This window comes from Paenibacillus sedimenti (assembly GCF_014534655.1).
In the GTDB taxonomy this organism is placed as follows: domain Bacteria; phylum Bacillota; class Bacilli; order Paenibacillales; family NBRC-103111; genus Paenibacillus_E; species Paenibacillus_E sedimenti.
Genome location: NZ_JACVVD010000020.1, coordinates 1 through 57671 on the forward strand (window position 1 = coordinate 1; position 57671 = coordinate 57671).

The window sequence follows — 57671 nt, forward strand, 5'->3', positions numbered from 1 at the left end:
TTCTCAAACGGGAACTTATTCGATTTCGGGAAGCCGCTATTATACCGCTTATTCACGTTCCGACTACCTGGATATGGCCCTGTATCGGTTTATTCCCGAGCAAATCATCAAGAAGCCGTTGGACAAGTTTTATGTATGGGCTTGGTTGTTTCTCTTCGCTGCCGTTGTCATTATCGGCGTTTATGCGCTTTCCACGTACAAATTTATTCACAAACCGTTGATCACGCTAGTGAAGAGTTTTCGGCGCATGGAAAACGGAGACCTGGATTTCGTCATCGCCAACGAGTCCAAGTATGAGTTCGGCTATTTGTTCGTCCGGTTTAACCAAATGGTCGCGAATCTCCGCTCTTTGATCGATCAAGTCTATAAACAGAAAATTATGGCCCAGCGGGCCGAACTGAAGCAGCTTCAGTCGCAAATTAATCCGCATTTTCTGTTTAACAGCTTCTTTATTCTAAACACGATGGCGAAGACGGGGGACCTGGAACGGGTCGAATTATTTACAACCCAGCTTGGGGAGTACTTCCAATTTGTGACCCGGAATGCCTCCGACGAGGTTTCTCTGAAACAGGAAATTCAACATGCCAGACTGTATACCGAGATCCAAAAGCTTCGATTTTCCAGAAGGGTTGCCGTACAGTTTGAAGACCTTCCATATGATTTGGAAAAGCTGCAAGTTCCGCGCCTCATCGTACAGCCGATAATCGAAAACGCTTTCGAACACAGTCTGGAGCAAATGGCGTACAATGGATGGATCGTCATCCGGTTCGATTGGAATGAAACCGAAGTCCAGATTATTGTTGAAGATAACGGCAATCGTCTGACGGATGAGACCTTGCAGTATATCGAGGAATCGCTCGCGACCAACGATGAGCAAATGGAAACGACCGGGATGGTCAATATTCACCGCCGCCTGAAGATCACCTTCGGAGATCCATATGGGTTGTACGTTTCCCGAGGCGATCTTGGCGGTCTCCAGGTGATCATCCGTTTTCCCAGGAATAGGGGTGGAGAGCTTGTATAGAATGCTGATCGTCGACGATGAAGAAGTGATTACGGACGGACTGTTTGAAGTATTCAGCCAATTGAAATTGGGTCTTGATCTATATAAAGCGTATTCCGGAGCGGAAGCGCTCGATTGGATGAATCGAACGAGAGTGGACATCGTGTTGACCGATATCCGCATGCCCGAGATGGACGGCATCGAGCTGATGAACAACATCCGGAGTCGATGGCGGCATTGCAAAATCGTTTTTTTGACCGGATATAACGACTTTGACTATGTGTATCAGGCGATTCAGCATCCGGGAGTCAGTTATCTCTTAAAGAGCGAAGGATACGACAAAATCATCAAGGCGATAACCGATGCCATCGCTGAATTGGAAAACAGTCTGAAGTTTCAGCATCTCATCCAGCAGTCCAAAGAAAAGCTGACAGCGCTCGAAACGCTCGCCCAAGGCAACTATTTCCGGTATTTGCTGCTGGGGACGAGAGCCGTGGGACAGTTGGAGGTCGATTTCCGCCAATTGGGCATTGCGCTCGATCCTTCCTTGCCTGTGCTTGTCGCTCTTGGCGACCTGCAGCGTACAAACGGGAATGGTCTGCACCCTTCATTTGCCGAAAGCCAGGAGGCAGCGCTTGCCGTAAAATTTTTGGCGGAGTCTTTCCTAGCGGAACGCACCTCAAGTTTGGGAGTCATTGACCGTTACGGCGACCTTGTCTGGCTTATCCAGCAGAAGCCGGGCGATGGGATGGATGCAGGCGGCGCCTATCCCCATACGGTAACTTTTCTGGAGGGCCAATTCGAGCTCATGCAGCAGGCTTCCAAAGATTCATTGGGGCTGACTTTTGCCGTAACGCTTTGTGCCGACCCCTGCGACTGGAATCAGCTTTCCGCCGTCTACGACCGGATCAGAAGCCAGCAGCATATGCGGGCGGGGGACGGCGCTCAGATGGTGCAAACGATCAATGTGGAAATGATCGAGACCGCAGCCCTTTCACGATCGCTGAGAGAAAAGGCGGAGGCATTGGCCGTCCATCTGGAGGGCGGAAGAAAAGAAGGATTTCTCGCGGTGTTGGAGATGCTGACCGAGTCGGCATTCGGCGATCAGCGAAACGTGGGCCCCATTCTCTTGGAGCTCTATTATACGATAGCGCTCTTGCTATTTTCCTACATCAACCGGTGGGAGCTGCATGACAAGGTCGGAACAAACGGTCTGATGCAGAGAGACATGCATACTTCCTGGCAAGACAGCTTCGAGTATTTGAAAGAGACCGCGGAGACTTTATTCGATCTCAGATTGAGCGGAGAAAAAAACAGGGCGGCCGCAACGATTGAGAAGGTCCGCTCCTATATTGAGGAGCATATCGGCGAAGACCTGTCGCTCGTACGCTTGGCCGGCGTGATTCATTTCAACCCTTCTTATTTGTCACGGCTGTTTAAACAGGAATGCGGCGTCAATTTATCCGAGTATATGGATGAAGTTCGAATGGAAAAAGCCAAAGAGCTGCTCAAACAAGACGAGCTGAAGATTGCGGAAGTGGGCGCACGTCTGGGGTACGAAACTCACCATTCTTTTACCCGTTTTTTCAAGAAGTCAACCGGTGTGACTCCGATCGAATATCGGGAAAGCTTGAGGAAATAGCGAGGAGGGATAGCGATGGAGAACGTAACGATAGATGCGGCAGCTATCCAACCCGGAGGAGTCAATCAATTGCTATTCGAGACGGAGCGCCAAGGCATCATGCTTCGTTGCGAGGGCTGCTATGCGTATAAGGTTATTATTATTTGTTTTTTGCACTAGCGTTGCATAAAACATTAAAATCAAAGAGTTGATCTCCCCTTAAAGGTAGCTCTGTCCATTTGGTCTTTGTTCATCCATTTGAAAAATGTTTCTATCGCCCAGTATGCGAATGGCTGCCGATGAATGATTTCATCGGCAGCCATTATGTTGTACGCCCGGCATGGGCCATCTATATGATGAAAGTCCGGCGGATACTCGCAAACGCTTACAAAAAGCTGGCATGATAGATGACTTTTTCAGTGTCAAGTTATTATTAATTGCTCGTATACTTTACCCAATCGTAGTAAGCAGATAGAGGATTTTTACCGTCATAACTCCCAAGCCAGGAATCCACTCCCGTGCCATTCCATATATTCATCATGATTTTGCCCGGTGTCTTTGGAATGTTGGAGGTGGCTGTATGCTTCAAAACGCCATCCACATACCATTTAATAGAGCCTGCCTGCCAATCGAACGCGTACGTATGAAATCCTTGAGAAGCATCGAAGCCGAGGTCAACGACCTTCTCATGGCCGCCCACACCATTCGTGAAGTAATTAAACTGCACTTTCGTTGTATCCTTGCCAAGGAATTCGATGTCGATCTCATCCCACTGGGTACCATCGCTCGGACCGGTATAAGTGAAGAATGAGGAGACAATACCCACATTCTTGGCAGGCTTCATGTTGACCTCATATTTACCATAGCCGTATTTGTTCGTGGAACGGTATTCGCCACAATCGAATTTGTTGTAAGATGGACTGGTAATCTTTAGTTCCAATTGTCCGCTGCTGGTGAAATTGGCATTATTTGCTCTCCATGTACAATTAAACATGGAACCGTTGGAGTAATTATTTGCTTTTTCCCAGGTGCTTGGATTGTGATAAGTGAGCGGCTCCCAGAACACCCACGCTGCTGATGCGGACGTTACCAGACTAAGCGATAAAATCACTCCGATAAGTGCAAGCATCCATTTCTTCTTCTTCATAAACCTACCTCCTGCATTATAGTGTTTTGTTACGTCTCAATGTTATCAGGGTCCTCAAATGTAAGCGATACCAATTTCTTAATATTAATACCAAGATGATAACCTAATTCATTAGAAGTTTAGTGATTATCTAATTATTAACCAGCTATTATATTGTGGATACAAGTTAGTGATTGATTACATAGCGGAAGGGAAGGCTGATGAAAAATGAAAAGAGCGCTTGTTGTGGGTGCAAATAAGGGTCAAATCAGCCAAATTCAGCTGTTTCTCTCGATGAAGTTCTACAATGATTACAAGGCCTTTCAAACAAAAGTACCAAAAAAGTTTGAAGTAGGACTTGGGTTGATAGGCAACAAGTTACGACTCCACATTGAATAATTGTTATTCAGATTAATGATTTGGTATTTCTGGCAGCAAGGGGCAAGCCTATAATGGAAACAGCCCGCAGCAGCCAGCTTTACCAACTTTTGTTATTAGGAGGAGTCAACGTGTACAGGAAAGTATGTTCTACACTTTTAAGCATTAGTCTTATTGTCCCTTTCTTCTCGCCGACAGCGGTTTTGGCAACTTCTGTAGAAGCAAAGCCATCGTCTGCGGCTATTAATTTCGTGGATATGAATGGCCATTGGGCAAATTCTGCTGTTGCTAAATTTGCCCATGCAGGTATTGTAACCGGTTACGACGATCAAGCGTTTCATCCGGATGAGCCTGTAACACGCGCTGAATTTGTCACATTCCTTAACCGTGTGTTCCGGTATGAGGGGAATGGGCCGTCATCGTTTACGGATGTAAAACCTTCTGATTGGTATATGGATTCCGTATCCAAAGCCACACAGGCAGGACTAATTGAAGGGTATCCGGATGGGAGGTTTCTTCCGAATGAGCGGATTCTGCGACAGGATGCCGTACTTTTGCTAACTCGGGCTTTTCAAATCAGCAGCGATACCCATGATTCGATATCGCGGTTCCACGATGCTGCAGAAATCGACGATTATGCCCAATCAGCAATGGCCAGTTTAATCTCGGCGGGATATTTAACAGGGGGCGACGGGCAAAGTTTGCAGCCAAAACGCGCCATTACACGTGCTGAGACTGTAGAATTGCTCAATCGCATAATTGGTTGGATGAGCCCGGATTTTGGCGATATCAAGACGAGCGAAATTAATGGAAATGTGATCGTTAATAGGCCTGGAACGAAGCTGCAAGATGTGAAAATTGACGGAAATCTTTATGTTGCGGAAGGCGTAGGTGAAGGGGAGGTTACGTTCGGCAACATTATGGTTGCTGGCGACACCCTTATTAAGGGGGGCGGAGCACATTCCGTCATTTTTAATAAGTCACTGCTGTCTCGAGTGGTACTGAGCAAGAAGAATAATCTTGTAAGGGTAGCTTTAAACGACAGCTCTTCGGCTAACGTCGTCGAGGTCAATCATCCATCTATTGTGGAATTGTCTTCAGGTTCTACGGTGAAGGAAGTGCGAATCGGGGAAGCGGCGTATGGCTCCAAGATCGTGAACAAAGGCACGATTGGCCATCTGAAAGTAGGTGCTGACGGCGTTACGGTTAACGGTCAACCGGTGAGCAAGGGCGATGATCTTAAATTGCCCGAAAAACCTGGAGTGGTGCCTGGTTCGCCATCTGGCTCGTCCAGCTCATCCAGCAATTCTTCGCAAGACGACCCATGGCAATTAGTTTGGAACGACGAGTTTAACGGCAGTACGGTCGATGCGGGCAAATGGAATGTTCAGGACACAGGCACAGTTTACAATAATGAGTTGGAATATTACAGTCCTAACAACGTAAGCCTAGCGAAAGACGGCGACAAAAATGTACTTGTTCTAGAGGCAAAAAAAGAATCTCACTCGGGCCGCAACTATACGTCGGGCAAGCTGACATCTCAAAAGAAAGGCGATTGGACGTATGGAAAGTTCGAAGTGCGTGCCAAACTGCCTGTTCAGCAAGGCATGTGGCCAGCCATCTGGATGATGCCTACGGATGAACACAACCAATATGGACCATGGCCAGGCTCCGGCGAAATAGACATCATGGAGCTTACAGGGCCGGTTGAGACCGATCCCGCTAATGCGGATGTGTACCCGAGGAGGGTCCAAGGCACCATTCACTACGGTAATCCTCACGAGCAGCAATATAATCATTATTTACTGCCTCAAGGACAGACGTTTGCCGACGATTATCATGTGTTTTCGGTGGAATGGCTGCCCGGGAAAATCAGTTGGTTTGTGGATGGACATAAGTTCCATGAAACTAGTGATTGGGGTTCAAGGGGTGACGGGCAAGCGGAATATTATACGTATCCTGCGCCATTTGACCGGCCTTTTTATATGATTTTGAATCTGGCCGTCGGCGGCGATATGCCGGGAAATCCGAAGGGCGATTTTAATTCTGATAAAATGTATGTCGATTACGTCCGCGTTTATAAATACAATGATTTGGACAAATGGCCCGACGTGACCGGCAAGCGTCCTGAGTCCTCCGGTAACAGTACACCTCAGCGTGCTCCGATGCCGGACGGAAATCAAATTTGGAACCATAAATTCGATGGGGGCACCGACAACAGCGGCGTTCCGCTTATGTGGCAGTTCCTTAAGAACGTCAATGGAGATGGAAATGTCAGTATCGTCCAAGATCCTGTAAAGGGAAAAGCGGCAAAAGTCGAAGTCACGAATGCAGGCGACCAGCTGTATTCGATTCAACTTACGCAAATGCCCCTCATGTTGGAAAAAGGGAAAGCCTATGAGGTGACGTTTGACGCCAAGGCAGAAGCGCCTCGTTCGATCATGTCCAAGCTGACGCAATATCAGGGAAGCTGGACGGCTTATTCGGGAGAGGTTACCAAACAACTCACCGATCAATGGGAAACCTACCGTTACTCCTTCAATATGAAGAGTAAGTCCGATAATAACGCCCGATTTGAGTTCAATCTCGGTAAGACATCTACAGCGAGTGCTTATTTTACAAACGTAAAGGTGGTTGAGATTCCGTGGATTCCGGAACCGCAAGAGGAACGGAAGCCTCTTAGCGACGGCAATCTGATATTTAACGGCGGATTCGATCAGGGCAGCGATAGAATGGCATTCTGGAATCTTACAAAAGATGCCGGGGCAGTTGCGTCGGCTTCGGTAAGCAACGACCTTGTGCAGTCCACTTACATGATGGATCGTAAGCTGAATGTAACCGCATCAAATGGCGGTACCGTTACGGAGAGTGTTTATCTGTCGCAATCGGGACTTGTGCTGTCCAAAGGAGCTGCGTATACGTTAACGTTTGATGCTAAGGCAGAGCACAACCGTTCGATTGGGATCGGCCTCGAAACGGGAGTGAGCAGCGGTGTAACCATCACGGGTGGGTCGACCGTGAATCTGACTAATGCCATGACTACTTATACCAAACATTTTACGGTCAATGAAACGAACGATGATTCTACCTTGAAGTTTCTGTTAGGCGGCGACAAGGGGACATTCGTATTGGATAATGTGCGTTTGATAAAACGTAACAATCCTCCAACAGTGAATGATTATGCTCATATTCCGGCAGACCAATATTGGGAAATGCAAGGGACAACGTTGGTTGCAAGCGGGGAGGGCGGCAAAGAAGTTACAGGGATGTCCCCAGGCAATTACGCCGATTACAAAATCAGCATCGTACAGCCGGGACGTTACGTTCCTTCGGTAAGGGTCTCAAGCGTCGAAGACGACTCCGTATTGAATTTTACGGTTCTGGACGAATCCTTGCATGCAGTGAAAACGGCCTCGGTTGCCGTTGGCAACACTGAAGACGGGCAATCGTATAAAACGATTTATCTCGAACCGTTTGATCTGCAAGCGGGAACCTATTACTTGCGTTTGAGCGGGCAGGATTATGACACCGTATGGATCGACCTCTCCCGGGAAATGATCCAAAACGGGGACTTCAGCAGTAAGGATACAAACGGATGGACACTGCTGAAAAACTCCGTAGACCCGGGCGTGCAAGCCTCCACAATGTCCGCGGCCAAAGGCGAATTAAGCGTGAACATTGGAGGACCGGGCGCGAACGATTGGGATGTCCAGGTCAAACAAGCCGTTAACAAGGCGCTTATGAAAGGAAAAACATACCGCTTGAGTTTCGACGCTTCAGCCTCAGTTCCGCGGAATATGAAGGGAGTGGCGCAGCTTAACGGAGCGCCGTATACGAATTATATGGAACAAACCGTTAGTCTGGCCACCTATAAACAGCATTTCGAGAAAGTATTCTCAATGACAGCCGATGATCCGGATGCTGTGTTTCAGTTCAGTTTAGGCAAGCTCGGCGATATTTCTGTCTCTCATTCCGTATATCTGGACAATGTTTCCCTGGTGCAGATTATGTCTCAAAAAGCGAATTTGTTTCCGAATGGCGATTTCTCTTCCGGTATAACGGGTTGGACAATATTCTCGCAAGATACCGGTCAGCTTGCCATCTCAAATGACAACGGGGCGCTTAGGGCAGATGTCGGTACAGTTGGAACAGAATCATGGCATCGCCAAGTTTACTACGAGGGAATCGGTTACAAGAATGGCAACCAATACACGCTCTCATTCAAGGCGCGTTCGACAATACCGCGCAAGATGAACATTAGTATCGGTTGGATTGATGCCGCACACAACTACGAATGGCATGGCTATGGCAGTAAAATTATTGATTTGGGCACGGCCGATCAGACCTATACGTTTACCTTTGTTGATGACAAGGATACTACGGACAAAGGACGGGTGAGCTTCGAGCTTGGCCATATTGCCGGGGGTAATGCCGGAAACTTAAGCGTATTTATCGACGACATTTTCTTAGTCAATGATGGCGCGATTGCCCCTTAATTTCGAAGGAAACGCGAGAGAGTCGGAAGGTTGCGCAATGTTCATTGCGAATCCGGAGACTCTCTCCGTTTTTTATTCATTTATCTGTGAATAACCAGATGTTGTTTTTTTGTTATCGATGCTGTCGATTTGTTATTTAAGGCCTGTTCTTTCAAATCTATAATAAAGGTGTAACAACGGTACCGGTTACTTACTACACATTTATTTAGGGGGACTTTCCATGCGTCTGCTTGGCAAAAAAGGATTAACAGTATTGACTACCTGTTCTATCGCACTTGTTTTCACAGCTTGCGGCGGTAATACGACAACAACTGACAGTAAATCGAATCAAAGCTCCACCCCTGCGCAAACAGCAAAAGCAGAAAAACCGATCACGTTGAAACTGGCCACATGGGAACAGCCGACGAATATTGCGGCTTTGACGAAAGTCAACGAAAAGTTTCATGCGAAATATCCGAATATTACGATCACTTTAGATACATCCAAACCGGACGCTGCCTATCAGACATTACTGCAAACCCGCTTAAATGCCAATGATGCGGATATTATTACGAGTTTCGCGATCAACCCGAAAAAAGATTGGCATAAAGGCGCAGCAGTTCCTCCGCTGCAGCAATACATCGATGCCGGTTTGATTGAGGATTTGACGGGGAAACCTTATTTGAATAATTACTTCCCGGAAGCGATAAAGAATGCAACCACTTATAAGGATAAAGTATGGGGCATTGATATCGGGACCGTTACTTACACAGGCGTATTTTACAACAAGGAATTGTTTGAGAAAAACGGTTTGAAGGTACCGACGACTTGGTCCGAGATGATGGACGTCTCTAAGAAGCTGAAGGACAGCGGAGTCGCACCTTTTACCCTTGCCGGTAAAGATGTGTGGCCACTCGGAATGGTGGCTAACGGATTCATTCAGGCTATTGAGCCTGATGTCGAACAATTGGACAAGAAGTTATGGTCTGGAGAAGCTAAGTTTACCGATCCGGTATTCAAGGAGATCTTTACCAAGTATCAACAAATGTTGGAGTATACCGAGAAGGACTTTATGGGGATCGATTATGCTTCAGTCGTCGGACGGTTCGCAACCGGTAAAGCGGCTATGATGCCTGATGGGATCTGGAATTCGGGTGCCATTGAGAAAGCGAATCCGAATCTGAAATATGGATATTTCCCGATGCCGGCCAGCGATAAAGCGGAGAATAATAAAAATTTCTTCGGTAAATACGACATGTCTCTATTAGTCGCCGCAAAATCGGCCAATAAAGAAGCCGCATTAAAATATCTCGAATTTATCTCTCAACCGGATATCTATAACGAATTTATTAATACAGTTGGTTTCTTGCCTACTCAGCCAAATGTCAAATTCACGAATCCGTTTATGCAGGAAGTTGCTCCGCTTGCTAGCGGTCTGAAACTGGCCATGGATGTTATTTGGCAGGCGCCGCAAGGAGCCGGCGATTACACGGGCAGTCCGACACCCGTTCAGTTTCTGAAGCCGGCTGGCAAGGAAACACCTGAAGAAATTATGCAGAAGATGCAAAAAGAATGGGAAGTCGAAATGAAAAACGCTAAATAATTGAAGACAAAGACTTGGGGGTAGTCCTGCTTTTGCGCCTACCTCCATTTTTTATAGACAGGAGTGCTGGAGATGTATCCATTCGGTAAAAAGTGGCATAGATGGGCTCCTTACGGATTCCTGTTGCCGGCCTTAATCATTTACATTGCATTTTCTTTTGGACCCTCAATGGTTAGCATTATATATTCATTTACCGATATTTCGGGTGTTGCAGGCGTGAAGTGGCACTTTATCGGTCTCGATAATTATAAAGAATTTTTTCATTCAGGCCGAACAGCGGCATATTTGGCTTCGGCCAAGAGAACTGTTATTTTTTCTTTTGCTGTCACGATCGTGCAGACAGCTATCGGACTTCTTCTCGCTATCATTATGAATTCGAAATTGAAAGGCCATTTGTTTTACAGATCGCTGATTTTTATGCCGGTCGTGTTGGGCGTAACCGTCTTCGGATTGATTTGGACGCTCATGTTTAATCCGATGGATGGCCCGGTTCAGAAGTTGTTGGGGATCTTCGGCGGCTCTTCAACTTTTTTGGGCTCCTATGATGTGGCGTTCTACATCGTTATCTTTATACAAATTTGGGGCTCGATGGGGTATACGGTGGTCATCTTTCTTGCCGGCTTGCAGGCAATCCCGGGTGATCTATATGAAGCAGGTCATATTGATGGCGCCAGAGCATGGCAATCGTTTGTTCATATCACTTGGCCAATGCTGGCTTCGACGGCCACAGTCAATTTGCTTTTGGCCATTATTGGATCACTGCAAACCTATGACGTAGTTTTTGTTTTGACGCAAGGCAATTTCAACACAAGTGTACTTGGTTATGAAATCTATCGTGCCGCATTCGGAGGTACGCCGGGTGCTTTAGGACTTCGACAAGGATTTGCTTCAGCGGTTGCTGTTATTCAATTCGGCATTGTCCTGGTCATAGCAGTAATTGCTCAATATTATTTACGGCGAAGAGAGGTGCAGTTGTAATGAAGATGCATTTGGTGCCCAGACCTCTCGGCTATCTCATCATGCTGATCATGGTGATACTTTACCTGTATCCCCTTTTATATCTGTTTAATGTTTCCTTTAAGCCGGACGTTGAATTTATTGTGGATCCGGTAGGCATCGTCAAGGATTTCCAACCTGAAAACTATGTGAATGCATGGAAACAGGGGAATTTTAGCACGTACATTTGGAACAGTATATTTTACACAGGGGTTTCTGTCGGGGCGTCAGTGCTGATTTCCGCTCTGGCTGCTTTTCCCGTATCCCGCAGTTATATCAAATGGAGCAGCTTTGTGTACGTATTTTTTATGATCGCGATTTTTTTGCCGAACAATATGATTCCGCAGTGGAATTTGATCCATTGGCTAGGTTTGTATAATACCAGAATCGGGTATATGTTGGTGAACACAGGGATCGGTCTTGGATTTATGCTTATGACGGGTTACATAAAGGCGGTCCCAAGAGAGTTGGATGAAGCGGCCAGCATCGATGGCTGCAGCTATTCCAGATATGTGATGACGATAATTATGCCTCTAATAAAACCCGTATTGGCGACAAGCGCGATTTTGCAGGCAATAGGGGTCTGGAACAACGTGATAGGGGCGACCATATATCTTTCCGATAAGAAGCTATTTCCAATTGTACTGGGCTTATTCAAGTTCTACGGCCAATTCAGCAACCAATGGACGTTATTGGCTGCGGCGCTTGTCATTGTGGCAAGTCCAATGATCATCCTGTATATTTTCTTGCAACGGTACATTATTGAAGGCGCCATGACGGGTGCGGTTAAATCTTGATAATCATGATGGATACACAGAGAGGGGAAAGATCAATGGCACAAATACGATTCCCGGAAGATTTTCATTGGGGAGCGGCGACTGCTGCTTATCAAATAGAAGGAGCCTGGAAGGATGACGGGCGAGGGGCTTCAATATGGGACACATTTTCGCATACGCCAGGAAAAGTGAAGAATGGCGATAATGGCGATGTCGCATGCGATAGCTACAATCGTTACAAAGAAGATATCGGACTTATGAAAGACTTGGGAATCACGATGTACCGGTTCTCTATTGCGTGGCCCAGGATATTTCCTGATGGCACCGGAGAGCTCAATTTGAAAGGTCTCGAATATTATTCAAATTTGGTTGATGAACTTTTAGCAGCTGGAATCGAGCCTGTTTGTACGTTATATCATTGGGATTTGCCGCAAACCTTGCAGGATTGCGGCGGATGGGAGAACAGAGATACAATTGATGCGTTTGTTGCCTATTCGGAAATCATTTTCCGTGAATTTGCAGGGAGAATCAAGTATTGGATAACTCTAAACGAACCATGGTGCATTTCATTTCTCTCCAACTATGTGGGTATTCACGCGCCGGGGAATCGGGACTTGCAGCTCGCCGTTACGATTTCGCATCATCTCCTGATCGCTCATGGCCGAACCGTGAAACGTTTCAGAGAACTGGGAATCGAAGGTCAAATAGGTTTTGCCCCTAATGTGACCTGGTTAGAGCCATATTCCAACCGCAAGGAAGACGTGGATGCATGCCGAAGAGGCGTTGCCTACTTTCTGGAATGGTTTATGGACCCTGTTTTATTAGGAACGTATCCGCAATTTATGCTCGATTGGTTTGCGGCAAAGGGAGTCAACTTGGAGATACAGGATGGCGATATGCAAGATATGCGCTATTCGATAGATTTTATAGGTATTAATTATTATACAGGCAACGTGGGCAGATATAAGCAGGACGAAGGTTTATTCGACTATGAAGATATCGATACCGGATATGCCAAAACAGATTTTGACTGGTTTATTTGTCCTGATGGATTTTACAATGTGCTGTGCTATATTACGCAAAGATACGGGAATATCCCGCTTCTAATTACAGAAAATGGAGCTTGTTATAACGATGAGGTAGAGGAAGGGTGCGTAAACGATACGAGGCGAATTCAATATTTGAAGCAACATTTGATCCAACTGAATCGTTGTTTGGAGAGCGGCGTGAATCTGATCGGTTATCTCACCTGGTCATTGCTGGATAATTTTGAATGGGCGGAAGGATACGGCAAACGATTCGGACTCATCCATGTCGATTTTCAAACATTAACCCGCACGCGAAAAAATAGTTTTTACTGGTATAAAGAAGTTATTTGCAAAAGCGGGTTTGATTTGTAGATCTAGATCTCCTATTACGGCATCCCCTAATTAAACATTACAAAAATGCGGAGCGTTATGTCGATGCTCCGTACTTTGCATTTTCAATTATCCTCTCAGTTTGACCGGTCCCTGAACTCCTGGGGGGTCATTTGACTGAATTCTTTGAACAGCTTTATAAAATAGTGTGCAGTTGAGTAACCGAGCATGGACGAAATCTCATAAATTTTAAGCTGGCTATTGGATAGTAAATGTACTGCTTTTTCCATTTTAATTTGAAACAAATAATCACTGATGCTTTTTCCGGTTTCGGATTTATAAATTTTTGAGAGATAGACAGGATGTAAGCGGACATGGTCTGCAATGGACTGAAGAGAAACATAACCGATATTTTGATCTACAAAGTCATGTACTTCGTTAATAAGAATAGTACGCTGATCCTGATGCTCCAGATCAAAATATGCTCTTAATTGTCCTACGGCATTCATAGCCCAATTCTTCAGCATATCGGGCGAGTGGAACCTTCTGGTCTCATCCATTATGGAGCCGATGATATCCCCCAATAACTTATTGTTTTTATGGGCAATAAAATAAAATGCCGTTTTCAGATAATGTCGGGTCTCTTCTATATGCTCCTGAGACCGCGTTCCGCTATCTTTTATTTCACGAAAAACAGTGTGAAGCTTTTCTTCAATGGCATCCCAGCGGTTCGCTTCGAACAAATGAAAGAAGGTCGGAGGTTCATATAGCGATTGCGTAATTTGGATGTCCCTGTTACCGGTTTGTTGATCAACGGTCAAGACAACCCCGGTATCTTGTCCGATTCTCCGCCTGATTAATGAGACCGCAGATTGATAAAGCTCGCGCATCCCGTGTGGAAATTTCCCCCAGGTCGTTGTCGCAATGGAAACGGCGCCTTTCAGATATATATTAATGCTCTTCTGCAATTGAAAGGCGGTTTGAGTGATAGAATGGATGTGGACATCCGGAGATTTCGGCTTGAGCAGAAAGACTAAATACTCATGTACATCTTTACATGACCAGATGTCGAACTGTTCATGATACAATTCATTTGCAATATTGACAATGGCATACTCGAACAGATGGATGCTATTCATGTCCTGCCTCTGAAAATAATCTTCAAGCCGCACGATCATAAGCGCGACATTTTCATCAGTCAGTGGAGGGAGCTGATACTTCTGTATTTGTATGGCGAGTTGGTCGTCTGTGAACCGTCGTCCTTGTAGAAGGTCATTTAGAAGCCGGTCTCGCAGCAAAGGAAGATGCTCTCGAAACGTCTGCATCGTATTCTGGAAGGAAGATAATGTCTCCCATTCACGTTGAATCTCAAGATGAAGCTGCTGAAGCACCTCGATCAATTGCTCATCCCCGATTGGCTTAAGCAAATAAGCGCTTGCTTGGTGCTGGATAGCTTTCTTGGCATATTCAAATTCTGCATAACCGGTAAGCAGCACACATTTGATATGCTTCCACCCGCTGCGAATTTCCTCGATCAGCTGCAGGCCGGACATTTCAGGCATGCTGATATCCGTTATGACGATATCAATAGGATTGCGCCTAAGGATTTCTAACGCTTCTTGTCCTGAGTAGGCTCTGTGGACTTGTTCAAACTGCAAATCCGCCCAAGGAATTATGATAGATAAATCATCTACAACATAAGGTTCATCGTCAACGAGTAGTATTTGTAACATGATTCAATCCTTTCTTCTGGATGCGAAGTGTGACTCTGACTCCTCCAAGCTTGGAAGGTTCAATGAGTAAACCGGACAAGTCGCCAAACTGGTGTTTCAAACGCTGTTGAACGTTCCAAAGCCCGCATCCGCCATCCTCACGGATTGGCGAATCTAATATGGCATAGAGCTCATCCATTTGATGGGGATCCATTCCTGCTCCATTGTCTTCGACAGAAATAATCAGCATGTTATCTTTGGTTTCCCCATAGATCATGATCCGGCCGGCACCTAGTTTTTTTTCGATTCCATGGATAATGCTGTTCTCAACGATGGGCTGGATTAACAATTTAGGAATGGGTTCTGTAAGCAAATCGTCCATGATGCTTATGGAATAATCGATACGTTGTTTACGCAAATTTTGAATCGATAAATAGTTTTCCACTAACTTTATTTCCTGTCCGAGCGTTGTTAATGAATGATCCATTCGTGTTATGTAGCGATAATACTCGCCAAGGTTAAGTGCCATCGCTTCAACGGAGTCTGTATCTCCCACTCTTGCCTTGCTTTTCATGAAAAAAAGACAGTTATAGAGAAAATGCGGATTAATTTGCGCTTGCAATTGCTTCAGATAAGCATCCTTGGCACGTAGTTGTTCGAGATAGACACGTTCGATCAGTTCCTGCACCTTCTGAGCCATTTCGTTAAACCCTTGATTCAAAATGGAGAATTCATTATTTGTTTTCGTCCGAATTCGTGTGGACCAATAACCTTCCTTCATCTTGTTTACCGCTCTTAGTAGAATACCAATTGGGCGCTGTACCTGACGGAACAAAATTAGAGAAAACAAAGTACTTAGAGCAAGCAATACGAAAGAGGCGGTGATAAATGAAAACCTGCTGTTTCTAATTGGCTGTAAAATTTGTTCAAGCGGTGAATAATGAATCATATACCATCCTAACGATGACGAACGAATCATGCTGACCAAGTATTGCTTGCCTTGAAGGTAGACTATGATTGAATGCTGCTGCTCGGCATGAATGTTCTGCAGGTTGTTAATAATCCCGGCAGTTAGATCTGCGTCCAAATTCTGGTTTTTTATGAGACCGAGTTTTGGATGGTACAGGAAAGTATCGCCATAATATTGATATTCCCCGATCATTTTTTGCAAATTTGATACTGGAAAACGGATTTCAATGATCATATTCGACAATTCAGGCGATTCCGCGAAGTCGACAGGATCTGCGAGCAGCAAGTGAAATCCGCCATTATCACTTTTCATCTCATAATTCCAGCCTTTAGGCAGAGGGTTTTTAAGCAGAGACTCTTCGAATACAGCCGAAGCATCTGAAGACAGAGCCTCGCGTTTTTGAATATTGTAAATTGTAATCTGATTCTCCCACGTGCTTGAACTGGTTTGCAGAGCCAACTTTTCCAGAACGGTCAGTGTGGTTTTGTTGGGGTTAATAAGATGACTGAGATCTTGGATATGCTCATACTCGCGAATGGTTGGATCGCGTTGTAAGGTATAAACCAAACCGGCTAACTGATTGATGTTATTGTCCATTTGTTTGGTGAAAAAGTCTAAATGATTCAAATCTGAAGTTTTGATTTGTTCGGTGATGACATTAACATCCTTTTGGTAGGATAATCCATATAGCAATAGGGTTACTGATATGATCGCGAATAGTAGTCCGGTTATTTTGACGAAAAGATTTGCGCGCGCTCTCAACGGCCCCATCCTTTACTTCCCAATTGTTTTTCTTAGTGAAATTATACCATATATGACTTTAAAATTTGTGATAAGATACTTTTAGTATGAAGCTGTTCGGAAGGCAGGCCTCCAGATGGAAAAGATATGGGTAAAAATATGGATCGTAACGGTGTTGACCATTTGTTCCGGGTGCATGGAAACAAACAGTGGAGAAAACACCGGCAACAATTCCTCTCTTACGCAAGAAACGGTGCATTATGACGCGAAATTAGGAAAATATATCCCCCCGGTAACCATGTACACGGTTGGCTCGATAAACCCCGATATGAAATTTAAAAATGGGGAGAATTTGGAGAAAAATGTACATACCAAATGGGTCGAAGAACGATTGGGTATCCGAATCCGGTATCTTTGGACGATTCCCGATTCCAACGGGGCCTATGCCAACAAACTGCGAATAGAGCTGGCTAAAGGGAATATGCCCGATATTGTTACCACAAGGGATCGAGATGTGATACAAGAATTAATCGACTCGGGACAATTCATGGAAACCGGTGATTTATTCGACAACTACGCCTCGCCTGTCTGGAAAAGTGCCATGCAGGAGGACCCTTCCGTATGGGACTTCTTTATGCGCAACGGAAAAAAATATGCGATTCCAATTCTGGACTATCAGTATACGACAGATCCGATACTCTGGATTCGTCAGGATTGGTTAGATAAGTTGCACCTGACAGTGCCAAGAACGATAGAAGAGCTTGAAAGTGTGATGGAAGCGTTCACGTATAAGGACCCCGACGGAAACGGCAGGAATGATACATTTGGCTTAACGATCGGATTAAGAAACGGTCCAAGCACATGGATGGCTGACTCCAGCTGGGTTTTTGGCGCATTTGGTACAATACCCAAGCAATGGAATCGGGCGGAAGACGGTAATCTAACGTATGGGTCAGTCGAGCCCGGCGCCAGGGATGCATTGCAGTTGTTGAAAAGATGGATACAAAAAGGTTATGTTTCAAAAGAAAGCGAATGGTATAACGAGACGAAGGCGGCGGATTTATTCATTGCCGGCAAGGCGGGAATTATCGCAGGTCCATATTGGATGTCGGGGTGGCCGTTATCTGATCTGCTGAAAAATGACACTAAAGCTGTGATTAAAGCGATACCCGTTCCCAGCGGTCCGAAAGGCTTTGTTGGGAGAAGAGGGACTTTGCCCGTTAACGGAGCTGTTCTTATTAATAAAAAGATGAAGGATCCCGAAATCTTCTTTAAGTACCAAAACTACTTGTTTGATTATTATGCCACTTCAACAGGCGAATTTGCATCTGGACTTGCGCAGGACTACGATTGGACGGTAGTTGATGGAGTCCCTTCTATGGATCAAGCATTAATTCCGGGAGGAGCCATTAGGGTGGCATCCTATACTCTGACCTTTGATGGAGCGCGTATTCCGTCAAAAGTAATGGCTGCCATTCCAAAGGAAATCGCACCCGTGTTGTTCTCCCCGGGCGAAGCTTCCAAGAAAGAAGCATTTACAGGGCCGCCTACTCCAACTATGAAAACTAAATGGGAACTTCTTCAAAAACTTGAACAGCAGACTTTCCAAAAAATCATATTCAACAATGCTCCTGAAAGCGACTTTGATATATTTGTAAGCAAATGGTTTGCTTTCGGGGGAGGTAAGATTTACCAAGAAGTTAATGATTGGTATCGTGGTCAAAGAGCGAAATAATTAAGCCTTAATAAGGCCGCTTGTGCAGCGGCCACCTTATTTTTTAGCATGGAATTATCAGGTTAAAGTTATGTTTGGATCAAATTCACTCCGTCGGCTTCATAATTAATCTCGGCGGAATGCACCTCTGTCAAGAGACATGGATTTTATCGCTGTACTGAATTAACGTAAAACTGGCGTTCGAAATCACTTGGTGTAAAATATTGGACAGACGAATGAATGCGTTCGTTGTTGCTTTGTGCTTTTTGACCGTTCTAAACCGCCACTGCTGCTCTTTCATGATTCGAGTAACCGATCGCTCGGATATGTCGATCCCTTGCTGATTGAGTTTTTGCGTGACCTTTGGGCTTCCGTACAGCTTGCGTGATGCATCAAAAACTTCCTTGACCTGCTCTGTCCATTCTTTGTGCTGACGCTCTCGTTCGTTCTTAGGGCAATCTTTCCATTTGTAATACTAGCTGCGAGAAACTTCCATTACCTTGCACATCTTCTCCAGTCGGTACTCGGAGCGGTATTCATAGATGAATTCATATTTTACCGACGGGCTTTCGCGAAGAAGTGCATGGCCTTTTATAAGATTTCGTTCTCCTCTTGCAGTTCACGTTTACGTATTTGCCTTTGCATTTCCCACAATTGATGGTCTTCGGACTTGAACGCTTGATTTTGAACGACTTCCGGCTCTCCACCGAATTTCTTCATCCAACCATATAGCGTATTATCCTTGATCTTCAGCTCGCGGGCTACCTCCGCTACCGCCTTTCCGCTTTCCTTAATATACTAGATTTAGTACATTTTGTTCCGACGGAGAACTTTAGTTAGTCCAATATCGAAAAGGCTGCCGCGTAGCGTCCTTTTATTCATTTACGTGGCAGATTTATTGATGAAATTTACGTTGCTTCGGTGTACACAACCTCAAGGGACGAAGCTCGCGACATTTGCGGCTCGTTGTATCGAGAACGAGATCTTGATGCATCTGCGTTCGCTTAAGAAAACGCGTAAGGATGTATCCTTGCATGACCCCATCGGAACGGACAGAGAGGGGAATGAAATAACGCTGATCGACATCCTCCTTGCCAACGACTAGCTCCACTTGAATAGTCATTAGGAACAAGTCCGGCGTATAACTTAATTGCCTGGGACTTGTAAAACGTATGAACTGACCAATTTCCGCTACTAAGGTGGTCGCGGTTACTTCTGCTACTCCACGCATGGTTTGAAGGAGGTACTTGATTAATATTCTCGATAGAGTTCACTTTTACAAATTCGCTCATGACATAAGCCACATCAGTCTTCAGTCTTCGGTCTTTGAATGGACTCCAAGCATGTTTAAGCCTAGCCTTACGCTAGCATGCTCAATTTTTTCCGCTAAAAAACTTGCATAAACCTGGAATTTTGGAATTTCAATTTGAAAATCACTTTGAATTATGAAAAGTTTTTGCTCATCAATAAAGGGTTGGGCTACGCTCTTCGTCAGAAATCCAAATGTTCCACCTTGCAGAAGCATTTTTAAAATAATAGCTGAATGATCTAATTGCAAAGCTGGAATAAATCCAGGACCGAGCATTTTTGAAAACCATTCAGGGAACGCGTTACCGACATGGCAATACTTCTCAGTGAAGAAATCCGTCCGGCTTATCAGTAGTCCTTTCTCTGCTGAAACTAATATGACCTCGTCTTCGAATAGGAATATATTTGACACTTTAGGATGATCTGGAGGATCATATCTAATCGCAATATGAACAGTTCCGTCAAGCAATAGATCCTGAGTCATATTTCTGTAATCATCAAAGTAACTATTTATTTTAATCGCAACTTTTGGATGACTTCTTCTAAAGGCTACGATTTGATCAAAGAAATGATACTGCCATCCGGCCCCCGGTCCGCTTAATACGATATGATCCTCGAATTGCTCCGACATCGAAAGCTTGCTTTCGGCAAATAATCGAAGCATCCTCTCGGCGTAAGGAAGGAAAGTAATGCCAGCGCGAGTCAAACTTACGTTTCGGTTATCTCGAAAAAATAATGCTTTACCTATCGTGTTCTCTAACGCCTTTATCCTCGCGGTTACAGCAGACTGAGAAATATGCAATCGTTCGGAAGCTTTTGTGAAATTTAACGTTTGGCAAACCGAAAGAAACGCCTCCAACTGAGAGATATCCATTTTCCACCTCAATGATTTGAAATATTGTTTATTGCAATATAAAAGATTCGTTATACAAATTATATGCTCACGAGTATGATTCTATCTATACGAAAAAAGAACTACATCGCATTCGCGGATTAGAAAATAAAAATAAGAAAACCTAACCTCGGCTATCACATGTTCAAACTGAGAATTATTTACGGTGATAGTTGAGGCCTTGATAACAGAATACATCACAAATGAGAATGGGCTTACGGTTTGGAATGAAAATAGAAGGAAGATAGAATTTCAAACTATTAGGGCTATTAAGGTTAGTGTGTACAATGATAGTTGAACATTCAATAGAGGTCGGAAGAATCGGCCAGCTTCCCAGAATACTATACATTGGAAACGAGGTAAGCAAAATGCTTGCAGTAGTTTGCATTAACAAAAGAGTTGAAACTTTGAAGAGGCTTGAAACATACAGCTATCAAGTAGCCTATTATGTTCTTCAAGACGAGGGGCTTGCAATCGAAGCAACGATAACCGCATTGCTCGAACTAAGTATGGTTGATGATTTTTATATGAAGCCGCTACCCGTGCAGCTTGATATTACGAAAAAAACAACTATAAAAAATTCCATAGCGGTTAGACAAAAAAACTTCAGAATCATTGAATAATCCTTGAAGTCAGTCGATCGATTCCAAGAATTTCCCAAGGTGAGCATTTAAATGGTTAAAAAAGATTAAACTCGAAAGGTGGAACTATTTGTGAAACAAGGACAAATGAAGAAAATAAACGTATTCGAAGCAACAAAAGATATTCAAGAGTACACCAACTTCGTAATCAGCGAGGTGAATGACCATGTCCTTAGAGCTGCCGTCATTGATGGAGAATATCATTGGCACAAACATGAGGACTGTGATGAGCTATTTTTGGTTATTGAGGGCGAATTGATTATCGATTTTGAAGATCAAACGGTCGTTTTGAACCAAGGCGATGTATTTACTATTCCACGAGACGTCGTGCATAGAACACGTTCCAATGGACGAACGGTAAATCTTTGTTTTGAGAAAGCGGACAATGATATTAGCGGGGACTGACTGAATGTATTTCGTCTTAATTTTTTCAATAAATTTAAAGTGGAGGGATTAATTTGAAACGATTGGCGGTTTTTTGTGGTTCAAGTAATGGAGCATCCCAAGTTTATAAAGAGGGTGCTGTCCAACTGGGGAAAGAGCTAGTTAAGCGCAGAATTACGTTGGTATATGGTGGGGCAAGTGTGGGCATTATGGGAGCGCTAGCTGATACTGTGTTAAATGAGGGAGGGAAAGTTATAGGAGTCATACCAAGACACCTGGCAGAACGAGAAATATCTCACCCACATGTGACTGAGTTGTATACTGTGGAAACCATGCATGAAAGAAAAGCGAAAATGGCAGAGTTAGCAGATGGGTTTATTGCACTACCTGGAGGTTCAGGAACGCTAGAAGAATTTTTCGAAGTCCTCACATGGGCACAGATTGGGTTACACCAAAAGCCTTGCGGGCTTCTTAATATCCAAGAATATTATAGTCCTCTTCTTAGTCTGCTGGACCATATGGTAGAGCAGCAATTTATGCAAGAGAAATATCGTGCTTTAGCCATAGTAGATTCAGATCCCAAGAAGTTAATTGATAAATTCAATTTATATGAACCACCGACTATAAAAACCTACATTAAAACAACCAGGTAATCGGAAAACAGAATGAGGTTATAGTTACCCATTTGCTAATATGGTAATATTATACAGTAAGGGGGAGAGGGAGGGATGCTATGAAATCAACATTTTTATGGGGATTAACCAGTGGACTGCTCATAAGTTTGACCACAATGGGAATATGGGGGACTAATAAAGCATTTAGTGTAATGTTCTATATAACCACGGGAATTATTGTGTTGTTATTAATTTTATCAGGTGCGCTTATTAACGGCGACCGCATAAGAGCAAATTTTCACTCAGAGGACAATACTGACCGCAACAGGAGAAATAAACTGATAAATAAATTGGCAGTGTTTATAATTCCGTATATTGGTTTGGCCTTTTTATTACATTTTTTTAAATAATTGTTAATATTAAACAATAAAAGAGTGAGAAAATGAAAAGGACAGTGATTAGTGGGATTTTATTGCTTGGGGGCTATTGATGACTCTAACTATTATTTTATCAGCCGCCATTTATGCTCCGAGCAAACTTTGTTGTTGATTTTCTTTATTAAAGAAACGGGCCTTAAAAAGGGGGATTAGATATGATTGCTTGGCTTAATCTTGGTAGCCTCGTGCTTGGAGTAATCGCTTGGATTCTTCCAGCTATTAATATATCTAGATATGATAAGCGTTCTAAGAATTGGGTTACTCTTTCTATTGTGAGCATTAGTGCTTGTTCTTTTTCGTTGTTTTTTCAGATTTGCAGTTTCTATGAACGTGAAAAGGTTGAGGATTGGTCTGCTCTTATGGATACAGTAAGTGTTATCGCATCTGTTTCAGCAATTCTTCTCAGCGGTACAATCATATTAAATGCAATTACATTGTATATTTATCGTAACAGGACATAATAGTAGGATGTCAATTTTACTCTTTAAGAAGGATTGTGAAACGCTGTTGAAACCAATGCAAATTCACTTATTATTCTATGAAGTAGAGGAATTGATTGAGTATACACTTGGCATTAAGCTATAAGGAAGAAGTCTTGCTAACGCTCATTGTCAAGCTTCTTTATGCGGGAATCGTGCTTTTTCCTTTCTATTTCATATTTTCATTTGTTTACTACAAGGTTAAAAAGCAATGATGAATATGAATTATGCTTTTTAAGCAATAATAATTACGAAAACAGCGTTAATTATAAGTTAATTATAACTATGTTAACAGAGATAATAGTTTAATTAACCGCCACCGCCCCCTTACCGGGGCTGTTTGATTTGTATAAGACTTCCTTTGGTATACTTTTATTCCATATTAGGGGATTATCAAGGCTTTGTAAGTAGCTTTATTGCACAGGTGCTTTCTTTTTTTGGATTAATTGTAGTTATTTACTTCGGTATTTTGTTAATTATCGATTGTTTTAAGTCCGAAAGAGTATACAAAAAACAACAGGGCTAAGGGGAAACGAAAGTAATAATACAAACAGTCGAATCCGCCGCTTCGGAATTGTTGATTACCCAACAAACTTACAATTTTAGACTTGTTAATATAAGTGAAAACATGGATTTCGTTAAAATAAAAAACTTTGAGGTTATAATGACAAAAAGAAAATTATTCTACTCGATAATTGCCCTCTTAATACTAGGGAGTGGACTCTTGCTATATAAAGTTGAAAACATTGTACCATCCATAATGAAATTTACTGATTTTGGAGGTGCGAACGAATTTTACTTCTATGAAAATAACATTTATTACAAGAACCACGAACTCATTCAAAAATACTTTGACATAAACAAAGATAAAATTGTAAAAAAAGTTCCCAATGAAAAAGCACATATTGAATCCAAAATTATACTTAGCTTTGCTTATAATACAGATAAGGGAAGAGATACATATATTGATGATAAAGGAAAAATATTTTTTATCGTATCTAAGTCCGAAATAAGAAACAAATCGAGACTTCATTGGCTTTGGTGGAAGTTAGACTTTGACAAAAATAATTACATTTATTATTCTACCGAAGCTGACATTGCGATTGTAAAATTAGTAAATCAAATTAAAAATGAAACAAGATCAAGTAAATAAAAGAGAAGCATTATTCAAAGAAAACCATTCCATTGTCAGGAGTGGCTACACGAGTAGCGGTACAAAAATCTGCCGTCAAATGATGATGAAAACGCGGATGGTTATTGATGAAGACTATTTCAAGGTAATCGATGTATTAAATGATTGGTGGGGTGGTCGGCAGATGACGCACCTCCTACCACGGTTATTTTTCGAACATTTTCAAACAACAAGTTTCATTGTCGAAGATGGGGTCTGTTTTATTTCATAAACGGATGGGATTCTCAGATTCAATAGCAACTGATTACGTTGGTAAGGGTCAAGACCGTATTCTGTTCTCCAAAGACATCACTTCTGAAATAATTTCTACATCAACTACATGTGAAATTATGGTCGCATTTGGAAAAAACAGGTTAGATCAGCAATTGTCAAACCCGGATCCCATTTATCAGGCAATCGACGAACTCGAGGACAAAATAAAAAAAGAGACAGACGAAAAGTTAAAAAAGGAAATGCAATGGGAAAATGCAAGTGACCGTGAGTACATGAAATTACTCCCCAATTTGGTATATACACTACCAACCATAACTTTTGATCAGCAGATGAGTATTCAAGGTAGTGATCGGACCGTGCAACTCATCACGTATGGCGGCGGTCACACGCAAAGTGATGCATTCGTGTACCTTCCTGAAGAAAAAATTGCCGTAAAGGGGGATCTGGTGCTCTCAAAGCATTCATTTTCGGGATTAATAGTTTTAAATTCAACTTCTAAAGCATTTGTTATTGGATTTTTTTCAGCAAAAACAGATGGTGATAAAGAAGAAAACATCATGGAAAACGCTAATAGGAATGATAATAACTTGAACTTTAGTTTCACTTTGAAAATCCCCATTAATAGAATAAAATAGATTTAACAGATATCCTCCTTTTCTATTATATGGTAATATTTTATAGTATTGGGTGCTAATTACAAATCAAATTATTCCATTAAAAGGATAGTAAATGGAGGTTTTCCGCTATGAGATTTTTATTCAGTGTATTAAAGAGAATATTAGACAAACAATTTTTGAATCATGAATTATATAAAATGAAGGAGTATGAGCTTAGAGATTTTTTAAAGGTCGCTGAAGCTAATGGTTACATCAAAGTTATAAAAACAGGAATCCACGATTCTTTTGAGGTTACAGATAAAGGTAGAGCTTTTCTAGATGACTTTAATCAAATGGAAAAAGAACTCCCTGTAGACCTCCAAGAGTTGCCTTATTGGGTTCGTTTTGAAGGTGATGTATATCAACCCCCTCAATCAGAAAACCTTCATAATGATCAGAAAACGAATTATATTTATAATGAGTGGTCTCACAAATTACAATTAATTTATTCGTCTATCATCGGTAGAGGTGGTAGGTCTGCACTCTCAATCGATCCAAGGTGCAAGAATTAAAAAAGATAGCAATTTCCCAATAAATTGTAATTAACTATGCCATAATACCAAATATTTTATAAAGCCATTCAACTGCAGAGAGGACAGACGAATTATTTTCGGCCTGCTCTTTCCTAATCATATGCATAGCCTCGATTCCCTTTAACGTCTGTTCTGCAGTTAGAAATGATTTGAAACCAAGCATCGGTTTTGTGATTTTCTTAATGAATCGGTGATCTTGCTCCACAATGTTGTTTAGATATTTTGTCTGTCTAATCAAGATTTCTTTTGGTAGGGATTTCCACTTTATTAATTCTTGTATTGCTGGTGGATATGCTGGATTTTTATCCAAGGTGATTACACGTGGGATTTTATTATGTGGAGAGGACAAGGCCTTTGTAAAGAAACGCTTAGCTGCCGGCATGTCCCGATTTTCAGATAACATGAAATCAATGGTTTTCCCCATAGAATCAACTGCCCGATATAGATATTTCCACTGACCTTTGACTTTGACATAGGTTTCGTCAGTCCTCCAAGAATCGTTTGTAGGTTTCAAAAAGGGATGGATTCATTTGTCGATTTCGGGTCCATATTCAAATAAATCCATTTTCGTTTCCAAAATAAGCTGCTCCATCCCATGACTTCATTATCAATTATCATGAATTAGAGCTTTGCACCACAACCCGATCATCATCATCACAGCATTCCCTCCTATTTTGACGTATAGATAGTTGTCACTTTCGGGTGCAAGGCTTCAAACATACTATATTTAAACGACAAGATAGGGGAGAAGGAGGGAGTAGGTCATGCCGAAGCTAGGAAGGGTTGATCCCGACTTTTGGAAAGGAAAGCACGTATTTGTTACCGGGCATACAGGGTTTAAGGGAACATGGTTAAGTCTATGGCTACATGCCATGGGGGCTCATGAATAGCTGTTTAAAATCAGATTGTTGCTCGGCCAATCCGACATATTGGTAAGGGACGAATCGTACCTGGAGATCTGTAACCCTGAATCGCGGTTGTGATCGGTCTCTACGTTCTCAATAATATTATTGTTGCCGCCGATGAAGATGCCGTTATCGCCGGCTCCGGTAACTCTTACCCCCTTAACATGCCAATAATGGCCGAAAATCTGCAATCCGCGGTTGGCCGATCCGAACGATTGAGAGGAGAAGTCCAGGACAGGTTTCTCGGATCCGTAAGCGAAAATCTTCTTGCGTCCACCACTGCTGCCGCTATTGTCGCGGGCGATGGTTATCGTAGAGGAATAGCTGTACGTGCCGCCGAGCATATAGATGGTGCCTCCAGCTGCCACTTTCGTAAGCGCCATTGTCAAAGTGGTAGGTCTGTCAATCGTCCCCGGATTGCTTGCGGAGCCGTTCGCAGCTACATAGATGCCGTTACTATCGGGTCCCGAGCCAGCGGCGACTAATTGCCATTGCTGGTTGGTTCCGCTCCATGACGACCATTGGTGCAGGTTCGTCCCGTCCGCCGTCGACATATTATAGACGTCGAGCGCCTTGCCGCTGTTGCGGTTGATGAATTTGTAATAACCGCTGCCGGCATCTACGATCTGCCATTCCTGATTCGTTCCTCCACTCCAGGATGTCCATTGCTGCACATTCGCCCCGTCCGCCGTCGACATATTAGCAACGTCGAGTACCTTGCCACTGTTTTTGTTGACGATTTTGTAAATCGTGCTCGTATCGAATGCCGCCTTCACGGGAAGGCTCGTTAACAGAATCTTAAGCGATAACGTCAGAATAAAGCTGACGGCAAAATGCCATAAGGTCTTTGGTTGAAGTGAGATTTTCGTATTTCTCATTATTATTCGCACCCTTTCTTTCATTTGAAATGTTGTAAATATCTGGAGATGAATGCGGATTTGGAGGGTCTGGGCATTACTGTTGATAGATTGAACCTACTTTATCGAGGAATGAATCGAATGCTATATTCACGGTTAATAGATACTGAAAAGACGACTCTCGTCCCCAAAAACTGGGAATGAAGGTCGTCTTTTTATCTCTTGCCTCTTAGCTTGCTCCGAAAAACTACAAGTTATCTGGTATTTTATTCCAGAATGAAAGTGGCAGCTGAATGCTGTAAGGAATCCGCCATTTCCTTTAGCGACCTTGAAGATGAAGCCATATGTTCCATGGTAGTCATCATTTCCTCGCTGGAAGCCATGACTTCGCTCGTGCGATCGGCAGAATGTTTGGCGTAATCGGCCAAGGTGATCAAGGATGCACTCACCTGCTGGGAACCGGCAGACATCTCCTGGATGGAAGCGGCTATTTCCTCCATCCGGGATGCGACTTGCCGGTTGGAATGAACGATTTCTTGAAACATTTCCGCTCCCAGTTCCATGCTGGTTTTGCCTTGATGGACTTCTGACAAACTCAAATGCGAATGGTGCACTGACTGAGCGATCTGTTGTTGGATTCCGCTAACCGAACCCAGGATGGTTGAGGTAAGCTCTTCGGCATGCACAGCGAGTTTCCTGATTTCACCGGCAACCACGGAAAACCCTCTTCCATGCTCCTGTGCACGGGCAGCTTCGATGGATGCATTCAAGGCCAAAAGATTCGTTTGTGTCGCAATCTCTTTAATGCGATTTCCCATATCCTCAATAATCTGCGACTGACCGCTTAAATGCTCCATTACAGATGCAGTTTGAAGTACCGACGTTTCAATTTCCCGCATTTGTTTCAGTGTTTGCAGAATATGTTGCATACCTTCAGAAGCTTTTTGGGATGCGCTTGAAGACATCTCCAAAGCCTCGGAAGCAGATTCTGCAATTTGTTGGATGCCGTGCGACATCTCTTCCATCGCTTTACTGCTTTCTTCGGTTTGCATTCCTTGATGGAAAGAGTCTTTGACGATTTGTTCCATGGCAGCGTCAATTTGTTTGGAGGATTGCGAAGATGCGTTCGCTGCGGAAGACAGATCCGCAGAAGTTTGTCCGATCTCTTGTGAAGCAGAGCGAATTTGCCGAATGATCGGGCGCAAATGCGAGAGCGTCTCATTCATAGAGAGTATTAACGCTCCGATTTCATCTTTCAGCTTGCTTTGGAGCGTGACCGGACGGAAGTCTCCTTGGGCAATGTCCTTCATTCTTCCGGAAACCGCTATGATCGGACGCACGATATACCCGGTCAACAGGTAAGCAAGTAAGGAGCCAAGCAAAAATACGGAGAAGGATACAAACAGGATCAATGCTTTTACTTGATCGGCGTTCCGAGCGACATCGGTTCCTTGAGCTTTCATGTCCGTTTCCCTATTCGCCGCAAGGGACTCAAAATCATCCAGCAATTGGCGTGCCTGCGGTTCCAATTGTTGCTGCATAACGGTCATGGCCTGAGTTTTATTTCCTGATTCGACAAGTGGGAATATCCGGTTCTGGAATTCAGTATTCAAATTTTGATGTGTATTTATAAGTGGTAAGACCGCATCCGTACTGTCGGATTGAAGCAGTATTTGATCAATCTGAGCGCTTTGTTCCGTATAGGTTTGGAATTTTGTCTTATAATCCGCATCTCCGTATAAGACGAAGCCTCGGGCCAAAGCAAGCTGCTGTGCAACCACAAAACGAAGCTGTTCGCCTGCAATCAATAAAGGAAGATCAGTTTTAACCGAATTGTTGATATGCCGATTGACCTTGTCCATATTGGAGTAGGTCAACGCGGCAAGAATTAGCAGCAGTAGCAGAATCGAGCCAAAGGATAGCAGCAGTTTTATACGTATGGTTCTCATGAACAGACCTCCATCGATCTTATTTGCGTATTGAACGGAGCATACCAGATCATCAATTGAAATGATGTCAGGAGGGAGGGGGATTTCCTTTTAATTTTTCGTACAGCATATGAAGCCGGTCCAATTTCATGCTTAATCGATAGACCTTGGGGCTAAGGAAAGATTGCGAATTTTCTACCGCCTTAACCATTTTTATTCGGTTCTTTTCAATTAAATGGGACAATTCATTGATTTGTTTTTCATCGTTTTTCATCAAGTAGACCTCCTGTCTCCAGGTTTCGATTCAGTGCCATATTTTTGCGCAGCCACTCACTCGATTCAGCGGCAGATAGGGGAGGGGCCTGATAGTAGCCTTGGAAGAAATCGCAGGACAAACCGAGGTAAAAAGAATATTGCATCTCTGTCTCCACCCCTTCGGCGATGACCTCAAGATCCAACAGGTGTGCCAGTGAAAGAACCGATTCAAGGATGAAGGCATTTTTATAGTTTGATTGGATAGATTGGGTGAAAGACTTATCGATTTTAATGGCATCAACAGCATATTTCACAAGGCAACCGAGCGAGGAGAAGCCGGTGCCGAAATCGTCAAGGGACAATCTTACGCCAAGTGATTTTATTTCATCAAGCTTCCGGAGGCAGCTTTCCTCATGAAGCATAGAGATGCTCTCCGTTATTTCCAATTCCAGTGAGGAGGGAGCGAGACCACATTTCTCCAGCGCTTCCCTCACTTGCGAGACAAAAGCTGGATCTAGAAATTGTATCACGGAGACGTTGACGGAAATTCGAATGTTTGAGCCATAGAAGGTTTGCCAATCCTTACATTGCCGGCACGCTTCGTTCAACACCCACTTCCCGAGCCTGATAATGAGTCCGGTCCGTTCAGCAGTCGGAATAAAAGAAGACGGCAGGATAAATCCCTCTTCCGGATCATGCCAACGAAGCAGGGCTTCGAACCCGATCACTTTTTTCGTTGCCATTTCCGCTTGAGGCTGGTAATAAAGTACGAATTGATTTTTTTCGAATGCTTGGCGCATTCTCTGTTCGAGAAACTTGGAGTCCAACAGCTCGCTTCTCATTCCCTCCTGGTAAAAACGGAAGCCGTTTTTATCATTGTGCTTGGCTGAATACATAGCCAGATCGGATTTTTGGAAGAGCTCCTTCACGTCGCTTCCATCTTTCGGAAACATGGAGATGCCGATGCTGCAGCTGACTGTCATTATAACCCCGTCCAGTTCTATTGGAAGCGATATTCGATTTAGGATACGGCTCGCTTCAAGCTCGGCAGTTTCCATGTCCGCAACCGTCAGAACGACGGCGAATTCGTCTCCTCCCAATCTGGCCGTTATATGTTCAACATGGATGCTTTCTTCCAACCTTTGCGCAACGTTCCGGAGAACGCTGTCGCCCGTATCGTGCCCGTAGGTGTCATTGATCAATTTGAAATCGTCGATATCAAGAAACAGCAGGGCAAATGTTATGTTCTTGCGCTCCGTCTGCTTCACATACCTGTCTATTTGTTGATAGAGGAACAAGCGGCTATATAGTCCTGTTAACGTATCTTCGTAGGCCAGACGTTCCGCATACTTCCGTTTCTCATGCAGTTTCTCGGAAAGAACACTGGTTCCGATTGCAAATCCGAAGGTTGCTATCGATAGTCCCGAGGCCTCGATTACCCGAGAGTATTGAAGATAATCGCGTAGAAATTCTTCACACAGCCACAAAGAATTTAACGTAAGAGTAAGGAGCGATATAGAGAAGCCCCCCATCAGTCCGAACTGGTAGGAGAAGAAAAAACAAGGGATCAGAGTGATCGTCCAAGCCAGCTGTTTTTCCGGCCACGGCACAAAAATTTCAGTAGGAATGAGCAATATGTAACAAACAAGTGTGATGATCCAAACATACCCGGGAACCGATTTCATGTAGTTGACCATCGTTTATCGCCCTCCTGTTTTTTTTGATTGCATAGAAATTCATTTGAAAACAAGTTCATTTTATACGACAAAAGATCACACAAACAGTCATAAAACGTCATTTTATTTAATCGTGACATTTTGTCATCTCATTTTTGACACCCCCGGCAAAACAAAGCTGGTATGATGGACATAAAACAATCTATTTTATAACTAGAGAGGATTTCGATCATGCACGATCTGTTGAAACGATGGCAGTGGAACGATTGGTTCTTTTTTGCAGTGCGGATTTGTTGGTGCACGATCATATTGGTTTTGTTGTGGAAAGTGTAGGATATGTGGAGCTTCCCGTTCTGGATCAGGCTGGGCGTTGCCCTTATTGTCACTTTGGTTCCATTTTACGTCGGACCAATTTTCTTTCGGTTTAACCAAACGAGAGATGGAAATTTTACAGTATCTCGATTCCGGTTTGCGTTATAAATCGTTAGCGGCCAAGCTGTTTATGTCAGAAGGAACGGTTAGCAATTACATCTCCGCCATTACAAGAAAGGAATGCCTTGAACACCGGATTGAGCTTTCTTAGTCAATTCGGTGTTTCTTTTATGGTTTCACCCACTGAATGTCATATTATGGTTCATGACATGACGTGACTACCCGTTGTGACAAAGTTTTTATTAGTATATGATTCGACAAAACACTTTATAATTCGACAAAAAACAAGGGGGATTCCGATGGAAGCATATCCAAAACAGACAACACGTTTGTTTAAGTTCCTTATTATTCTTTTGCTGCTGGTGGTCCTTATCGAATCGGAAGGTCAATTAGCTTCGGTTGTGATGAATATCGAACACGGGACATGGCACATCTTGTTGAAAATGGTTCTTGTGTTATCCGCTTGCTCTCTCGTATATATTCTTTTCAGGAAGTTCAAGCAGCTTGAAACGGCCGAACGGGAAATCAGGCAAATCGCCTATTATGATCTACTGACCGGATTGCCTAACAGACGCTATTTCATGGATAGCTTCACCATGAAGCTGAACAACTTGCAGCAAACCAATGGTTCGCTCATGGCGGTTATGTTTATTGATTTGGATCAATTCAAATGGGTCAACGATTCGATGGGACACGAAGCCGGCGACCTGCTGCTCGTGGAAGTCGTCAACCGGATGAAACGCTGTGTGAGGCATAAAGATTTTCTCGCCCGCTTGGGAGGTGATGAATTTGTGCTTTGGCTGCCGGATTTGGAAATTGCCGAAGATGCGCAATATGTTGCTAAAATGATCGTCGAAACGTTGAACATGCCCGTTTATTTACAGGACCGCGAAGTCCGCATTACGCCGAGCATCGGGATTTGCATGTATCCTGAGCATGGAAGCGATATCAATGTGTTGATGAAAAACGCGGACATGGCTATGTACCATGCAAAAGTTAATGGAGGTAACAGTTATCAGATATACAGACCTGCAATGGAAAAACGTGTCAACAATTACTTTCAAATTGTGTCGGAGTTTCACAAGTCGCTCTTCCGCAAAGAGTTCGAGCTCTATTATCAGCCGCGTATCGATTTCAAGACAGGACGGCTTGAAAGCGTGGAAGCGCTTATCCGGTGGAACCATCCGGAGCGCGGGCTCATTATGCCGATGGAGTTTATCAGTATAGCGGAAGAAAGCAATTTTATCCTTCCGCTCGGTGAATGGATTCTTAAAGAAGCGTGCAGACAGAACAAAATGTGGCAAGATCGGGGGTTTCCGGCGGTCCGGGTCGCTGTGAACGTATCCGTAAAGCAGCTGCAACAACCGGATTTCGCCCGCAAGCTGAGAGATATTATGGAAGAGACGGGAATGGATCCGGAGCGGCTTGAAATAGAAATGACGGAAAGTACTCTGATGACCGACACGAACCAAATGCTTATCACGTTTGAAGAGTTGAAAAAAATCGGCGTTTACCTTTCTATTGACGATTTCGGCACCGGCTATTCCTCGTTAAGTTACTTGAAGCGTCTCGCTGTCCACGCTCTGAAGATAGACCGGTCGTTTATCCGGGATTTGCCGGAAGACGAAGATAGCGTGACCATTACGGAGATGATCATCGGTCTTGCCCACAACCTCCGTTTGGAAGTGATCGCTGAAGGCGTGGAAACGGTGCAGCAGCACAATTTTTTGCTGGAGAGAGGCTGTAAGAAGGCTCAGGGTTATTTGTACAGCAAGCCACTTACGGAGTCCCAATTAGCAGAGATGCTCGGAACGAGCGGTCTCCACTTTGGTCCGGTGATTGAAACTGAGGATGTCTATGTAGGCTAATGGCTCGAATGCTGATCGGCATCGTTATATGCGGCTATGATCCGCCACTTCATCCGTACATCGCCAATATCACCTGCTCACGGCCGTGTTAACGGAGGAATTAAATGAGCAACCAAGTCCTTATATCAACAAGTGGTATCATAAATTAGAAGAAAGGAAATAAGGAATGAACTTTTTGGTTCATTCCTTATTGTGGGATCTGAAAGGTTACGGTAATGCCCTGATACGGTATGCATTCAATTTGCAATCCTTTGCCGTAAAGCCCATGCGTATGTCTGACGGATTTGCAAACGATCGCTTCAATTTCTCCTCATTTATTCCTACCTCCATGTCACGTATCGTAACTTCAAACGACCCCACAGTACTCGTATACCCGGAAATGAGTAAGAAGGGCGTCCGCCAACAGCGGGGGTGATTCATTGATCCATACCCCGGCGGTCGCAGGCATTATTGGGTGACGACCGTTCTGCCGTTGAGCGGCTGGACAGGTCGATGATTGTCGGAGAAAATAGCGCCGAACGCCTGGATCTGCTTCTCGGATAGTTCAATCGGTTCCTCCAGCACGGTCCAGTCCACCCCTTCCGAGCAAGGAGGCGTCGTCAACGAGCCTTTATATCGGAATGCTTTTTTATCTTGTGGCAGCAGTGCGTTCAAATCAATGACTTGATCCAGCTTGAGATCTTCCTTGGTTTCTTCCTTCGGAAGCTTCGAGAACATTTCCGCCAGTTGTTTGTTTTCACTGCCTGATTTGATTAGAACGCCGAGCACGGCAAGCTTGCCTTCACTATTCTTGTGTACAAGATGCATCTCCATATCGAAAGTTTTATCGTTGATCTGGTTTTCGCTAGGTTTATGGAAATGCAGTTGAACGAGCGTGTAAACTTTGCCATCAAGGGTTATGGTATTGCTGCCGGATGCGTCATTCGCTTGAATGGTATGCCCGTTGTTCATCAGGGTGAAGGCGGTCGGTTTATAATTGGTCTCGAATTTGCCTAATTCTTTGTCCACTTTTAATTGAGAAAGCTCAATATCGATAGGGGACTGCTCGGTTCCATTCGCGCATGCGGCATATTGCGGATCCAGAGTCGTCCATTTGGCAGGGCCCGTATCACCCGAGTAAGACCAGTGAGCGGGCTTCGTTGCAGTTACATTGGCACTGGCACTGGAGCTGGCACTGGAGCTGGCGCTGGGTATTGCGCTATTCTGAGCAGCGCACGCCGCCAGCGGCAGAGTAAGTACAACAGCCATCATTCCACGAATTACTGTGTTTCTGTTCATTGACATTCTCCTCGTTTCTTCGTTTAAGTTCATCTTGGATGATTCCACACCACATTATTTAACAAAAACGAGGATCATATCGTCCAGTTATAAAACGTCACTTCTTCCCTATGATAGATTGTCATATGATTCGACGTGACTACGCGATATAATGGAATGTAATAAAACAACTTGGAGGTATCGTCATGCGCGGTCTGATAGCACGATGGGAATGGTACGATTGGTTCATGATTGCGCTCAGGATTTGCTGGTGCATTTCTATTATTGCGCTATTATGGGAGATCGAGGGGCAGTGGAGCTTTCCTTTCTGGATCAAGCTGGGTACTACTTGCATTGTCATATCCGTTCCGTACCTGATTATGCAGATCAATCAGCAACTGTATGCTGCATGCGAGCTGCTGCTTCCCGGAGTGATCCTGTTCCTGCTGAACCAATCGCACCCGGACACCCATTTGTATCTCCTTCCGATTTCTTTCATGATCGGTTACAATAGCGCCGGTTACGCGCCCATGTGGTTGGCTCCTCTAGCCGCCTTCGCCTTCCCGGCTTGGCTCGGTTGGCATATGAACAATTCCTGGGATACCATCTTGTTCGGAATCATTTTCAATTATTGCGTTTCTTACGGATTGGGATATGCATTTCGTCTGCTGATTATTTCGAGCAAGCAAAGCAAAATCATTGAAGAGCAGAACAGAATGTTGGTGCAAAATATAAAGCAGATTGAGAAAATAACGCTTCTGGAGGAACGCAACCGGCTTTCTCGCGAACTGCACGATACGATCGGACACATGCTCACATCCCTGATCATGGGTATGGAGTCGCTTCGCGTCTCAATGGCTCCGGGCACGGTAAAGAGCAAGCTGGAAACGCTCCTGTCCCTGACGAGGGAGGGCTTCGAGGAAATTCGCAGGCATATTTACGATATGCAAACGGGACAAACGGACTTGCCTCTTCCGGTGCTGCTGGACGATATCGCCAGGGCCTTTGCGCAGCAGACCGGCGTGAAGATTGAGCTGGATCAGTCAGGGGATACTATTCCTGTACCTCGGCAAAGCCGGTTTACGTTCATGCGCTGCTTGCAAGAGTCGCTGACCAATTCGGTTAGGCACGGCCAGGCGGATCGTATTAACGTGATGCTTCGCTTCGAGAAGGATCGCATTGTGCTGCAGATCCGAGATAACGGATCGGGACATGAGGCTTTGCAGCCCGGCTTCGGCATAACGGGTATGCGGGAGAGACTCGAGGCTCTGAACGGAAGCCTGCAGCTCCAGTCCGATCCTCGGAACGGAACGATCGTGACTTGCTTTCTACCGTTTCAAACGCTCGAGACCAAGCAAGTCATCCATATCGCTATCGTGGACGACCAGCCGATCGTATTGGAAGGATTAAAGGCCTTGCTTGAGAACGAGGACGGGATCCAAGTAACGGCTACCGCCAGGAACGGACTTGAAGCTATAGACATTTGCGAACGAACGAATCCGCATCTGATTCTCATGGACATGCATATGCCTGTAATGGACGGTATTTCCGCTTTAAAGAAAATCAAACAAGCTTATCCGGAAATTAAGGTGTTGATGATGTCCACCTTCGAGGAGCTGGATCAGGCGCTAACCGCTTTGAAGAACGGCGCTGACGGGTACTGCCTGAAGTCGGTGCAATTGCAAGAACTTATCGAGACAATACGCCTCGTTCATTCGGGGGGAACCGCAATTAATCGGGAGATCACGGTCAAAATGCTTGAGAGGTTCGATCGAGTTTCCGAGGTCGCCGAACCGGTCGCTGTGGATCGATTTCTTTACGGATTAACCAAACGCGAGATGGAGATATTGCAGTATCTGGATTCGGGGATGCGTTATAAGACGTTGGCGGCAAAGCTGTTCTTGTCCGAAGGAACGGTGCGCAATTACATTTCTACGATTTACAGCAAGCTGGGCGTCAGCAATCGCGAGGAGGCGGTGGAGAAAGCACGTGCGGAAGGCTTGATGACCGGTTAGGATTTTTTATGCGAAAACGCTTGAGCGTTTCTGAATTATACTCAACAGTGCTTTTTGTGCTTGTCGCATGTTCAATAGCTGATGGTTATGCTAGCTTTCGTTTTATAGCATGGGGTTTTTTCGAGGTGGAGAAAGTAGAGTTTAGGGCAGTGACTAGCTGGCTCAAGACGCTTCGCTCCGAGCCGATCGGGGCTATTTTTATGTACGAAAAGGTCGAGAGGCGTTGGAGAAAAAGTGGATGAAATGAAAATTCTAAAACGATTAACCAATGTAGTCCTCTGGTATCTTCGATGTGATAAATCGATAGAATAATAGTGCACTGATCAAAGAAATAAGATATACCGGAAACGAATATAACAGCTTCCAACCATTATATTGAAAGACGTTTGCTAGTATAGCGACATATTCAAATCCGACCGAAAGTACTGCAAAGATAACGAGATAAGCAAATAAGGATACTTTTTTGAAATTCCAAACTTTGTAAATATACAAAAAGTAATAACTGAATGGAGGATAGATAGTCGCTAGCAATAAATCGATCAAGTCAAGCCCAAAACGTATCACAGATCGAGAAGAAGGCGCTAATGAAGCTGTATCATGAGTTTTATAAAGTTCTGGGGAATAATACTCGAATTAACAAAAATATCCGCGATCCAGTCACTGAATCGCGGATATTTTTGACGCTCAAGGACTATGCGCCACTGCCGGTGCATCCCCATTCACTTTTTGAAGACGTTCGATGATTATCTGGGCCTCCGCGCTGCTTTCAGCAGGAGTGGAAGAATGAGAAAGCGACTTGACCAAGGCGGTCGATATCGCATTTGATATTCCCGGCCAATGCGGTATGGGGGGGCGGACATGCACGTAGTCCATTTCCTTGGAAAACACGCGCAAGTGAGGATCGTTCGTCCACGAGGGATAGGCGGCGACGTCTTTTCTCGGAGGAAAGTTGCCGAAGCTTTCGCTGAACGGTTTCATCACACCAGGATTGGCAAAATAGGCGAGAAATTGAACCGCAGCATCTTCTTTTTTTCCTTTGATCACCGCCAAATTTTCCCCGCCGAGCACAGAAGCGAATTTCTGATCTCTCGGAATTAAAGCGAGCTCAAATTTCAGATCGGGAGCGATGCTCCTGATCTCGGGAATTTGCCAAGGGCCGTTCACTATCATTGCGGCTTTGCCTGCTGTAAATTGTTTCATTACGTCAGCTTGGGTCCAATTGATAACCTCTTTGCTCATAGCCCCGTCTTGGATGAGTCCCGTCAAAAATTCGAGAGCCTTGATAGCTTGCGGACTATCCATTTCAAGAATGCTGCCGCCTGCCGAATAAAGCCAAATTCCCACTGTGCAAACCGGATTAACGACTCCGCTACAAACAACAATTCAAAAAGACATGAATATGGTTTCCGTGCCACGGACGATGGTTTTGTGATATAACGTTGAATTGCTTTTCGCTCGGGTTACCCAGTAGAACATATTTTCTTATTTTTTGAGGTGGTTTTTTTTGATCTTAATCAAGTTGTGTTTTACAACATTTACACGTCATGTTTTATGTCCATCTTCTTTTCAATGAGCTTATATTTTTGCTACAATGACCGTACTAGTAAATCTTCTATGATATGGGTCTTGTATGATTTATCATAAGGTGCAAAGGCAAATCCATCAAATCGTACAGAATATAGACATATACGGGGGGCTCACAATGATAAGGATCAGAGGTATTCCTTTGAAAAATTCGGTATTGGTGAAAACGGTGTTTTTTCATTCTATGCTTGTACTGATTTTGGTTAGTGTAGTTTCGTTTTTCATGATGAATACCGTCTCCAGAGGCTTAACCAAGGAAGCCAAAGCATCAGTTGATACAATGACAGAGCAAAATTACCACACGGCTAACGTGCTTCTGAGGTCTACCTATTACTACTTCGGGCAGCTTTATACGAATGATACGGAGATATTTAATGCGATGTACGGGGATGAATTTACCGGCATGCAATCCAAGCGGATCCGGGATAAGCTCGTGGATTTAAAAGCAGCTAATCCCTTAATAGAATCGGTTTATATTTATAACATGAATCATGACACCGTCTTTTCCTCCGAAAGCACCCGAAACACGTTAGATTCCTTCTACGACAACGGGATGACCGAACTGTTAAAACAAGGACAGAAAATCGGCAACAGGGGAGTTTTTATTCCAAGAAGGGAACGGTTTTCTTATAATAATACGCCAGTAGACATGAATTTGTTATCGATCGTTTATACACAGTTTAAGCAGGATGGAGCTTCAGATGGGGCGCTGGTTGTTAACTTGAATCAACAAACGCTTCAAGAGCTGATAAGCAAGGCGGGGCAGGGAATATCACGGCAATCGATGATTATCAATCAGCAGGGAATGGTGCTTTCCCATTCTGACCCGCAATATCTCATGAAAAGTATTGCGGATGAACGTTATATCGATGAGATCTTGCATTCCGAACATACAAGGGGACAAATCAGTGTTTCGATCAAAGGGGATAACTATTTGGTCGCATATTTGAAATCCGATCAACTAGGATGGATCGCAATCAGTATGGTGGAGGAAAACAGCATTTTGGGTACCGTAATCATGGTTCAGCGGTTCATCCTCTGTATTACCGGTCTATTTATCATTATCGCAATTGTAAGTGCTATTCTCTCCATTCGGTCGATCTACATACCCGTTCGGAATTTGGCGAGGAAAATAGGGGGGAGTTCGACCAAACCGTTGCATCCACCGCATGCGAACGAGTATGAAATGATCGAATCATGGATTTCCCATCAAGAAGAACGGGTGCAGGATTTGCAGAGCAGCATATTAAGGTACAGCGATGCCGGCAAGAAGGAGCTGCTCAAAGAGGTTATTCTTGGAGGGTTTAAGGAAACCCCTGCTAATCTTGAACGTATTCATAACCTTGGAATCCTTCTTGACGGAGGACCTTATGTGGCTGCCGCAATTCGAATCGATAATTATTATTCCTTAAGTAACAGATTTCAACTTGAAGATCTGGCGCTGTTTAAGTATGCGATTATGAATATTGCTGACGAAACCATGCGGCCTTACGGTACTGCGGAGCTATTCGAATACAGCGATGATATGATCGCTGTTCTAATAAACTTGTCTGAAGGGCAATCTCATCATGCCGATGCTTATCATAAAGCATTCAACGAAGTGCTGGGAAATATAAGGGAATATCTCCCCTTATCCGTAACCATATCCATTGGTACAGTTGTACACCGTCTGGTGCAGGTGACCTATTCTTGGAGCCAGGCTTGTCAGGCTGCGCAATACAGGATTGTTCACGGGACGGGAACGGTAATCCCTTATGTGCCGGAGATGTCGCAGCGGATGCCGGCGGATGAATACCCCTACCAATTGGAAAAGATGATTACGGATCAGATGAAGATGGGAAACAAACGGAAGCATCTGGAGCTTGTAGACGAGTTTTTCGAGACGATATCGAAGTATCAATATGAAGAGATCATTCAGTACCTGTCCCAAATGGTGATAATGTCGGAACGTGTTGCGAAGGTGATTACAGATGATGATGAGCTGCTGCACATGGATCTGTCCTCATTATCGGAATCCTTGCGTCAATGGGACACATTAGCCCATATCAAGGAAGAATACGTTAGAATATGCGAGAAGATCATGGATTTCCGGGATAATGATTTTTCATTACGAGGCGTCAAGGTTGTTGATAAGGTGAAGGAGTACATCCACACGGAATACAGCAACCCGGATCTAACCATTGACGACCTGGTGAAGCAAACCGGAATGACCAAAAACCATGTCCGAAAAATTTTCAATGATCTATGTGGTGAGACCATAAGTCAATATCTCAGCAATTACCGTTTTGAGAAAGCCAAGGAACTGCTGATCCAAACTGATTATCCCGCGGCGAAGATCAGTGAGATGGTCGGCATAGCAAATTCCAACTACTTTTATGTCTCGTTCAAGAAGTACGCTGGCAAGTCGCCGCAGCATTACCGAATGGAGCATCGATTGAATTAATGGTAATCAAATGGAAAGGAGGAAATCGCAACATGAAAAGAAAGTCGATCAAGAACGCAACCTTATTGATGGCGTCTGCAACAATGGTGCTATCCGTTGCAGCTTGCTCCAAAAGTAATGAAGATGCCGGAGCTTCAACTGCTCCGAGCGCCGATGCTTCCACAGCTTCAAGTGCACCGTCTACGCCACCGTCACCTGTAACATTGAAATTACTGTTCCTGCAATCAAAGCCGGCAGAGATGGATAAGGTGTTGGCCGAGTTTGAGAAGCGCACCAAGGATACACTGAATACCAAGCTCGATATCGAGTTTACTGGCGATCTGACGCTGAAGCTTGGACTGAAGATGGCCGCCGGCGAAGAAGTGGACTTGTCGTTCGACTATCTTGGCAACGGAACCTTGTATCAGAATATTGCAAAGGGGTACTATCAGCCGCTTGAAACGTATTTCAACAATGATGCATACCCGGGATTGAAGAAAGCGTTTCCGCCGGAACTCATTGAAGCCAATAAAGTTAACGGCCATCTTTACAGCATTCCAATGACGGAGGCTTGGAAGATTCCGGGCGTCATTTTTTACCGCAAGGACTTGCGCGAGAAATATGGCTTGCAACCGATCAAGACCATGGAAGAGTTCCAGGTGTTCATGGATAAGGTGAGGGAGCAGGACCCGAAGCTGGTTCCTCTGGCTGTTCGCAATACTCGCGGCTTTGCCAATGGTGAAATGTTCGCTAATGAAGAGGTACAGAAGAACATTCGCACCAACCCGTACTTCATCTCCGGTACAGGCGTGAATTTCAGCGTGATTCTCTCCGATGACGGCAAAAAGGTACTAGGTGCAGTAACATTGGGCGACCCGGCATCGGATTATGCAAACCTCCCGGCTCCGTATAATAAACAGGATTACCTGTACCAATACCTGGATAAGTATGTTCAATGGAACAAATACCTTGAGAAAGATGTTTTGGCTCAGAAGAACCCCGGAGTGCTGTTCGATTCCGGCAAAGCCGCAGCACATGAATGGAATATAAGAGGGATGGCTGATGTTAAGAAAACGATCCAACAAGCTATTCCCGGCGCAGATATCGAGTACTTCGTCTATAACACCAAAGTCGCCAATCTTCAGCCCCAAGCTCTTGGAACCAACTATATCCCGTACAACCACGCTGTCGTTCCGGTTACGTCCAAAAATGTTGACCGTACGATGAAAGTCTTGGATTGGATTTTTAGCAGCCAGGAAAACAACGATCTGTTCACCTGGGGGATCGAAGGCGTGCACTGGACCAAGGTAGGAGATCATGGCTATTCGCGTACGGATGATCAAGCTAAGAAATACAGCTTCCCGTGGTATGAATTGTCGATGAATTCGATGTATGAACGCATGAATGCTGATACGGATCCGTATGCTAAAAAGGTACTCCAATTTGTAAAAACGAATGACGCGTATTATACGCTGCCTCTGGCCCAATTTGTATTTGACGCAACGCCAGTAAAGACTGAAATTGCCAAAGTATCTCCTAAGCTTGAAGAATACAAACCTATCTTCGTCACAGGCTCCGACAAGAACTGGAGAGAATCGGCTGCGAAGATGAACAAGGAACTTCGCGGGTTGGGAATGGAGAAGATCCGCGCAGAGCTGGTCAAGCAAGTCCAGGCGTATCTTGATAAAGGCGGTAAGTAATCCTGTAACCGTCACTGTGCCGCACGATCAGTCCGGAAAAGAATAAAGGATCAGTTATGAGGGGAAGGCATTACGCCTTCCTCTTTTCATTTTTTACTTATGCGATTTTTCATTCGAAGGACGTCCTTTCCTCTTTTCCTAAAATCATAGGAATCATGCACGATTGCAGTGTTTGAAAGAGTTCGATCACAGTGTTCGTTATATATTAAAGTAGTCTGCAAGCGCTATTTTTGTGCATACTGAAAGCGTCGAGACGATAAGAGAGTATCTTGTTAAAGTGAGGAAAAAGTTGATGAGCTTATTAAAGATTTGGGAGGCACCCGAAGGGGCGGTAGGCCGGGATGATTTTGAGGTTAGCGTCCGCATTCCGGGGGAGAGCTGGCAGCCGCTCTTCGTATATGAAGCGAAGGTGGACATGCACAATGTCAGACAGGCATCCATGACCTATTTCGACATGGAAGGAACAGTAGAGGTCCGGGTCGAGAGCCGGAAGGGACCTGTTCATCAAGCCGTTATCCGGCCCCTCTCGAAGCAAATTCCGTTTGAGGTGGAAGGAGCGGCTGTTACCTTCCGTTTGAATGAACCATGCAAGCTGTCCATAGAAGTGAACGGTGACCGGTTCGGCAATCTTCACCTTTTCGCGAATGCTCCGGAGGAGAATCCGCCGGAACCGGACGCCCCGAACGTGCTGTTCCTGAAGCCTGCCATCCACCGGATGGAGGATATTCATCGGCTGGCGGGCAGTCCGAAGGAGCCCGGGGGAGCGGCGCCGGAAGTGATCTATTTTGGGCCGGGGATGCACTATCTGGAGGAGACGATCTTCCGCATTCCGTCCGGAAAAACGGTCTACATCGCCGGCGGCGCCATTGTTGTCGGGTCCCTCGTCTGTGATCATGTACAGAATGTAACCATTCGCGGCAGAGGGGTACTGTATTTAGCGGATTTCCACAGGTTCTCTGCGTTCCGGGGTGTCCGAATCCTCTTCTCGCAACATATTACCGTGGAAGGGATCGTGCTGCTGGACCCGCCTCACTACAGCATCTATATCGGCAAGTCCGAGCATATCCGGATCCGCAACTTCAAATCCTTCAGCACGCGGGGATGGTGCGACGGCATCGACATGATGGCTAGCTCCTATATTGAGATCGAGGATGTGTTCCTGCGGACGTCCGACGATTGTATTGCCGTATACGGAAGCCGTTGGGATTATAGAGGGGATTCACGCTGCGTAAGTGTCAAAGACTCCGTCCTTTGGGCTGACGTAGCTCATGCGATGAATATCGGCGGACATGGGGACTACCGTCGGGGAGGCGACTTGATCGAGGATATCCGGTTCAGCAATATCGATATTTTGGAGCATCATGAGCCCCAGCCCGGTTATTGGGGGGCCATGAATATTAATGTCGGCGATAATAACACGGTGCGGAACGTCACCTATGACAACATCCGTGTGGAGGATTTTGAGCTGGGCCAGCTGCTGGACATCCGCGTGGTGTGGAACGAGAAATATAACCCTGTTGCCGGTAAACGTATTGAGAACATTCATTTCCGGAATGTGACCTATAATGGCAAAAATGAAAACAAAAACCGAATATACGGGTTTGACCGTGAACGGAGTGTGGAAGGGGTCACCTTTACCAATTTGCGGATCAATGGCGAGTTGATTTTGAGTGCGGAGCAGGGGAATTTTGAGATCAATGAGTTTGTATCCGGCATTCAGTTCCGAAAAGAAGAAGGAGGAGGATAAAAATGAATGTAGCTTTGAGCAATAATAAAGCAGACAGCGTAGTCATTAAGAAGAAGAAAAAGACCTTCATCTCAGAGATAAAACAAAATTTCTACTTGTACCTATTGGTTTTTCCAGGTGTTTTATTTTTTGTGATATTCAAATACCTCCCGATGGTGGGAATTATCGTAGCTTTTCAAGACTTTAATATTATGAAAGGACTTTTTAAAAGTAAATTTGTCGGTCTGAAAAATTTTGAGTATTTCTTCACTTCAAAGGATTGGCTGGTTGTAACCTTGAACACGGTGTATTTAAATTTATTGTTTCTTTTTACCGGTTTGTTTTTTTCTATCCTTATTGCCCTTGTACTATCAGAAATCAGCTCCAAGTATTTTAAGAAAGTGACGCAATCTGTTGTCATTCTGCCGAATTTTATTTCTTGGACATTAGTTTCGATGTTTGTTTTTGCATTACTGTCGACGGATGTAGGATTTATTAATTCAGTTTTAAAAGCGCTTGGTTTTATTCAAGAAGGACAGGAAATCAATTTTTATTCAAATCCGAATTTATGGGTTGGCATACTAGTTGTTTTAAAAATATGGAAAGCCGCAGGTTTCGGTTCCGTTATATATTTGGCTGCAATTGCAGGCATTGATCAGGAAATATATGAAGCTGCCAAAATTGACGGAGCCAGCCGTATGCAGTGTATTACAAAGATTACCTTGCCTCAGCTTCGAACAACAGCAGTGCTTTTGACCTTATTTGGCATCGGAAACATATTCGACGGGGATTTAGGAATGATTTATGCGATTGTAGGCGACAACCCTACCTTGTATCAGACTACTGATGTCATTGACACTTATGTATTCAGAATGCTTAGGCAAATGAATGACTTCAGCATGACTACTGCGATCGGACTTTATCAAGCACTTGTAGGTTTTGTCATCGTCTATATAACGAATTATTTTGCCAAGAAATATGATTCGGATTCAGCCATTTTTTAAAGGAAGGAGATAAAAAAATGAAAACCAGCTTGGAGAATAAAGCAATAGATCTATTTTCTTATCTCTTTATGGCCATATTTTCAATATTTTGCATTGTGCCTTTTATCCTTCTTATAGCAAGCTCCCTATCAGACGAAAAAGCTGTACAAGCGACTGGCTTTGTTCTTTTTCCAAAAGAATTCTCGTTATTTGCTTACAAGGTCATATTTCAGGATAACGCTATATTCAACGCTTACAAGACAACCATAACTTTCACCGTTTTGGGTACGGTGCTTTGCCTTATCCTTACGAGTGCTATGGCTTATGCCCTTTCCGTAAAAACGTTTACTCACAGAAACAAAATTGCTTTTTTCGTGTATTTTACGATGCTGTTTAACGGAGGTTTGATCCCTTCGTACCTTCTAATCGCCAAATATTTAGGCTTAAGAGACAATATCTTGGTTTATATTCTACCGGTGTTGATTAATCCGTTTAATATGTTTCTGTTAAGAAATTTCTTCAAGCAAATCCCGGATTCGCTGGCGGAGTCCGCCAAAATAGATGGAGCTAATGACATCTATATTTTATATAAAATCATCCTTCCATTAGCAAAACCTGCACTGGCAACGATCGGGTTGTTTTATGGACTCGGTTTCTGGAACGAATGGTTTACAGCCACCCTTTATATTGACAATAAAGACCTGTATTCTTTGCAATATCTGATCATGAAGGTACTCAGAGAAGTGGACTTTATGAATCAAATGAATGAAATGCAAGGATTAGTTATGGCTAATAATATAGTTCCAGCCAATACTGCCAAAATGGCTACTGCCGTCGTCACTGTAGGTCCCATTATTTTTGTTTATCCATTTATACAAAAGTACTTTGTTAAGGGATTGGTAGTTGGAGCAGTTAAGGGCTAGACCCGCAAAAGCGGTTTAGTATATATCATTATTTATCATTGGGGAGGATTAAACATGAACAAAAAGTTTTTGGTATTGCCGCTTGCCGCAACAATGCTTGCTGCTTCAATCGCTGGATGCAGCAATGGATCAAGCAAGCCGGCTGAAAGCACTGCGCCTAAAGGCAATACGGCAGAAAGTACTGCGTCCGCAAAAAAGAAGGACCCGGTTACGCTTAATATTCGTTTCTTCGGGACGGAAAACGGGCATTACCGCGCTGTCGATCCCGCCTTCAGAGAGTTTGAGAAACGGACGAAGGATACTCTTAATACGACCTTGAATGTTGTATGGACACCGCCTGCCGACTATGGTACCAAGCATCAATTGTGGATGACATCGGGAGAAGATGTCGACCTCTTTATTCCGTGGGAATTGAACAAATTCGCCAAAGACGGCGTATTGGCAGATTTGGGCAAATACTTTAATAACCCTCAATATCCCGGACTTCAGAAGGCATTTTCACCAGAATATATCAATGACAATAAAATCTTTGGCAAAACCTATGCCATTCCGATTACAAACACGTTTATGGATATGGAAGGCGTAATTTACAGAAAAGATTTATTAAAGAAGTACGGAATGAAGGATATCAGCAGTTATGACGATTTGTATAACTACCTTGAAAAAGTAAAAGAAAACGAAAAAGACATGGTACCATTTGGTAACTACGGAAATACGGCTTTCTTTAAATTATTTACCGATATCAATGCACAACAGCTGGAGGGGAAAGTATTTCCGTTTACCGGCATCGGAAATCCGAAGAAAAATTTCGTTTACGCTCAAATAGCCGATGATGGGAAATCCGTTGCAGGTGTGGCAGCTCTTGGAGATCCGGCATCCGAATGGGCGAACATTAATCCCAAATACGGTCTGGATTATGTGATGAACCAGTTTAATCAAGCGAAGCGGTTTAACAAATTTATTCCGGCAGATACCTTAGCAAACCCGAATGGACTAGTAGGTAAGGAAGAGAAAGTAGCTGCCGGATATGTACCAGTAGGTGGTTTCAAGGGAACTGCAGACAAAATAAAGGCAAAGAATCCGAACGCTGAACTTGGTTTCTGGCCTATTTTTAAGAACAATCAAGAATTGAAACCAGGCACTCAATCTACGGATGGCAAGGCGTGGAACTTCATTGCCATACCTGCTTCTTCCAAAAAAATTGACAGAACCATGGAATTCCTGGATTGGATTTTCTCCAATCAGGAGAACAATGACTTATTTACTTACGGTATAAAAGGTACAAACTGGGAGCCTGTAGGAACGAATCAGTGGAAGATTCCGGATGGAGTCGATCCGGCGAAAAATTACGGTTTCCCCGGTTACCAATTGACCTGGAATCCGACATTAAACAGAATGCCAGCAGATTTGCCGGAGCAAGTTCAAAAATATTATGAATATCAATTTAAACCGGATACGTACAAGAAACATGTATTGGCAGGATTTACATTTGATCAAGAGCCTGTAAAAAGTGAAATTGCCAAATGTAACACCGTTATGGATAAGTATCTTCCATTTTTACTGTCCGGTTTCGGCGACGTGAATGAGAACTTGTCGAAGATGAATGCGGATTTGAAGGCTGCAGGTGTAGATAAAATTAAAGAAGAATTGAAGAAACAAATCAACGCCTTCCTCGCTCAAAAGAAGTAAAATATTCTCAATATACATCACAATGAAGAATGCATTATTGTATATTTGAGTAATTGGGGGCATCTGTAGATTTGGGTAAATCAAATCTATAGGTGTTCCTATCCTATTCTAACCTGGATAGATGCCGGCTATGTGCATCTTATTTAATCTAACAAAGGAGATTATTGAAAACGCTTTATTTTTCTGGTTTGCCTTACTACACACGAAGCAAAGCTTCTAAACAAAAGGGTGATTACAGATGAAACAAAAGGGAAAAAGAGTACTATCCCTGGTTACAGCCATTGTAATGATAGCACAGATACTTTTAATCGCTTTGCCGGTTGCTGTGAAAGCGGAAACAAACACGATTTTTACAAATTATCTGCCAGAGATTACACAGGTAACCGATGCAGCCGGGTTTACACATCCCGGTGTAGGACAAACCAAGGAGCTTCTTGAAAACGTTAGATCGAAGGTCAGAGCGGGAGCACAACCTTGGACGTACTATTTTAATACCATGCTGCTCCCGGCTGCTGAAGCTTCGAAGACGGTTACGTCAAGCAACAGCGGCGATGGCAAGACACCAAGCGCTGATTATTTCGACAGTCAGGGTATTCAAGGAAGGTTTATTGCAGATAGCATAAAGGCATATGCACAGGCGGTTATGTATTATGTGACCGGCGATGAAGTATACCGCGCCAATGCAATGATGATTATCCGTATTTGGGAACAGATGGATCCTGCGAAATACAAGTACTATTCAGATGCTCATATTCACGCAGGAATACCTCTTAACCGAATGCTCATGGCAGCGGAGATTTTAAGGTATACAAGCACTCAAACAGAATCACTGGCTTGGACAGATCAAGATACAGCTAAATTAACCAATAATCTTATCATTCCGATAACGGAAACATTGCTGCATAGCCAACACCATTTTATGAACCAGCATAATTATCCGCTCATTGGAGCCATATCCGGGTACATCTTTACCGGCAACCGCGAGAGATACAACGAGGCTGTGGAATGGTTTACCGTTAACCGTACAGCTAATGACCAAGGCTTCAACGGATCTATTAAGGCGCTGTTCCGGTGGGTAACGGAGGAACAAAAGCCGGGAACGATAGTCGGGGAAGGAACGCCGGTAGAACCTCACGTTCAGCATATGGAGATGGGCAGGGACCAAGCGCATGGCGGCGGCGACTTAACCAACGCGGCCATCATTACCCGATTGATTCACGCCCAAGGAACCAAAGTAGACCCGGTAGCCGGAACCCCGTCTACAGCGGACAATGCAGTGGATATCATGGAGTTCCTGAATCATCGACTTTTGGCGGCAGCCGACTATTTTTGGCAGTTCATGCTAGGTTATGACACGCCATGGACACCGCAGGCATACGCCATTACCGGCGGCGACCCTGATAACGTTGGTATGGGTGGATATATAAGAGACACTTATAATACAATTGCACACGGTTACTGGGGAAGATTTTCGACGGCTAACTTCTGGGATTTTTATTCCTACTATACTTATGTCAAACATGAAGATGTAGCCGAGATTGCACCGTATTATTATGAAGCCTTCACCAAGAAACTCCCGTCAACTCCCGATGGCTGGCGCAATAAGGATGCAGGCAATGACTTCTGGCTCTATTTGCCGCCGGAGGCCGAGGCTGATGCAGCAAAGTTTATACCTCAGGATCAAACCAGCGGCAAAACCTTGCATCTGGAAGACCGGTACACAAATCTTGACAACCATACGGCTACGATGCAAGAGGGCGATACCAGATTCATCCGTTTTCATGCAACTCAAGAAGGAAGTAAAATAGCTGTTCTCAGCTTTGCAAGTGCAGGTTCGGGGTCCTTTGGATTCAAAATTCGAACCAATGGCGTAACCACAATTGATTGGGGGGGTTCGACCTTCACCCTTCCGGATACAAAGGGGGAGTGGAAATATGTAGTGTTGGCCGGGGGCTTTGGCGATATGGTCTTTATGACGGTAAAAGGAGCCCCTGGCGTTACCGTCGATATTGACTCCGTTGATGCGGCGGCAGGTACGAATCTGACACCCCCGGTATTCAAAGCCGGAAGCTCGGATTTGAAGATCTATACTTATGTAGGAGCGACCGTGAATGTAGATTTGTCTGCTACGGATGCAAGCAGCACGGATGTAATTGCGTATGAGCTTCAGAATAATTCCAAGGGGCTTCCGATTGATACCCATACAGGCGCATTTTTCTGGCAGCCTACAGAGGCCGGAGACTATTCCGTTGTCGTTACGGCTACGGACGGCACTACCGTTTCGGTCAAAAATATCAACATTATCGTAAGCAGCGACCGTGCTTCTGCAGTACAAGCCATCACTTCGTCCTATGATAGTAACCAAGCATACATTGAAGCAACACTTAACAATTTCCACACGGTTTATAACGACACGTTGAGTCTGATTAACACTGCGTCCGATGTGGAGTTCGATATGCAATTGCAAGCTCTAAGGGCTGCAGTCGATGGTCTGGAATTAGTAACGCCTTTAACTGATTTCGGCATGCCTTGGTCCAAGCTTGTTGCTTGGTCCACCTTTGGTAAAGATGCCACTTATGTAAATGATGGTGATTGGGAGAGCGGCGCTTGGTTTGGTCTGGCGCAGGGGTCACCGCCGCATTTGTATCATTTGCTGGATTTCGGTTCCGATTATAAGGTTTCAGCTACCAAGTTTGGGTTCAAGAGCAATATCTTCGTAGATCGTCTCGCCAACTCTACGGTATATGGATCCAATGATAAGATGAACTGGACTCGGCTGACACCGGGAGTCACCCAGTATACGCAAGCTTATCATACTCTTGATGTAGATCCTGCATACCAAAATGAGAAATACCGTTATATCAAATTGGAAATGATCAAACCGCTGCCCGATGTTCTTCGTGGGAATGTGGTTAATCTCTTGGAAATGCGCGATTTTGACATCTATGGAACGCGTCATGAAATCGGCAACAAGCTTCAAGCGGTTTCCTTAAGTTCGGATCAGGCTCTTAACGGCAGGGTTGCACTAGGCAATACAGTTAAAGCATCCATCACGGCCAAAGAAGCGATCCAAAACGTAAAGGTTAAAATTCAAGGCCAGGATGCCACAGTCAGTACGACGGACCATATCAACTGGACGGCTACGGCAATTTTGACCGGACAAGATCAAACCGGCGATGTGAAAGTCAGTGTCGATTATACCAAGCAGGACGGAACGAACGGAGATACCCTGTATGGCACAACCGATGGTTCCAAGCTGTTCGCTGCCGATGATTCGGATTTGATTACGAATCTGGCCAGCCTCGCCAATTTGATTGGTTATAGCGCGGCAGATACGTTAAAACAAGCGAATTATCTATTTGACAACAATGCAAGTACGGCTTCCGAGTTCCGGTTGAACGGCTCTGGAGCGGGAAGCTACATGACCTTTGACTTCAGGGAAGGCAATCAAGTGACGCTTTCGAATGTAGAACTGCTTGCAAGACAAGATCAAGTTGCTCGACTAAGCGGTGCAGTGGTTCAAGGCTCCAACGATAATACGACATGGACGACCCTCACCAAAGGAGCTGCATCTACAGCGGATTGGCAAATGTTGAAGGTTAGCGATACGAAAGGGTACCGTTATATCCGAATTTACAATGCGAATACGTGGTTCGGCAATATGGCGGAAGTAAGACTACATGGCGTTGTGAAGTCCCTGAGTAAGATCGCGTCGTCTTCGATCAGTTCGGCTCAGAGCGTCAAAAGCAGGATTGTTCCAGGTAACACGGCCAAATTGACCTTCACTTCCAAAGAAGCGATCAATAATGTCAAGGTCACAATCCAAGGTCAAGCCGCGACGGTTACTTCTGCGGACAATATCAACTGGAACGCAGAGGCGACCTTGAATCAAGGCGCAGCAACAGGCACAGTAAATTTCGCCATCACTTACAACCAGCAAGATGGAGCAGTCGGATTCCCTATTCACTCTACTACAGATAACTCCACTCTGATCCTTGTAGACGAGTCGGATGTGATTAAAAATGTGACTAGTATCGCCAATTTAATGGACTCTACTGCAGGAAGAACGTCAGCAACGACACTGCAACAGGTGAATTATCTGTTTGACAACAATGCAAGTACGAGTTCCGACTTCCGTATTGGAAGCAACAACTCCGGCTCCGGAAGCTATATCACCTTTGACTTTAAGGAAGGCAATCTAGTTACGCTTTCGAATGTAGAACTGCTTGCAAGACAAGATCAAGTTGCTCGACTAAACGGTGCAGTGGTTCAGGGCTCCAACGATAATACGACCTGGACAAATCTCACTGCAGCGGCGGTATCTGCACCGGATTGGCAGACCTTGACGGTCAGCGGCAATGTCCCGTATCGTTATATCCGAATTTACAATGGCAATGCATGGTTTGGCAATATGGCCGAGGTGAGATTCCATGGAAACGTTGAATCTGTGACCAAAATCCAATCGGCTTCGATCAGTTCGGCTCAAAGCATCATGAACAGGATCGTGCCAGGCAACACAGTTAATGTAGCGATTGTAGCCAAAGAGCCCATTAAAGACGTAAAAGTCGCGATTCAAGGCCAAGATGCAACCGTATCTTCCACAGACAATATCAACTGGAAGGCTACGGCCACCTTGAATCAAGGCGTGGCTTCAGGGCCGGTGAAATTCACCGTGAATTACATTAAACAAGATGGAACGGCAGGGTATCCAGCCACTCAAACAACAGACAACACTGCTCTTTACCTTGTTGATGAGTCGGATGTGATTAAAAATGTCACCAGCATCACCAATTTGATTGATTCAACCTCAGGAAGGACTGCTGCGCAAACCTTACAGCAGGTAAATTACTTGTTTGACAGCAACGCAACTTCGGGTTCCGACTTCCGTATTGGAAGCAACAACTCCGGAACGGGAAGCTACATTATCTTTGACTTTAAAGCAGGCAATCAAGCTGCGCTTACGAGTGTAGAGCTGCTCGCAAGACAAGATCAAAATTATGCAAGAATCAATGGTGCAGTGATCCAAGGATCCAACGATAATACGACTTGGACGACTCTCACCAAAGCGGCGGTAGCCACACGGGATTGGCAAACCTTGGAGGTCAGCAGTAAAGTGCCGTACCGTTACATCAAAATTGTCAACCCAAACACTTGGTTTGGAAATGTGAATGAAGTGAGATTCCACGGGGCAGTGAAACCGGCGGACGTGACGCCTCCGGTTACAACGGATGATGCGCCCCAGGGATCAGTGAACAAGGATACGACGGTTAACCTCACTGCCACTGATGAAAACTCCGGCGTTGCGGCCACCTACTACAAAGTAGACGGCGGCGCGCAGCAAACAGGGAACACGGTTACATTGACCACCTATGGAACGCATACGTTAGTGTATTGGAGCGTAGACTGGGCCGGCAATGTGGAGCAGCAGCATACGGTCACCGTAAACCTCGATAAGACTGCTCCGGTTGTGGCCGGCTTGTATGCGGATATTACAGTGCCGACCAACAAAGATGTTACTGTAACAATCTACTATCCGAATGACGTAGTGCTGACGGAGTACAAAGTTGGCGATAACAGCGAATGGACAGCGTACACGGGTCCGGTAACGGTTTCCGAAAACGTAACGGTGTATGCAAGAAGTGCGGATGCTGCGGGCAATGTCTCGGACGTAGCGAGCTACACGGTCAGCAACATTTACAAGACAGCACCTTCGGACGCCATCTTGACAGCTGACATTACAGGTCCGACCAACGGCAATGTCACCTTGACGATCAGCTACCCGGACAACGTGGCGGTCAAAGAGTACAAAGTAGGAGATAACGGCACATGGACAGCGTATGCTTCACCTGTGACCGTATCCGACAATGTTACCGTCTTTGCACGGAGCAAGGACATTGCAGGCAATGTTTCGAATGTAACCAGCTATACCGTAAGCAATATCGACAGGACGCCGCCTGCGGACGCCGTATTGTCTGCCGACATTACGGAGCCGACTAATCAGGATGTTACTGTAACGATCAGCTATCCGGTCGATGCTGCAGTGAAGGAGTACAAGGTAGGCGAAAACGGCGTTTGGACCGCGTACGGTGCTCCTGTGGTGATCTCCGAAAACAGCACGGTGTATGCAAGAGGGAAGGATGCTGCCGGCAATGTTTCCAACGTCACCCAGTATGCGGTTGGCAATATCGACCGAATCCCGCCAACCGACGCAACCTTGGCGGTAGATACCACAGCTCCGACCAATCAAGGTGTCACCGTAACGATCACCTATCCGGACGATGCGGCGGTGAAAGAGTATAAAGTGGGCGATAGCGGCCTGTGGGCAGCTTATACGGAGCCCGTTGTTGTTCAAGAGAATGATACGGTATATGCAAGAGGAACGGACGCTGTAGGCAATGTATCGAATGTAACCAGCGCCGTTGTAAGCAACATTTGGAAGATTGCTCCTGTCACCACGGCAGCATTAAGCCCTGCTCAGCCTACCGGCAAGAACAGCTGGTATACGTCGGATGTAACCGTAAGCTTATCCGTTTACGCTAGTGTATATGGAGGAGCGGTGAAAACGGAATATCAAGTGAATGACGGTGCATGGATCATTTACACCGGTTCCATTCCTGCCTTTGGTGATGGAGCTTATAAGCTGGGTTACCGCAGTACGGATGAAGCCGGCAATGTGGAACAACTCAAAACCATTGAGTTCAAAGTGGACAAGACAGCCCCTGTATTATCTGTCCAGTTGGACAAGACGTCGATCTGGCCGCCGAATCATATGATGGTACCGATCAATGCCACTCTGCTTCCGAGCGACGACGGTTCAGGGATTGAATCGGTGGTGTTGACCTCCATTACCAGCAATCTGCCGGATAGCGGCAGAGGCGGCGACATTCAGGCGAATTTCGGCACAGCCGCCACTTCATTCAGCGTGCGTGCAGAAAAAGGAAGCAATTACACCATCACGTACACGGCTACCGATAAAGCGGGCAACAAAACGGTAGTAACGGCAACCGTAACGGTGCCTCATGATCAATCCGGCATTCATTAATTAGAACCATTTTATCGGAGGAAGGCCTTAGCGCCTTCCTCTGTTAGAATGTTCTTCGTTACTGATTTTTTTGCAAGATCAGACGCGTGTAGAAGCTTAGGAGGTGGAAAGCGATTCCAAAAAATACTATCCAGTATTCTTTGTCTTCTATTGGCCATGACGGGCTTGACCGGTATAGGGAGCATCGAGACAGCGAAAGCGGCTGTTTCTCCGCTGATTACCTCTTACAAACCCCAGGTAGTCAATGCGGATGCCAATGTTTCCTATACGGATGCCAACGGAAACACGATCTCCGGAATCCTTCACCATCCGGGCATTGCCATGTCCATGGCGGATTTGGACAATATGCGGGATCACGTAAGAGCAGGGGATGAGCCTTGGAATACGGCGTTTAATGCCTTTGCCGCCGACTCTCAATCCAGTAAAACGCCAAGAATCCTTTATGAAAACGTTTATATATTCCGGCACATTCAAGGGCCTTGGGAGCCAGAGCTCTTACTCCCAGCGAGATCGCTGCCCTTGCCGCACAGTAACGATCCGCGATCTAGTGACGCCGCGGGTTGCCAAAGTTACACCCAAGCCTGGTGAATATATGCCTCTCTTTGCAGGCGTATTTTGATAAAGGCGATAAATAAGGAGGGGAAGGCATTGGGCCTTCCTCTTTTCATTTTCACATTCAAAAAATCACTGGAATCATGCACGATTGCAGTGTTTGAAAGGGTTCGATCACAGTGTTCGTTATATATTAAAGTGTCCTGCAAGCGCATTTTTGTGCATACTGAAAGCATCGGGAAGAGAGCAGCTTGATAAAATCCATTCCGTCCGGTAAAACCGTAAGCGACGGCATCGACATGATGGCCAGCTCCTATATTGAGATCATAATGAAGCGAAAATCAAGGCGCAAGATGCGAAATCAGAGCTTGGTTTCTGGCCTGGATTGGGTTTTCTCCAAACAGGAGAACAATGACTTGTTTGCGTTGCCGGAGCAAGTTCAAAAATATTATGAATATCAATTTAAGCCGGATACATTTAAGAAACATGTACTGGCAGGATTTACATTTGATCAAGAGCCTGTAAAAAGTGAAATTGCCAAATGCAACACCGCTATTGAAGAAACAAATCAATACCTTCCTCGCTCAAAAGAAGTAAAATAGTCGGAATATACAACAAGTAAAATAGGGACATCAGTAGATCTAGCAAAATCCAATCTATTGATGTCCCTATTTATGTAATGACATCCTAAAGGGAGGTGAGACAATTCAAGCGTATACGAGGCAAAATTGGGAAAAAAAGCTTCAATAAAAAATTTGTGTAAGGAGAGGACATTTATTATGGTTTTGCAGAACAAGAAAGCAACCTGGGCGGTGCGCGCCCTGGCCGTCTGTCTGGCGGCGGTCATGCTGCTGCAATTGTTCGTCCCCGTGGCGAACAATCGAGTATTCGCAGCTACTTCAGATACGCAGCCTGAAACTGCTAACGGTTATTTGGACAAGATCGATTTCGGCAATGCCGAATCTGAAAGCGCTCACCAATTCAGGGGGGAGTCTACCAGTGTTATTACCGGCTTTTTGGGGGAAAACGCAAGGGTATCTGAGCCGCGTATTCCTGCTTCAGATACAGGAGGTTTTTTAACCTTTTCCATGAAGGTGGACCCGTATCTGCAAAACTACTTTACGGTAAAGTTTGCAGGAGATGAGACGATGCCTGCGGGAGCTCGAGCGCAAATTGTGATCAATGGCGAGCAGATCGGGTATTTCAGAGGTGGGGATTATGCTGCTCTGATAGGCGGCGAACGAGCACCGAATCAATTTATATACAACACGATTGTGCTTCCTCTGGAGTCAACGAGAGGGAAGGAAATCGTTGAAATCACAATCAATACAACAAATCCCTTTGGTAAGGTAGAACAACGATCAAGGGGGTACTATACCGGTTATACCCATACCCAGGCTTATATTGATGTAGAAGATGAAGTGCAAGGGTATAAATTTAAAGAAAATCAGGGACCGGAGACCGTACTGCGATCCGGCGATACCTATGAGGAAATTGAAGCAAGAATTGAACAGTTAAGACAAGAACCAATTAACACCTTTATGAATCATTATAACCATCTTGGCAATAATCCGAATAACACGTTAAATATCGCTAAATACACAAATGCTCTTCGGTATTATGCCATGGTCTTGAAACAGGACATATCTCCCATGCAAACCCCGGAAGCGAAACGTGAAGCGTTAATGCGTATGTTTCAAGCCATTGATGTTCATACGAAAAACTATTATGGAAATACAAGAATGGTGCTTCGTGGAGGTCACCAGGGGGATTGGGGCGGCTTTTACGGCGAATTGGGAGAGGCTTTGTATCTTGCGGAAACCCTGATCTTTGATGAAGAAGTGTTAGGGGATGAAGCCTATAATGCCTTTCTGGATCAACCCTTTGCTACAGGAACGGTTGAAGGAGAATTTTCTCTTGCCAGCGCAGGGTGGAATGGTGAACCATTAACCCGAAGAATGGCTTGGGAACGGGTGCTGAAAGCGAATTTTGATTTTGCCCGTTCCAGACAATCTTATATTACGAATCAGGTGTT

40 protein-coding genes and 5 pseudogenes are annotated in these 57671 nt (G+C 44.5%); 31 read left to right on the plus strand and 14 right to left on the minus strand.

From position 1 onward, the window contains the following. From ICC18_RS30755 to ICC18_RS30765, 3 genes are all read left to right on the plus strand, one after another. On the plus strand, positions 1 to 1024 hold a 1024-nt coding region (locus tag ICC18_RS30755), incomplete at its 5' end, for a sensor histidine kinase (protein WP_188178241.1). Position 1025: 1 nt separating this feature from the next. Then, positions 1026 to 2645 (plus strand): response regulator transcription factor, encoded by a 1620-nt coding sequence (locus ICC18_RS30760; RefSeq protein WP_223193027.1) that lies wholly within the window; start codon positions 1026 to 1028, stop codon positions 2643 to 2645. A 15-nt stretch (positions 2646 to 2660) separates the two neighbouring features. After that, positions 2661 to 2804, plus strand: a complete 144-nt coding sequence (locus ICC18_RS30765) for a hypothetical protein (RefSeq protein WP_188178294.1) — start codon at positions 2661 to 2663, stop codon at positions 2802 to 2804. 253 nt (positions 2805 to 3057) lie between these two features. On the opposite strand, the gene bglS is transcribed toward ICC18_RS30765, so the two are convergent. Beyond that, entirely contained in the window at positions 3058 to 3771 is a 714-nt protein-coding gene (gene bglS / locus ICC18_RS30770) for a beta-glucanase (protein ID WP_188178243.1), read from the minus strand. Positions 3772 to 4259: 488 nt separating this feature from the next. Between bglS and ICC18_RS30775 the strand changes: the two genes are divergently transcribed. From ICC18_RS30775 to ICC18_RS30795, 5 genes are all read left to right on the plus strand, one after another. Then, positions 4260 to 8624 (plus strand): carbohydrate binding domain-containing protein, encoded by a 4365-nt coding sequence (locus ICC18_RS30775; RefSeq protein WP_188178244.1) that lies wholly within the window; start codon positions 4260 to 4262, stop codon positions 8622 to 8624. A 220-nt stretch (positions 8625 to 8844) separates the two neighbouring features. Continuing rightward, entirely contained in the window at positions 8845 to 10206 is a 1362-nt protein-coding gene (locus ICC18_RS30780) for an ABC transporter substrate-binding protein (RefSeq protein WP_188178245.1), read from the plus strand. A gap of 72 nt (positions 10207 to 10278) precedes the next feature. After that, positions 10279 to 11184, plus strand: a complete 906-nt coding sequence (locus tag ICC18_RS30785) for a carbohydrate ABC transporter permease (RefSeq protein WP_188178246.1) — start codon at positions 10279 to 10281, stop codon at positions 11182 to 11184. Next, on the plus strand, positions 11184 to 11999 hold the full coding sequence (locus ICC18_RS30790) for a carbohydrate ABC transporter permease (RefSeq protein WP_188178247.1): 816 nt from the start codon (positions 11184 to 11186) through the stop codon (positions 11997 to 11999). Before ICC18_RS30785 ends, ICC18_RS30790 begins: the two co-directional genes overlap by 1 nt. A 35-nt stretch (positions 12000 to 12034) precedes the next feature. Beyond that, a complete protein-coding gene (locus ICC18_RS30795; RefSeq protein ID WP_188178248.1) occupies positions 12035 to 13378 on the plus strand; it encodes a GH1 family beta-glucosidase in 1344 nt (447 codons plus the stop codon). A gap of 95 nt (positions 13379 to 13473) precedes the next feature. Here the strand turns inward: ICC18_RS30795 and ICC18_RS30800 are convergent, their stop codons facing one another. Together ICC18_RS30800 and ICC18_RS30805 are read right to left on the minus strand one after the other, a co-directional pair. Next, a complete protein-coding gene (locus tag ICC18_RS30800; protein ID WP_188178249.1) occupies positions 13474 to 15069 on the minus strand; it encodes a response regulator transcription factor in 1596 nt (531 codons plus the stop codon). Beyond that, the gene (locus tag ICC18_RS30805) at positions 15047 to 16789 is read right to left on the minus strand and encodes a sensor histidine kinase (protein WP_188178250.1); all 1743 of its coding nucleotides are present in this window, start codon (positions 16787 to 16789) and stop codon (positions 15047 to 15049) included. The genes ICC18_RS30800 and ICC18_RS30805 overlap by 23 nt, the downstream gene beginning before the upstream one ends. 106 nt (positions 16790 to 16895) lie before the next feature. Between ICC18_RS30805 and ICC18_RS30810 the strand changes: the two genes are divergently transcribed. Continuing rightward, positions 16896 to 18494 carry an extracellular solute-binding protein gene (locus ICC18_RS30810; protein WP_188178251.1) on the plus strand — a complete coding sequence of 533 codons (1599 nt, stop codon included), beginning with the start codon at positions 16896 to 16898 and terminating at the stop codon, positions 18492 to 18494. A 130-nt stretch (positions 18495 to 18624) separates the two neighbouring features. Here the strand turns inward: ICC18_RS30810 and ICC18_RS34915 are convergent. Both ICC18_RS34915 and ICC18_RS34920 read right to left on the minus strand, forming a co-directional pair. Continuing rightward, positions 18625 to 18879: pseudogene (locus ICC18_RS34915) on the minus strand (IS3 family transposase); the annotation flags it as partial. Between the two features lie 185 nt (positions 18880 to 19064). Beyond that, positions 19065 to 19268 (minus strand): transposase, encoded by a 204-nt coding sequence (locus tag ICC18_RS34920; protein WP_188178286.1) that lies wholly within the window; start codon positions 19266 to 19268, stop codon positions 19065 to 19067. A gap of 106 nt (positions 19269 to 19374) precedes the next feature. Between ICC18_RS34920 and ICC18_RS34120 the strand changes: the two genes are divergently transcribed. Further along, positions 19375 to 19578, plus strand: coding sequence for a hypothetical protein (locus tag ICC18_RS34120; protein WP_223193033.1), 204 nt, complete (start codon positions 19375 to 19377; stop codon positions 19576 to 19578). 54 nt (positions 19579 to 19632) lie between these two features. Here the strand turns inward: ICC18_RS34120 and ICC18_RS34925 are convergent. Both ICC18_RS34925 and ICC18_RS30830 read right to left on the minus strand, forming a co-directional pair. Continuing rightward, a pseudogene (locus ICC18_RS34925) lies at positions 19633 to 19704 on the minus strand (hypothetical protein); the annotation flags it as partial. Positions 19705 to 19785: 81 nt separating this feature from the next. Then, positions 19786 to 20655 carry a LysR family transcriptional regulator gene (locus ICC18_RS30830; protein WP_188178253.1) on the minus strand — a complete coding sequence of 290 codons (870 nt, stop codon included), beginning with the start codon at positions 20653 to 20655 and terminating at the stop codon, positions 19786 to 19788. 305 nt (positions 20656 to 20960) lie between these two features. Here ICC18_RS30830 and ICC18_RS30835 point away from each other — a divergent pair, with 305 nt between their 5' ends. The 9 genes and pseudogenes from ICC18_RS30835 to ICC18_RS30870 all read left to right on the plus strand — a co-directional run bounded on the left by ICC18_RS30835 (position 20961) and on the right by ICC18_RS30870 (position 25801). Beyond that, positions 20961 to 21296 carry a hypothetical protein gene (locus tag ICC18_RS30835; protein ID WP_188178254.1) on the plus strand — a complete coding sequence of 112 codons (336 nt, stop codon included), beginning with the start codon at positions 20961 to 20963 and terminating at the stop codon, positions 21294 to 21296. 105 nt (positions 21297 to 21401) lie between these two features. Next, on the plus strand, positions 21402 to 21719 hold the full coding sequence (locus ICC18_RS30840; RefSeq protein ID WP_188178287.1) for a cupin domain-containing protein: 318 nt from the start codon (positions 21402 to 21404) through the stop codon (positions 21717 to 21719). Between the two features lie 53 nt (positions 21720 to 21772). Continuing rightward, positions 21773 to 22351 (plus strand): LOG family protein, encoded by a 579-nt coding sequence (locus ICC18_RS30845; protein ID WP_188178255.1) that lies wholly within the window; start codon positions 21773 to 21775, stop codon positions 22349 to 22351. An 80-nt stretch (positions 22352 to 22431) separates the two neighbouring features. Next, on the plus strand, positions 22432 to 22722 hold the full coding sequence (locus ICC18_RS30850) for a DUF5316 family protein (RefSeq protein ID WP_188178256.1): 291 nt from the start codon (positions 22432 to 22434) through the stop codon (positions 22720 to 22722). A 182-nt stretch (positions 22723 to 22904) separates the two neighbouring features. Beyond that, positions 22905 to 23210, plus strand: coding sequence for a hypothetical protein (locus tag ICC18_RS30855; RefSeq protein ID WP_188178257.1), 306 nt, complete (start codon positions 22905 to 22907; stop codon positions 23208 to 23210). A gap of 646 nt (positions 23211 to 23856) precedes the next feature. After that, on the plus strand, positions 23857 to 24381 hold the full coding sequence (locus ICC18_RS30860; RefSeq protein WP_188178258.1) for a hypothetical protein: 525 nt from the start codon (positions 23857 to 23859) through the stop codon (positions 24379 to 24381). Between the two features lie 85 nt (positions 24382 to 24466). Beyond that, positions 24467 to 24610 (plus strand): annotated as a pseudogene (locus ICC18_RS34130) (GNAT family N-acetyltransferase); the annotation flags it as partial. Beyond that, entirely contained in the window at positions 24609 to 25268 is a 660-nt protein-coding gene (locus ICC18_RS30865) for an MBL fold metallo-hydrolase (protein WP_188178259.1), read from the plus strand. The pseudogene ICC18_RS34130 and the gene ICC18_RS30865, both read left to right, overlap by 2 nt. A 110-nt stretch (positions 25269 to 25378) precedes the next feature. Further along, positions 25379 to 25801 carry a hypothetical protein gene (locus ICC18_RS30870; protein WP_188178260.1) on the plus strand — a complete coding sequence of 141 codons (423 nt, stop codon included), beginning with the start codon at positions 25379 to 25381 and terminating at the stop codon, positions 25799 to 25801. A 34-nt stretch (positions 25802 to 25835) separates the two neighbouring features. Here ICC18_RS30870 and ICC18_RS30875 read toward each other — a convergent pair. The 5 genes and pseudogenes from ICC18_RS30875 to ICC18_RS30895 form a co-directional block, all read right to left on the minus strand. After that, a pseudogene (locus tag ICC18_RS30875) lies at positions 25836 to 26375 on the minus strand (IS6 family transposase); the annotation flags it as partial. A 330-nt stretch (positions 26376 to 26705) separates the two neighbouring features. Beyond that, a pseudogene (locus ICC18_RS30880) lies at positions 26706 to 27629 on the minus strand (right-handed parallel beta-helix repeat-containing protein); the annotation flags it as partial. A gap of 221 nt (positions 27630 to 27850) precedes the next feature. Then, on the minus strand, positions 27851 to 29533 hold the full coding sequence (locus ICC18_RS30885) for a methyl-accepting chemotaxis protein (protein WP_188178263.1): 1683 nt from the start codon (positions 29531 to 29533) through the stop codon (positions 27851 to 27853). Between the two features lie 67 nt (positions 29534 to 29600). Next, entirely contained in the window at positions 29601 to 29786 is a 186-nt protein-coding gene (locus tag ICC18_RS30890; protein ID WP_188178264.1) for a Spo0E family sporulation regulatory protein-aspartic acid phosphatase, read from the minus strand. Further along, entirely contained in the window at positions 29773 to 31464 is a 1692-nt protein-coding gene (locus ICC18_RS30895; RefSeq protein ID WP_188178265.1) for a putative bifunctional diguanylate cyclase/phosphodiesterase, read from the minus strand. Before ICC18_RS30895 ends, ICC18_RS30890 begins: the two co-directional genes overlap by 14 nt. 358 nt (positions 31465 to 31822) lie before the next feature. Between ICC18_RS30895 and ICC18_RS30900 the strand changes: the two genes are divergently transcribed. Next, the gene (locus tag ICC18_RS30900; protein WP_223193023.1) at positions 31823 to 32026 is read left to right on the plus strand and encodes a response regulator transcription factor; all 204 of its coding nucleotides are present in this window, start codon (positions 31823 to 31825) and stop codon (positions 32024 to 32026) included. Positions 32027 to 32174: 148 nt separating this feature from the next. Further along, positions 32175 to 33743 (plus strand): putative bifunctional diguanylate cyclase/phosphodiesterase, encoded by a 1569-nt coding sequence (locus ICC18_RS30905; RefSeq protein WP_188178266.1) that lies wholly within the window; start codon positions 32175 to 32177, stop codon positions 33741 to 33743. Positions 33744 to 34190: 447 nt separating this feature from the next. Here ICC18_RS30905 and ICC18_RS30910 read toward each other — a convergent pair whose 3' ends face one another. Continuing rightward, on the minus strand, positions 34191 to 35021 hold the full coding sequence (locus ICC18_RS30910; RefSeq protein ID WP_188178267.1) for a carbonic anhydrase: 831 nt from the start codon (positions 35019 to 35021) through the stop codon (positions 34191 to 34193). A gap of 185 nt (positions 35022 to 35206) precedes the next feature. Between ICC18_RS30910 and ICC18_RS30915 the strand changes: the two genes are divergently transcribed. Further along, positions 35207 to 37015, plus strand: a complete 1809-nt coding sequence (locus ICC18_RS30915; protein ID WP_188178268.1) for a helix-turn-helix transcriptional regulator — start codon at positions 35207 to 35209, stop codon at positions 37013 to 37015. 684 nt (positions 37016 to 37699) lie between these two features. On the opposite strand, the gene ICC18_RS30920 is transcribed toward ICC18_RS30915, so the two are convergent. Beyond that, positions 37700 to 38359, minus strand: coding sequence for an extracellular solute-binding protein (locus ICC18_RS30920; RefSeq protein WP_188178269.1), 660 nt, complete (start codon positions 38357 to 38359; stop codon positions 37700 to 37702). A gap of 358 nt (positions 38360 to 38717) precedes the next feature. Between ICC18_RS30920 and ICC18_RS30925 the strand changes: the two genes are divergently transcribed. From ICC18_RS30925 to ICC18_RS34135, 9 genes are all read left to right on the plus strand, one after another. Then, on the plus strand, positions 38718 to 41042 hold the full coding sequence (locus tag ICC18_RS30925) for a helix-turn-helix domain-containing protein (protein ID WP_188178270.1): 2325 nt from the start codon (positions 38718 to 38720) through the stop codon (positions 41040 to 41042). Between the two features lie 32 nt (positions 41043 to 41074). Continuing rightward, a complete protein-coding gene (locus ICC18_RS30930) occupies positions 41075 to 42721 on the plus strand; it encodes an ABC transporter substrate-binding protein (RefSeq protein ID WP_188178271.1) in 1647 nt (548 codons plus the stop codon). A 292-nt stretch (positions 42722 to 43013) separates the two neighbouring features. Continuing rightward, the gene (locus ICC18_RS30935; protein ID WP_188178272.1) at positions 43014 to 44468 is read left to right on the plus strand and encodes a glycosyl hydrolase family 28 protein; all 1455 of its coding nucleotides are present in this window, start codon (positions 43014 to 43016) and stop codon (positions 44466 to 44468) included. A 2-nt stretch (positions 44469 to 44470) separates the two neighbouring features. Beyond that, positions 44471 to 45451 carry an ABC transporter permease gene (locus tag ICC18_RS30940; RefSeq protein WP_188178273.1) on the plus strand — a complete coding sequence of 327 codons (981 nt, stop codon included), beginning with the start codon at positions 44471 to 44473 and terminating at the stop codon, positions 45449 to 45451. A gap of 17 nt (positions 45452 to 45468) precedes the next feature. Beyond that, positions 45469 to 46353: a carbohydrate ABC transporter permease gene (locus tag ICC18_RS30945; RefSeq protein WP_188178274.1), complete on the plus strand. Its 885-nt coding sequence runs from the start codon at positions 45469 to 45471 to the stop codon at positions 46351 to 46353. Between the two features lie 54 nt (positions 46354 to 46407). Then, on the plus strand, positions 46408 to 48042 hold the full coding sequence (locus tag ICC18_RS30950) for an ABC transporter substrate-binding protein (RefSeq protein WP_188178275.1): 1635 nt from the start codon (positions 46408 to 46410) through the stop codon (positions 48040 to 48042). Between the two features lie 238 nt (positions 48043 to 48280). Further along, positions 48281 to 55084: an OmpL47-type beta-barrel domain-containing protein gene (locus tag ICC18_RS30955; protein ID WP_188178276.1), complete on the plus strand. Its 6804-nt coding sequence runs from the start codon at positions 48281 to 48283 to the stop codon at positions 55082 to 55084. A 165-nt stretch (positions 55085 to 55249) separates the two neighbouring features. After that, positions 55250 to 55672, plus strand: a complete 423-nt coding sequence (locus ICC18_RS30960; RefSeq protein WP_188178277.1) for a hypothetical protein — start codon at positions 55250 to 55252, stop codon at positions 55670 to 55672. A gap of 215 nt (positions 55673 to 55887) precedes the next feature. After that, positions 55888 to 56238, plus strand: coding sequence for a DUF3502 domain-containing protein (locus ICC18_RS34135; RefSeq protein WP_223193024.1), 351 nt, complete (start codon positions 55888 to 55890; stop codon positions 56236 to 56238). Positions 56239 to 57671: the final 1433 nt, after the last annotated feature.

Bases quoted from the DNA above. Each gene is read 5' to 3' on its own strand.
- ICC18_RS30760 (WP_223193027.1), top strand. From the start codon at position 1,026: ATGCTGATCGTCGACGATGAAGAAGTGATTACGGACGGACTGTTTGAA.
- ICC18_RS30765 (WP_188178294.1), top strand. From the start codon at position 2,661: ATGGAGAACGTAACGATAGATGCGGCAGCTATCCAACCCGGAGGAGTC.
- bglS (WP_188178243.1), bottom strand. From the start codon at position 3,771: ATGAAGAAGAAGAAATGGATGCTTGCACTTATCGGAGTGATTTTATCG.
- ICC18_RS30780 (WP_188178245.1), top strand. From the start codon at position 8,845: ATGCGTCTGCTTGGCAAAAAAGGATTAACAGTATTGACTACCTGTTCT.
- ICC18_RS30785 (WP_188178246.1), top strand. From the start codon at position 10,279: ATGTATCCATTCGGTAAAAAGTGGCATAGATGGGCTCCTTACGGATTC.
- ICC18_RS30790 (WP_188178247.1), top strand. From the start codon at position 11,184: ATGAAGATGCATTTGGTGCCCAGACCTCTCGGCTATCTCATCATGCTG.
- ICC18_RS30795 (WP_188178248.1), top strand. From the start codon at position 12,035: ATGGCACAAATACGATTCCCGGAAGATTTTCATTGGGGAGCGGCGACT.
- ICC18_RS30800 (WP_188178249.1), bottom strand. From the start codon at position 15,069: ATGTTACAAATACTACTCGTTGACGATGAACCTTATGTTGTAGATGAT.
- ICC18_RS30805 (WP_188178250.1), bottom strand. From the start codon at position 16,789: ATGGGGCCGTTGAGAGCGCGCGCAAATCTTTTCGTCAAAATAACCGGA.
- ICC18_RS30810 (WP_188178251.1), top strand. From the start codon at position 16,896: ATGGAAAAGATATGGGTAAAAATATGGATCGTAACGGTGTTGACCATT.
- ICC18_RS34120 (WP_223193033.1), top strand. From the start codon at position 19,375: ATGAAATTTACGTTGCTTCGGTGTACACAACCTCAAGGGACGAAGCTC.
- ICC18_RS30830 (WP_188178253.1), bottom strand. From the start codon at position 20,655: ATGGATATCTCTCAGTTGGAGGCGTTTCTTTCGGTTTGCCAAACGTTA.
- ICC18_RS30835 (WP_188178254.1), top strand. From the start codon at position 20,961: ATGATAGTTGAACATTCAATAGAGGTCGGAAGAATCGGCCAGCTTCCC.
- ICC18_RS30840 (WP_188178287.1), top strand. From the start codon at position 21,402: ATGAAGAAAATAAACGTATTCGAAGCAACAAAAGATATTCAAGAGTAC.
- ICC18_RS30850 (WP_188178256.1), top strand. From the start codon at position 22,432: ATGAAATCAACATTTTTATGGGGATTAACCAGTGGACTGCTCATAAGT.
- ICC18_RS30855 (WP_188178257.1), top strand. From the start codon at position 22,905: ATGATTGCTTGGCTTAATCTTGGTAGCCTCGTGCTTGGAGTAATCGCT.
- ICC18_RS30860 (WP_188178258.1), top strand. From the start codon at position 23,857: ATGGATTTCGTTAAAATAAAAAACTTTGAGGTTATAATGACAAAAAGA.
- ICC18_RS30865 (WP_188178259.1), top strand. From the start codon at position 24,609: ATGGGGTCTGTTTTATTTCATAAACGGATGGGATTCTCAGATTCAATA.
- ICC18_RS30870 (WP_188178260.1), top strand. From the start codon at position 25,379: ATGAGATTTTTATTCAGTGTATTAAAGAGAATATTAGACAAACAATTT.
- ICC18_RS30885 (WP_188178263.1), bottom strand. From the start codon at position 29,533: ATGAGAACCATACGTATAAAACTGCTGCTATCCTTTGGCTCGATTCTG.
- ICC18_RS30890 (WP_188178264.1), bottom strand. From the start codon at position 29,786: ATGAAAAACGATGAAAAACAAATCAATGAATTGTCCCATTTAATTGAA.
- ICC18_RS30895 (WP_188178265.1), bottom strand. From the start codon at position 31,464: ATGGTCAACTACATGAAATCGGTTCCCGGGTATGTTTGGATCATCACA.
- ICC18_RS30905 (WP_188178266.1), top strand. From the start codon at position 32,175: ATGGAAGCATATCCAAAACAGACAACACGTTTGTTTAAGTTCCTTATT.
- ICC18_RS30910 (WP_188178267.1), bottom strand. From the start codon at position 35,021: ATGAACAGAAACACAGTAATTCGTGGAATGATGGCTGTTGTACTTACT.
- ICC18_RS30915 (WP_188178268.1), top strand. From the start codon at position 35,207: ATGCGCGGTCTGATAGCACGATGGGAATGGTACGATTGGTTCATGATT.
- ICC18_RS30925 (WP_188178270.1), top strand. From the start codon at position 38,718: ATGATAAGGATCAGAGGTATTCCTTTGAAAAATTCGGTATTGGTGAAA.
- ICC18_RS30930 (WP_188178271.1), top strand. From the start codon at position 41,075: ATGAAAAGAAAGTCGATCAAGAACGCAACCTTATTGATGGCGTCTGCA.
- ICC18_RS30935 (WP_188178272.1), top strand. From the start codon at position 43,014: ATGAGCTTATTAAAGATTTGGGAGGCACCCGAAGGGGCGGTAGGCCGG.
- ICC18_RS30940 (WP_188178273.1), top strand. From the start codon at position 44,471: ATGAATGTAGCTTTGAGCAATAATAAAGCAGACAGCGTAGTCATTAAG.
- ICC18_RS30945 (WP_188178274.1), top strand. From the start codon at position 45,469: ATGAAAACCAGCTTGGAGAATAAAGCAATAGATCTATTTTCTTATCTC.
- ICC18_RS30950 (WP_188178275.1), top strand. From the start codon at position 46,408: ATGAACAAAAAGTTTTTGGTATTGCCGCTTGCCGCAACAATGCTTGCT.
- ICC18_RS30955 (WP_188178276.1), top strand. From the start codon at position 48,281: ATGAAACAAAAGGGAAAAAGAGTACTATCCCTGGTTACAGCCATTGTA.